Source organism: Rhizobium changzhiense, assembly GCF_013087625.1.
Lineage (GTDB): Bacteria > Pseudomonadota > Alphaproteobacteria > Rhizobiales > Rhizobiaceae > Rhizobium > Rhizobium sophorae.
In genome coordinates this window covers 227,145-274,939 of sequence record NZ_JABFCQ010000007.1, presented here as the reverse complement: position 1 = coordinate 274,939, position 47,795 = coordinate 227,145, and the positions used below count along the sequence as shown (strand labels likewise).

Below are 47,795 nucleotides of genomic sequence, written 5' to 3'. Positions count from 1 at the left end.
GCGTCGTAGCCCAGCTCTACGGCCAAGCCGGCCGGTCGATCAGCCGGCCCGTTTCAGCCAACCCGAAGGGCCGGGCATCTTTCCGCCAGGATCAAAGAGCCCCACGCCTTCTGGCCCAGCAGAACGGCCAGGGCCTTGTTACGAATGACGCTTAGAGCGACGTTCACGAAGGAGGAACCGCCCATCAACATCGTCGACTTGAGGATCTGGGTATAAGTCTGCCCACTGGCTGGGATCATGCGCAAAGTCATCAACTATCCTTAGCCGCTATGCTGTGGCGCGCGTCGCCGACATATGGCCCAACGCCGCTTCGGGGATACGCGGCACAGGCATTCCTGTTAGGGCAGGAAGCGAATTCAAGACCCGGTCGGGTCTATGGCAGCTTGTATCAAGAGATTTCTCTCGCGCAGGTAGTCGGAGCGCCTCCGCGCTGGTCAATCGTCCGCTGCGAGTTCGTTTGCAATACATGTTTTTCGCGGGTCACTGGCTTGCCTGACTGGCGCGTGTTTCAGTTTCACGCGGCAGGTCGGCAGGTGCGGCCTGAGACACGCGATCCGCAATGGGGGTTCGAACAACCCTCACAACATCACCCGGGATCAGTGCCGTCGTTTCGGAGGCCTGGAACTGCCTGATTTGGCCTTCGCTTCGCCGGCTCACCGTAAACGTCAGCGGGAGCGCCTCGTCTGTGATATTCGAGCCTCCCCCTGCCGCGAGGTCATCGAGAAGCAGTTTTTGCGTCATCTCGCGCTTCAATTTGAGCTGGTCGAGCCTTGCCTGTTCCGACTGCAATTCGGAAGCGACTTCGCTTCGCCGCGTGTCATAAAGCCCCTCGAGATTTCGCGTTGTCTCACTGATCGCCTGACGGCCCCGCATGATGGCGGTGACAAGGTCGAGCCGATTGGAGCGGTAGGTGGTGAGCAACCGTTCCAGATCCAATTGACGCGACGAAACGGTGAGGCCTTTCGTGACCAGCGTTTTGACGCTGGTCAGCTGGTCCTCGATCGATTTGATATTGTCTTCCGAGCCTTGCACCTTCTCGCCCAGCATGCCGACTTCACTGTTCAAAAGATCACGCAATTCCGTGAGCGCCTTCGACTGCCTGTCCAGCGCATTTGCACGAGCCTGAAAAATGACCCGTTCCTCGTTGTATATTCCCGCGGCGTATTGCTGATCGACGCCGAGCGTCCGATCGAACGTTATCTCCTTTACCCCGGTCATCTCTGCTTGGAGCCGTGCTAATTTGGCAGTGCTGCGCAGCAGGGAGTGGTCGATTTCCCGCAATTCGCCTGCGAGTTTGATCGTCTGCGATTGCTGCAGACTTGTAGCGCGGAACGGGCCGCCGCCCAGTGCCAGTGATTGCAGGACGGTCAGTCCAGGGCGGAATTTGTATTCCCCGGGCTTGGTTACGTCTCCCACGACGTAGATTGGCGGGTATTCGAGAATTTCGATGGTGACCGCAGGTGCCTGAACCAATCCGATTTTTTCCTGCAGGCGCTTGGCAATCTCGCTTGTGAGGTCGGTGTTATCGAGATTACTGACCGAAAGGGATCCAAGAAACGGCAGAAAGACTGCGCCGTCATCGGAAACCGTGTATTCGCCGCCAAGCGCATCCCAGCGTTCATATTGGCCTTTGGACTGCATCCATTGGACGATCGTCAGGCGGATTTTCGTTTGCGGAGTCAAGGGGACGCTATCGGCGAGAGCCGGCGACGCAGCTCCGGCAAGAAATGCGAGTGCACCGATGACAAAGGTCGCGCGAAGGAACACGTGGGGGGCGCGGTGCGATGAATTCATTTATATATCTCGCCTGCAAAGCATCCTTAAAGGGATGCTGGTCCAACTGCCTTGATTCTGTTCGCACGCCGGACGACAAGTCCGAAGCCGCTTCCCTAGTGTGCAGTCTGGGGACGCCTTGAGGAAGGTGGAGATCGTTTATTTTGCCTCATCACTATTGATGAGGTGGGGCGGGTACTTCAGCCTAAATCCAGCAGAAGCATATCTTCGGCGCGACACCGAGGCATCGCCTGGGAAATCAACAGGTGATGAGATCCAAGCGGCTTATGCCATTGCACGAACGGTCCAGTGCGTGGCTTCCTGCTTGGGGGCCAGCATTGGCACCACCATGCGGCGATGTCGAAAAAAGCCACCGCTTGCGGCTTCGAGCCTTGTACAGGATGCGGCGCATCTTGCCGACCTCGCGCATCTCAGCCATCACCTGGGCCCTGCAACACGCCCGTTTGTCCAAGGGATGCCGCCTGTAGAGCGAAAGTCGTAGGATATACTCTCGGAATTGCCGACGACAGGTGTTGTTGGACATAAGCCTGTCCTCAAGCCTGTGCTTGAGCCTTTCTGCTTATGCCGACTGTATGGTCAAAATGGGGGGAAGTTCACAGGAAGAGCAATCAGCAGACCCAATTGGAGGATGAATGGCCGCGCCGATGCAATCAAACGGGCAGTGATAGCCCCGCTACGTAGCCGAAAGGCGGTCTAAGCCGGGCCAATTGGCCGTTGAGGGAAACCTACTAAGGGTCTATAAAGCTTCTCGATAGGTCGTTGCAGAAAGCCGGTTTCGTACCGTCATCGGAAGGCTCTGAAATTATGGGCTCCCGAAACGCCGCGCGCAGCAGATGACGGTCAATCTTTTTTCCGAAATGGATGTAAGACCGCAAACCTCTCCTCTTGGCTTACTTTGTCCTGATGAACCGCTGAGTTATCCGTCAAGGCTTTGAAGGTATGCGAGTGAGGATCAGAGATGATCGTATCATGAAAACAGATCAGCTTTTGCCAACGACGAGTACATCGATGAGAAGGGCAAGACACGATTCCCCCGCCAAGGGGCGTCGTAGGGAGTTCAGTAAGGCTTCGCCGAGGCGGACGCTGTTGCGGGTAGATGCGTTATGAAAGCAGTACATAGAGTTGCGCGTGGGGCGCGTTGGCGCCTCAACGGGCTTTTGGAACGCGCCCGTCGGACCGCCTACCCAAGGTCCGTTCGACAGGCTTGGTCAAGGGTGCGCGCCGAATACCTTTCTTACACGACTGATCGTCAACTTCATCAATTGCTTGAGGTAGTGCGTCGTACCGCCCCGAGCGGAGCGTTGATCATTGAGGCAGGTTGCGCGCGCGGCGGTTCAGCAATTCTCATGTGTTCCGCCAAGTCGCCTCAGCGCGCTATGCGCGTGTACGACCTGTTCGAGATGCTCCCTCCGCCTTCGGAGCACGATGGCGACGACATGAAAGCTCGGTACGCTGAGATCACTGCCGGCGAAGCCGTCGGCCTTGGAGGCGGGCAATACTATCTCTATGACGATGACCTGATGGCGACGGTGACGAACAACTTCGCTAGGTTTGGTTATCCCGTCGAGTCCAACAACGTCCAACTGATAAAGGGTAAGGTGCAAGACACGCTTACAGTCGCCGAGCCGGTCGCTTTGGCCAATATCGATGTTGATTGGTACGAGCCTGTCAGCGCCTGTCTAGAGCGGGTTATGCCTCATCTCATCGTCGGCGGCGCTGTCGCACTTCGCGCCTATTCGGACTGGTCTGGGTGCCGAAAGGCGGCAGACGATTACTTCTCTCGCGCAGGACGGGAGGGACTGGACTTTGACCTCTCGGCTGGACACATGCTTGTGACCCGAACGCACTGAACCTTCTCCGTCCAAGAAGACATTTTTGGTGTCCAAGAGGGCGTGCGCCGGTTTGTCACCTGGTAGTGCCGCAAGACGGGCAACTAAGTCGCCCATACGCGACCTTCTGCTTGAGGGCGCTTCGTCCGACAGGACCGGGCCGGTTGGCGCCAGCTCTTTCGACAGCTTGCGTGACCGCGCATTGGAAAGCCTCAAGATGACATGCGTCCGTAGTGGGCGTGCCTCAAAAGACAACCCCGCCCAGAGGCGGGGCCAGTTTGGCAAGCCGCGTTGACCACAGATCAAGGTGGGGAAGACAACGTGGGAGCGGAACACCGGTTACCGAAATGGGGGGCAGTTCACAGGAGGAGCGAATCAACAGACCCCCAATTGGAGGATGAATGGCCGCGCCGATGCAATCAAACGAGCAGTGATAGCCCCCCGCTACGTAGCCGAAAAGCGGTCTAAGTCGGGCCAATTGGCCGTTGAGGGGAACCTACTAAGGGTCTATAAATCCTCTCGATAGGTCGTTGCAGAACGCTGGTTTCGTACTGCCATCGGAAGGCTCTGAAATTATAGGCTCCCGAAACGCGGCCACGCCCAGCGAATAAATAATCACTACGCACCAATGTGGGATAACGGTCAGGGGGACCCATGCAAGGCAGTGTCAAGAGTGGCGCGCAAAAGATACCCACTTCGTCGAACGAGGAACACACCTATTATGTTCTCCTGAGAGGGAGCGCCACTGTTGGAAATACGCTGACCGCAAATGTTTTCAATGAATGCGGCCAAAGTCCTGAGAAGGAGGCGGCTTACGGTTGGCAGCAAGAAGTTGACGGGGCATGGACGAATATTGCCGGAGAGACGAGTGCTAGCATCAGAATACCGTCGGGTCTTCTTGGCAGCCAAATCCGAGCTCTAGCAGTTGTATCCACGACCGAGGGCCTTAACAACTTCACCAGTAAGGGCATCAGAGTGGACTCTCAAAACTCAATTGTAATCGAAAATCTAAATGCCGGCACAACTGATTGGAAGATTACAAATTTGGCGACGAACCACGAGATCGAGGCTTATGCGGATGCAACAAGTATAAATGCAGGAGACTCCCTGAACCTAAAGGTTTCTTTGTCTTCCGCTGGACAATATAATCTTGAGGTCTATCGCCTTGGCTACTACGGCGGTGCAGGCGGTCGACTTATAGCCAGCGCGCTAGGTCTAGACGGATTAACTCAATCAAGCCCCACCATGACCAATCCTGGCACGCGTTTGATCGAATGTTTATGGGACGTATCGTATGAACTGAAAACATCTGCAGCTTGGACAAGCGGACTTTATGTTATCAAGTTAACTGATTGCAGAAGCGGCAAACAGTCGCTTGTCCCGTTTGTTCTGCGCAAAGATAATCACCCCAGCGACATAGGCTTTCAGGATGCAGTAACGACTGCTCAAGCGTATAACATATTCGGCGGCTTCAGTGTATATGATGCTAATAGCACCAGTAACACAAGAGCATATCAGGTAAGTTTTGATCGCCCCTATGATGCCACCCATCTCGGATTCAGCAATACTGATGGTTTCAATTGTAATAATATGCTCACCTGGGAGTACAACATGGTCCGTTGGTTGGAGTCGCAGGGTTACGATGTATCCTATTACACCAATTTGGATGTTCACAGCAACCCTTTACAAATTCTTTCGCACCGAATATTTCTTTCGGTTGGTCATGATGAGTATTGGTCGATGGAACAGCGAGATCGAGTTGAGTTGGCACGCGATAATGGTATTCATCTCGCCTTTTACTCTGCTAATACTGCTTATTGGCAGGTTCGGTTCGACTGCTCAAGCCGGGGGCAGTCGAACCGCGTTGTTACCATATACAAGGATTCATCGGGTATTGGCGCCGGCCTATCTCTCGATCCGGTGGCTCAGCTAGATCCTCCTGCGTCAACTTCACTGTTTCGCTCTAAGGAGGTCAATAGACCGGAGAATGCACTGATGGGGGTGGGCTATGTATCCGATCAAGGTAGCATCTATGAGGGGTTTGATTTCATCGTTTCTAATGCTGCTGACCCTATCTACGCGCACACAGGTTTAAGAAACGGCGATAGGCTGAAGGGACTGGTTGGGTACGAATGGGATGCGGTTCTAGACAACGAAGAATCTCCTGACGGACTCGTCATTCTTTCGAAATCCTCTACACGTGCCAACGAAATTCTACCGCCACTGCCAGGTGGCACACGTCCAAATATCTCCCATGCTATCTGTTACAGAGCAGTGAGTGGAGCGCGAGTGTTTTCGACTGGATCAATTCAATGGGTATGGGGCTTGGACAACAGTTGGGCTTTCCAACCGCCTCAGCTCACGAGAAGTTGGCGGAGAAGAATAAAGAACTGGATAAAGGGTTTGGTGTCTCTAGTCGTTACTGTTCCGATAAGGAATATGCCATGCGTAGATAGCCGCGCGCAGCAGATGACGGTCAATCTTTTTTCCGAAATGGATGTAAGACCGCAGACCCCCTCCTCTTGGCTTACTTTGTCCTGATGAACCGCCAAGTTACGACGAGTACGTCGATGAGAAGGGCAAGACACGACGCTAGCGGGCTTCCCCGCCAAGGGGAGTCGTAGGGAGTTCAGTAAGGCTTCGCCGAGGCGGACGCTGTTTTGGGGAGATGGGGGGCGTTATGAAAGCAGTACATAGGGTTGCGCGTGGGGCGCGTTGGCGCTTCAACGCGCTTTTGGAACGCGCCCGTCGGACCGCCTACCCAAGGGCCGTTCGACAGGCTTGGTCAAGGGTGCGCGCCGAACACCTTTCTTACACGACTGATCGTCAACTTCATCAATTGCTTGAGGTAGTGCGTCGTACCGCCCCGAGCGGAGCGTTGATCATTGAGGCAGGTTGCGCGCGCGGCGGTTCAGCAATTCTCATGTGTTCCGCCAAGTCGCCTCAGCGCGCTATGCGCGTGTACGACCTGTTCGAGATGCTCCCTCCGCCTTCGGAGCACGATGGCGACGACATGAAAGCTCGGTACGCTGAGATCACTGCCGGCGAAGCCGTCGGCCTTGGAGGCGAGCAATACTATCTCTATGATGATGACCTGATGGCGACGGTGACGAACAACTTCGCTAGGTTTGGTTATCCCGGCGAGTCCAACAACGTCCAACTGATAAAGGGTAAGGTGCAAGACACGCTTACAGTCGCTGAGCCGGTCGCTTTGGCCCATATCGATGTTGATTGGTACGAGCCTGTCGGCGCCTGTCTAGAGCGGGTTATGCCTCATCTCATCGTCGGCGGCGCTGTCGCACTTCACGCCTATTCGGATTGGTCTGGGTGCCGAAAGGCGGCAGACGATTACTTCTCTCGCGCAGGACGGGAGGGACTGGACTTTGACCTCTCGGCTGGACACATGCTTGTGACCCGAACGCACTGAACCTTCTCCGTCGCCTGGTAGGCCGCTAGAAAAGACAGGCTCCAGCATTCGCCAATCGCTGGGGTGCATAATCGAGGGTAGGCGCACATGACCGGTACAGAACTTTCGCCTAAAGACGCGGCGCAAAAGGCGCAGCAGGCGCGAGCGATTCGCGAGTGTCTCGACCGATACATCCCCGAATGCCAGCCTGTAGCGCTTCTGCAGTTCCCGTTCGACTTCAATGTCGGCAACCACATGATGTGGGTGGCCGCCATGGACTATTTGAAGCAACGTAATGCGCCCATCGCCTATACGGCGCATGGGCACAACTTCGATCTTCAGCAAATGATTCGCGCTGTCGGGGACGGCACGATACTCTTCTCGGGCGGGGTCACGGTCTCGCGCCTATGGCCGCGCCACGCAGAGGTCAAGCGCATCGTCGCCGAGGCGTGCCCCAATAATCGCCTCGTGTCGCTGCCGTCGACCATGCTGTTCGTCGACGACGAGGACCGCCGCGAGGCGCGCACGATCTTCGGAAATCATCGCAATGCTGTACTTTTGGCCAGAGACCCGGTCAGCGCTGAGTCAGCGCGCAACGTATTCCCCGGCAACGTCCATGTGGAGACGGTCCACGATTCTGCGCTGCTCCTCCCGCCGCAGCCAAGGCACGCCGCGCCTGATCACGATGTCATCTGGCTCGCCCGCGACGATATCGAGGGCGTCGGATCCCTTGCGCCAAGTGACGTCGAAGTGTTCGACTGGACGCACCATGATCCCGCGGGTATGCGGATCCTGTTTCCAGGGCGCTTCTTCTCCCGCGTCCGCACACTGGCGCCAACGCTCCGTTCGATCGTCAATAGGCAGATTGCCGGCAGCTACGATCGCTTTGCGCGCTACGTGCTCGCGAGCGGCAACCGCAGGCTGGATACCGGTAAGGTGCTGGTTACTGACCGCATGCACCCACACATTCTCTGCGCCCTGCGTTCGCAGCACAGCGTGCTGCTGCCCGACCGCTTCGGCAAGAACCGCGCTGTGTACGAGTACACAGGTCGGAACTACAGCACCGTCCACTGGGCCGACACATATGAGGAAGCCCTTGAGATTGCGCGTACCGTCGCCCGGAGCACCCCGGTCTAGCAGGCTGTTGAAGAAAGCTACTGACATGCTCTTGCGATGAATCAGATCAACATTTTTCAGCTCTTCAGTGAGGCTGCGACCGATCCAGTGAGTACTTGCCTGGCCCTGGGATTTTGGCTTCGCTGTTTCTTCTGCCTCAGCCGTCAGGGTTGCGATGTACCTGACCTTTCGTTCGTCTTATACCTCCAGCAAGACATAGCTGGACACCATGGCCCGATGAATATTTCTCCCGAGAACTGCACCGCATTAGCACTGTAAGCGCAAGCGAGGAAACAACGTTGGAAGGTGTACGCAAACAGCTGAGTGTCGGGGCAATGTGGTCCGCCGGCGGACGTGTCGTCTCAAATCTTCTGGGCGTGGTTAGCATGCTGGCACTGGCTCGACTGCTGTCACCTGCCGATTTCGGCCTAGTGAGCCTCGCGACTATCGTCCTTGCGATCATCGCGGCCATAACCGAACTTTCGCTCAGTTCGGCCCTCATCCAGCACAAGAGCCCGCAGCGAGAACATTACAATACGGCCTGGACACTGAACATGCTGCGCGCGGCGGCGATCGCCGTCCTGCTGGTTAGCGCAGGTTATCCCGTCGCATGGGCGTATCAGGACGACCGTCTGATCGGCATATTCTTCGCGCTTGGAGGCGGCGCGCTGATCAGCGGCCTCGTGAACCCCCGGCTTGTGGACTTCCGGCGGCGCCTTTCCTTTCACCAAGAGATATTCATCGACCTGATCAACAGGGTGGTTGGCGTGGTCGTCGCCGTCGTCATCGCCTTGATTCTTCGCAGCTACTGGGCGCTCGTGATCGGCACGCTCGCCTCGCAGGTGGCCGGTGTGATCATGTCGTACGTCCTGCTTCCTTATTTGCCGCGCATTTCGTTTGCTCACTGGAGAAATCTGTTCTCGTTCTCCGGGTGGGTGGCGCTCAGCTCCGGCCTCAATGAGGTCAACTGGCGCGCCGACCAGCTTGCGCTTGGCGCCATGCTGGGCGCCGGCCCTCTCGGCCAGTACACCGTAGGCGACAGGCTTGCCTCGCTGCCAGTGCGTGAAACGACGGCGCCGATCGCAGGCTTGCTCTTCCCAGTCTTTGCACGGCTTCAGGACGATCCTGAACGCCTGCGGCATGCATTCCTTCGATCCCAAGGCCTGCTTGTTGCGGCGGCGCTGCCGGTAGGCATTGGGTTCGCGCTGGTTGCCGGGCCCTTCATCAACATGGTCCTTGGCCCGGCGTGGTCCTCGGCCGCGCTGGTGGCTCAGGTGTTGGGCGCGGTCTTCGCCATCATCGCCTTTAAAATGCCGGTGACTCCCTTGGCAATGGGCCTCGGCTGCACGCGGTCGCTGTTTCAGCTTGACCTCGCTTTCATCTTCGTCCGCTTTCCCTTGATTTTCGCCGGCCTGGTCTGGGGTGGGCTGGTTGGTCTTCTGTTCGCGCGATGCATCAGCGCCGCGATCGGCATCCTGATGTATGTCTTCCTGGCGAGGCGTCTCACCGGCGTGTCAGTGAGGGCTCAGCTTCTCGCCTGCTGGCGTTCGATCGTCGCCGCGCTGGTTATGGCTGGCTGTGTCTGGGGCGTCGGCCTCATGATCACCGACAGGTCAGAGTCCCTGCAACTGGCGATCATGATACCAATCGGCGGGATCGGCTATTTCGGGGCAAGCTTCGTACTTTGGCTGGCAAGCGGCAAGCCTGCAGGCCCCGAACGCGAAGCGTTGGATTTGCTCCAGTTCGTTCGCCGCGGAGAATTTCGAACGCCCGCGTAATCCGGCTACCCTGAGTCGGCACGTAGCGGCCCAAGAGACACACCGCCGAAGCCGCGTGTACGCGCCTTGGATGGTAAAGTATTCCAAGGCGAAGCGGCCCACGGAATCTCCGACACCAGCCGCGACCAGCCAGCATGACATTGCTATTCTGATGTCCGGTTACAAAAACCATGCCGGCATCGACCGAGCGCACGGCTTCATCCGGGGATGGACGGTGACGAGTGCGAGCGCCCATGACGGCGCCCAACTCAGGAATGTCGTCGCCAAGGACAATACGGCATCGACGGTGTGGGCCGACAGCGCCTATCGCTCGAAGATCAATAAGGAATGGCTGCAGGACAATGGCCTGAAGTCGGGCATCCATCAAAGGAAGCCGAAGGGCAAACCCTTGCCGGCAGCGATGTTGCGGCCAATGGCCGCCGCTCGAAAGTGCGCTCCGCGTCGAGCATGTCTTTGCAAGCAGGACACTTCAACTTTGCGGCTACACAAATTTGCGGCGTAACAGATATTATGGAACTTTAGAGTGCTCCTGTCTCGAAGCGAGACTTCGTTGATTGAACCAGCTGACGACGCTGGTTGAACGGCGTAGCAAGCCTGAGATGAAGGAATGGCCTGGCGTGGGTGAATTCGCAGCCTACATAGCTGCATGGCCAGCGTTGTCACATTTTGTTGCATTGCAAGATACCGTCGACAGGACTAACTAAAGGCCTCAATGGTTGCGAAGAATGCGCCGTTTTGACTAGCAAGTCTCTGAAATGACTTAGTATACGATTACTCAGAAGCCTTCCTGCATTACTGAAACTTAATCTGCCCTGTGCAGCTCGATGGCCTTCTCTGTGTTATTTGTTAGCAAATGCAGCATTTGAGGGAAAAGCGTCCCGTGAGTACTATTCCGACAGAGAAAACCGTGCTGGTGTTTCAGGGCGGTGGTGCTCTGGGTGCCTACCAGGCCGGCGCTTACGAAGCTTTGCATGAGGCTGGCATCCGCCCCGACTGGCTGGCCGGGATATCTATCGGTTCGATCAACTCAGCCATCATTGCCGGAAGCCCCGTCGATCAGCGTGTCGATAACCTAAGGACCTTCTGGCATCGGGTCTCGTCCGGACTGCCCGGCCATTTTCTCGGCAATGGCAATGCGATGCGCAAATGGTTCAACGAATCCTCCGCTTTTCTGGGGTCTTTGACCGGTGTTCCCGGCTTTTTCACGCCACGCGTCTTTGCGCCATGGAACATCCTGGGCGATCCGATGGCCGCGATCAGCCTTTACGACACCGCGCCGTTGCAGGAGACCCTCGCCGGTCTAGTCGATTTCGACTTGATCAATTCCGGTGCCATCCGTCTCAGCCTCGGCGCTGTCGATGTTGTTAGCGGCAACTTCAATTATTTCGACAACCGCGATTGTGCTTTTTCGCCCAAACACGTGGCCGCCTCCGGGGCGTTGCCGCCGGGTTTTGCGCCCGTTGAGATCGACGGCCGCTATTATTGGGATGGAGGTATCGTTTCCAACACGCCGCTGCAGCGCATTCTCGGTGGTAGCGAGTTGGAGACAGATCTCTGCATCTTCCAGGTCGATTTGTTCAGCGCCAAGGGCGTGCTGCCGAAGGATGTCTTTGACGTCGATGCCCGCGAGAAGGAAATCCGTTTTTCCAGCCGCACGCGGCTCAACACCGACCAGTTCCGCAAGCTTCAGTCGGTGCGCATGGCGGCCAAGAGGCTGACTGAAAAGCTGCCGCCTGAGCTGAAGGACGATCCCGATGCGAGGCTCCTTGAAAAGATCGGCAATGATTGCGCCGTGACCATGGTGCACCTGATCTATCGGCATGCCGCCTATGAAACCGGATCTAAGGACTATGAGTTTTCGCGGCTCTCCGTGGAGGAACACTGGAAGGCCGGCCATGACGATGTGGTCGAGACGCTGAACCATCCAGATTGGCTCGACCGAACGCGTCCGACCAATGGGATACGGATTTTCGACCTTGCCGAGCAACGCCTGCGTGGGAAAAAACCATGAAAATTGAAGATGTCGTTCGCAATGCCTTTGCCATGCCGCTGACCAGTCCATCCTACCCGCCAGGGCCTTACCGGTTCGTCAATCGCGAATATATGATCATCACCTATCGCACCGATGCGGAGGCCCTGCGCCGGGTCGTGCCCGAACCGCTGCAGTTCGATGAGCCGCTGGTGAAATATGAATTCATCCGCATGCCGGACTCGACCGGCTTTGGCGACTATACCGAATCCGGCCAGGTCATCCCGGTGACCTATCAAGGGGTACACGGCGGTTACGTGCATTCCATGTATCTCAACGACGACGCGCCGATCGCCGGCGGACGCGAAATCTGGGGCTTTCCGAAGAAACTGGCCGAGCCATCGCTGACATCCGTCAAGGATGCGCTGGTCGGCACGCTCGACTATGGCGGTCAGCGCGTCGCCACCGCAACGATGGGCTTCAAGCATCGGTCACTCGACGAGGCGAAAATCCTCGAAAGCCTGAAGCAGCCGAATTTCATGCTGAAGATTATTCCACATGTCGATTGCACACCGCGCATCTGCGAACTGGTGCGCTACTATCTGGAGGATCTGACGGTGAAGGGCGCGTGGGAAGGACCGGGCGCCCTGGCGCTGTTTCCGCACGCGCTGGCGCCGGTCGCCGACCTGCCGGTGCTTGAGGTCAAATCCGCCGTCCATATTCTCTCGGACCTGACGCTGGGCCTCGGCGAAGTGGTCCATGATTATCTTGCAAAATAGGGAGTCGAACCATGAAGCTCAGGGACAAGGTCTGCATCGTCACCGGCTCGGCCAGCGGTATCGGGCTAGCGATCGCCAAAAAATACGTTTCGGAAGGTGCCAAGGTCGTCATCGCCGACCTGAAGCTCGAGGCGGCGGAAGCGGCGGCCAAGGACCTGACGGCTGCGGGCCCGGGCGAGGCGATCGGTCTTGCGATGGACGTCACCAGCGAGGAAGCCGTGAATGCCGGCGTCGCCGCCGTCGTAACCAAGTGGGGCCGGGTGGACGTGCTCGTCTCCAATGCCGGCATCCAGATCGTCAACAAGATCGAGGACTACGCCTTTTCCGACTGGAAGAAGATGCTCGCCATCCATCTCGATGGCGCGTTCCTCACCACCAAGGCTTGCGTTCCACATATGAAGGCGCAGAAGGGCGGCGCGATCATCTATATGGGCTCGGTGCATTCGCATGAGGCTTCGCCGCTGAAATCGGCCTACGTCACCGCCAAGCACGGCTTGCTCGGCCTTGCTCGCGTGGTCGCCAAGGAAGGCGGACCGGATGGCGTGCGCGCCAACGTCATCTGCCCCGGCTTCGTCCGGACGCCGCTCGTCGACAAGCAAATTCCGGAACAGGCAAAGGAACTCGGAATTTCCGAAGACGAGGTCATCAAGAAAGTAATGCTCGGCGGCACTGTGGATGCACAGTTTACCACGGTTGACGATGTCGCCGAAGTGGCGCTGCTGTTTGCCGGTTTCGAGACCAATGCTCTCACCGGCCAGTCACTGGTTGTCAGCCATGGCTGGTACATGCAGTAACGGTCTCGCTGAGGCATCGCATCTGGGTCCGTCAAGGCTCAACGCTGTTGAATGTGCCGCCGATGCCGCGTTGCCTGCATATGGGAAGACCTTCGGCTTCGGTCCATGTCGCGCCGGGAGCCGGGGCGCCGCCGCCAGGGCCACTCCGGCAAATCGCAGGTCGTCGGTATGCGGCGGCGCTACGGCCGCTCCGAATGTGGCGCTCGACCGACTGCGGCAAAGCGGGCCGGCTCGGTCAGAAAAGAGCGGCGCACATCCGGGCGTCGCCGCGGCTTACTCCGCCGCCGGTCCGTACAGGCCAAGCCGCTCGAGAATCGCCCGCTGCCGGCCGGCATTTTCGGCCAGCAGCCCGGTGTAGCGATCGACGAGCCGGTCCCGGTGGCTCGGATCGGAGACAACGGAGAGCGCGCCGACGATCGCCGCGACCTTTTCCGAGGTCCGCCGCAATTCGTCCAGCAGTTCGGAATTGCCGCTGATCTCGCTGACCACCCGCTTCGTCACCCTGCCGATTCCGGCCGGTGTGCGGCCGCCTGCCGAGACATACCCTTCCGGCAGGTCACCCTTCAGATTGGTGACCGACTTGAAACGGATGACATCGAAGATCTGATCGACCGCCTGCTTGGCGCCGGTCACCCGAGAAGGATGGTCGGTATCGGCGGCGGCGTGCGGCAGCAGTTCCAGCTTGCCCTTATGGCGCTCTTCGAGCGGCAGATAGGGAACCATCGGTCCGCTGAGCTTACCGGTCGATGCATCCTTGAAGAGATCGGCGTCGATTGCCGCATGGGCAATCTTTCCGGACGACAGCGCCTGGGCGAGCGCCGCCGCATCGACGACCTCGCCCCGGTCGTAGTTGACCAGCACCGCACCATCGTTCATCGCGTCGAGCACCTGCGTGTCGACGACACCTGCGTTGGAGTAGACGCCCGTCGCAGCATCCAGCCGGCCGAGACCGATATGGACGGAGAGCACGTCAGCGCCGGTCGCCGCTTCAACCGGACTTGCGGCGTAATCGAAGCCTTCCGACTCGATCCAGCGTTGGTGATGCTGGCGCGCGTAGATCACCACCTTCATGCCGAAAGCCTTGGCGAGCTTGGCGACTTCGCGGCCGATATTGCCGTAGCCTAGAATGGCGATTCTCCGGCCCTCCAGCTTGGCGGTCGGGAAATCCTTGAGCTGGCGCCCGGTATCAAAGTCGCCGTTGGCGACCATCTGGTGCAGCCTGTCGACGGGCAGGTCGGGAACAACCTTGAGGATCGCCTTCATCGCCATCTGGGCGGTCGCCCGGCTGTTGATGCCGGGCGTGTTCATCAAAGGCGCCTCGCCGCCCTCGCCGTTGCCGCCGCCCCAGGAGGCCGAGCCCATATTGCCGGTACCCGCGCCGATGCGCACGCCGCCGAACGGGAAGACGGAAGCCTTTGGGATGAAGGTCGCCGCCGCGATCAGCGCGTCATACTGGCCCTTGTCCGTCTGCGGCAGGATTTCGGCCTCGGTGCTGAGATTTGGCTGGTAGAAGAAATGGATGCGGCCCTTTTCCAGCGCCGCCCTGTCGCCGATCGGGCCGGCATGGAAGACGCCACCCTTTTCCTCGACATAGGTCCTGATCTCGCTGTTGTCGGGCTGCCCATCCGCGCCGAGCCGCAGGCCGACCAGATCGGCGATCAGCACCGTATAGGCGTGTTCGGGATCGTCCTTGCGGACCATCGCGCCGGCCTTCACAGGCGCCGCGAACGTGACGCTCTGCTTGGCCAGTTCCTCCTCGATCACGACGATCTTGGCGCGCAGATAGGCATATTGCAGGTTCTCCAGCAGTGCGACGATATCTGCCGGCTCGCGGATGCCGCCGACCCAGGCGCGGTAGTCGCCGGGCGTTCCCGGAAATGCGTTGACGTAACGCGCCGCATCGAGGCCGGGCTCAAACGCGCCGTTCGGATGGGTAAAGCCCTCATAGCCGAGCAGTTGCTTCGAACGCGCGATAATGCGGGCATGGATCGCAGGATCGGTAATGCCGGCGTCCTCCACCTTTAACAGCGTCACCGCCGCACCGCGCCGCTCGGCATCGGTGACGGTGAGCGAAAACAGCGGGTGCGACTCGACCCAGCCGTCGATTACCGCCCGATTGGCCGCAGACCGCTTGTTGAGCTCGACCACCGAGCCGACCCGCGCCTCGGACTGCAGCAGGCCGAAGGTGGTTTCGGCGAAGGCAAGCGCGCTGTAGGTATTGATGACGCCGCCGAGCATGCGGTCTTCCGCGGCATCGTAAAACGGCCCGGCATCCACGGATCGCTTGGCGGAAAGCGGCTGCCGCGCGTCGATCGGCGGCGCGATCTTGAGCTGGCGCGGGATTGCCCAGGACGGATCCTGCTGGTTCTTCTCCACGAGCGCCAGGGCATGCGGCGTGAAGGAGGCGACGAAATACCCCGACACCCCGCCGATTGCCTTCTGGAACGGCATGAACAAGCAGCATTTCGCCATCACGGCATCGACCAGCTCGGGCTCCCAAGGCATGGCGCCCAGCATCGACGTCGCGTCGAACACTGCATGGCGGTTTGCCGGATCGCCATCGATCCAGTTCAGCAGCTCGTGGATCTCACGGCTGGTATAGGCATTGGCCCCGGTCGTCTCGTGGCCGACGCCGACGAAGATCGACACGCCGAGAGCGGAAAGCTCGGCGGCCGCCGGGATCACACCCTCGGAGGCTGCAAAATGAATGCGGCTTTCGCAGCCCTTTTCGGCGAAGCGCTGCATCTCGATCAGCTGCGTGGCCCAGGACTGACGGAAGAAGCCTGCCGCTCGGGCCGGATCGCTTTCCGGGCGCGGCGTATCGACGTAGACGCGCTGCGAGGCGTCGTTGGCGTTCATCAGGTGCTGGGCGCAGACGGTATAGCCGCTGTGACCGCCGCCGAGTCCCACAGCCATCCGGTTCGCCTTCGGGAAGTGGAAGTAGCGGTGGATCGCCCGCATCATGTCGGTCAGAATTTTATCCGCCGGGTAGCCACGGTGCATGCTGCGGGAAATTTCTGCGGTAGTGAAGCCGCCGATATCGTTGCCCTTGTCGTCGAACTTGCGATAGGTCTTCTCGATCCATGTATCGAAAGCGATGCGCCGCAGGCGGCTATCCACCTCGTCGGTGGTCGCATCGGTGATCGGACCGACGCCGAAAAACGGATTGGACGGCAGCTTCGGTCTTCCCGACTTCGTCAGTCGGAGCGCTTCAAGTCGCTGTTCCTGCATCTGCTCGATATTTGTCATGATCTGCCTGTCGGTTTGAAAGGAAGGTGGGCAAGGCGGCCAAGGTCGTGGTTATGGTATCGCGTTTCGACCATTGCCTGAATGATCTTTCCTGTGCAAAACGCGTGACCGAAAACCCCTTCGAGCGCTGCGGCAAGAGTCGCCTCCACCAGGGTGGATATGGGTGATGCACTCCCCTATGCGGTTGCCGCGATCACAAAGACGCCCCTTTCGGCAACCCGCCATCGGCTGCCGGTTTAGGGTAGTGCCGCGGATATTGGCATTGCCGGCAATCTCTGATCTAGTCTGCAACTCTCCCCGCCGGGCAGTTCAGCCGCAGGCTCATGACATTCGAAACGAGCGAGAGCTGTATTTTCATGACCACTCACCGCTTCATTCCGACGAGCTTTCACAATGTCATCGGCTCTCTTCCGCCGGCCCTGCACATAGCCGACGGCGATACCGTGGTGACCGAAACGCTCGATGCCGCCGGGCATGGCAAGGACGGCATCAAGCGGGCATCCGGCCCCAATCCCATGAACGGCCCGATCTTCGTGGAAGGTGCAGAGCCCGGAGATGCGCTGAAGGTCGAGATCATCAGCATGATCCCGACCAGGGACACGGGTTTTACAGGCAGCGTCGTCGCCGCCAATGTGGTCGATCCCGAGGCGGTTCGCGACCTGCCGCCGCGTGATATCGCCGTCTGGGCGATCGACCGCGAAGCCCTGACCGTCCGGCTTTCCGAGCCGGTTGCAGGTCTTGAAAATTTCGTTCTGCCTCTCGCTCCGATGATCGGCTGTTTCGGCGTGGCGCCCCGCCTCCGCCAGGCGATATCGACGGCAACCAGCGGCGAATATGGCGGCAACATGGATTATCGGCTATTCGGCCCCGGCACCACGGTCCGCTTGCCCGTATCGGCTGCCGGTGCCCTGTTCTTTCTCGGCGACTGCCATGCCGTGCAAGGGGATGGCGAGATCGTCGGAACCGGCGTCGAGACGACGTTCGAGGTCACGGTGCGGCTGACGGTGGAAAAGAAGGCCGGACTGATCTGGCCGCGCGGAGAAACGGCCGAAGACATCTTCACCATCGGCAACGCCCGGCCCCTCGATCAGGCGCTCCAGCACGCGACCAGCGAAATGTTGAACTGGCTGGCCTCGGATTATGGCCTGGACAGGACGGCGGCCAGTCATCTGCTCGGCCAGGTGGTGCGTTACGATGTCGGCAATGTCTTCGATCCGGCCTATACGATGGCTTGCCGTGTCGCCAAGAAATGGCTGGTTCGCCGATAGGCGACCGCTTCCTCAATCGTGCCGGGAGAGGAAACCGGAAACGGTCGCCAGGCAAAGCTGCTTTTCCTCCACATGCGGCATGTGGCTGGAATTTTCGAAGAGCACCCATTCGCAGCCGGGAACGTGTTCGAGATAGGGCCTTACCACCAGGGGTGTCGCCTCGTCATATTTTCCCGAGATCAGCAGCGTCGGGGCTTCGATGCGGTCCAACCTGTTCTCGATCGTCCAGTCCTTCATCGTGCCGATGACGTGAAATTCGGTCGGGCCGTTCATGTTGCGGTAGACGGTGTTGTCTTCGTCCATGATCGCAAAGGTCCGCGCCACTTCAGGCGGCCACGGCACCACCCGGCAGACATGGCGGTCATAGAAGACGCGCGAGGCGGCGATATATTCCGCATCGGTGAGGCTTCCCGCCAGTTCATGCTTCGAGAGCGTGTCCTGCACCTCCTTCGGCAGTTCCTGCCTCAGCCGGTTCGCCTCCGAAACCCAGGTATGCATGTTGGCCGGCGAGTTGGCGATGACAAGCGCCTTCAGGCCTTGCGGCCGGCGCACCGCGTGTTCGGCGCCGAGCATGCCGCCCCAGGACTGGCCGAGGAAGGCATAACGATGCTGAATGCCGAGATGGGAAAGCAGCGCGTCCAGTTCTTCGAGAAACAGGCCGACCGTCCAGAAGTCCGGGCCCTTTTCCGGAAGGCGGGTGGAGTTGCCATTGCCGAGCTGGTCGTAATGGATGACCGGACGACCGTCGAGGGCGGCTATATCCTTGAAGGAATCGACATAATCATGGGTGCAGCCCGGTCCGCCATGGGCGACGACGAGAGGCAGCTTGCTGCTCTCCAGCGAGCCGGTGACGCGATACCAAGTGCGATAATCGCGAAAGGGCAGATAGGCTTCTTTGGTCGTGACTTCCCCCACGGGCGTCTCCATCTCTTAGCAATGAGAAAACACATAACGCGGCGGCAACGGGGAAGGCAGCTATCACAAGTTATAGGGTGGCCAATTATGGGTCGGCCGGTCTTCGAGCAGGCGGTAATGGGTGGCGCGAACCACGGCCTGGGTGCGGTTGCGGGCGCCGAGTTTCTTTGTTGCGGCGTTCAGATGCATCACGACGGTCGGTACGGAACGTTCGATGATGCGGGAAATTTCCTTGGCGGAATAACCTTCCGCCGAATGGCGCAGGCATTCCCGTTCCCGCTCGGTCAGGCGGATCGTGCCGACGCTCTTCGCCCGCGTGTCGAAAAGCGAATAGGCGGTCTCATGGAAGACATGGGCAAGCAGGTTGAAGTCGGCGATATAGCGTAGCGCGTGCCGTTCGAACTCTTTGTTCCGGCCGAAGCGGATGCCGGTGACGGTCGCATAGTCGCCGCGTGGCATATGGACCGGCACGGTGACGCCGGTCGACATATCGCGTTCGCGCAAATAGCGCGTCACCGGTGCGGTGTCGTCGGTCATGAAACGGTTGATCAGCGTGTCGGCGTCAGGGTCGTAGTTCCAGAAGAAGGGTGCGGAGGTGCGCAGCGCCACCTGCTGCACCGGATCAATGCGGAAATAACCGCGATTGAACCAATAGTCGTGCATGTCGTCTGAGATATTCCGCAGCTTCAGCAGGGATGGTATCATGATCGCGCCGTCGAGATCGTAGGGCACCGGCGTATAATCGTAGATCAGCGCCTCGAAACCGATCTGCTTCATCGCCTCAAAGGCCTGGTCGATCCGGCCGTCCAGCGTGTCGTGCGCTGTAAACTGCCGTCGGATCGTTCCGATGTCGTCAAGAATGGGGTCGTCAAGCATGGGCTGCTCCCGGGGTTCGGCATTGCGGCCCACCCTATCACTTCTTATAGCTGGCACTGAATGCGGTTTAAGGTAAAAATTTAGCCGTGCCCAAATATTGAGCAAGCGAAATCTTCTGCCGGAGCGATCAATGTGGCGTGAAATACGGCCGGACGAGCGATTCGAGATCGATGTCGATGGCTATCGCGTCGTTGCCTATAGTTTCGGGACCGGCAGCGAGACGGTATTCTGCCTGAATGGCGGGCCGGGCCTGCCCTGCGATTACCTGCGCGAGGCGCATTCCTGCCTCACCGACAAGGGCTATCGCGTCGTCGCCTTCGACCAACTCGGCACCGGCGCTTCCGACCGGCCGGACGATCTCTCGCTCTGGACGATCGGCCGTTATGTCGAGGAGGCGGAGACGGTGCGCAAGGCATTGGGGCTTGGCAGGGTCCACATGCTCGGCCATTCCTGGGGCGGGTGGCTGGCGATCGAATATGCGCTGACCTATCCGGAAAACCTCAAGACGCTGATCCTCGAAGATACCGTCGCCGACATGCCGCATCTGATCCTGGAGCTGGAACGGCTGCGCGCAGCGCTCGGCCCCGAAACCGTGGCGATGATGCAGAAGCATGAGGCGCAGGGCACCTACAATCATCCGGAATATCTCGCTGCCGTCACCATCCTCAACTATCGTCATGTCTGCCGTCTGCCGGAATGGCCGGCGCCGGTGCGCCGCTCGCTCGACGACTGGAACATGGCGCCCTACGCGACGATGCAGGGGCCGAACGAGTTTCTCTACATCGGCAACCTCAAGGATTGGAACCGCATCCCCGATCTGCCGCGGCTGACGCTGCCCGTGCTGATCACGACGGGAGAGCATGATGAGCTGACACCGGCATGCGCGCTCAGGATGAAGCTTGCGCTGCCGAATGCCGAACTGAAGGTATTTGCCAATGCCAGCCACATGCCGTTCTATGAGAACCCGCAGGACTATTATCCAGCACTTCTCGATTTTGTCGCCCGGCACAAGGCAGGCTGATGCAACAGGAAGCGGACCGAACCAGACGAAGACAAAGGGGCGATCGCCGTCATGCATCGCTATAAATTCGTTCTGACGCGACCGCTGCAGTTCCTGCCCGTCATCTTCGGCATCAGCGTCATCACTTTCATTCTGGTCCGGCTGATCCCCGGCGATCCGGCACGCAACATTCTTGGCACGCGCGCCACACCGGCGGCTCTTGCCAGCATCCGCGCCCAGTACGGCCTCGACCAGCCGATGTGGCTGCAATATGTCTATTTCCTCAAGAACCTCGCCAATGGCGAGATGGGCAAGTCGATCCTCTACAAGATCGACGTGCTGAAGCTGATCGTCACCCGTATTGAGCCGACGCTTGCGCTCGTCGTCTCCAGCGTCGTGCTTTCGGTCTTGATCGCGGTACCGATGTCGGCGATCGCCGCACGCAATGCCGGCCGGGCGCCGGATCATGCGGTGCGCATCGTCTCGACCTTCGGCATCGGTTTTCCGCCCTTCTGGCTGGGGCTGATGCTGATCATCCTGTTCAGCGTCGAACTCGGCGTGCTGCCGGTTTCGGGCTATGGTGCGACGATCGGCGAAAAGCTGTCGCATCTCGTGCTGCCGAGCCTGACGGTCGCGCTGTCGCTCTCGACCGTGCTGACGCGCAGCCTGCGGGCGGCGATGATCGAGCAGCTGAAATCGGATGTCGCGACGGCGGCGCGGGCCCGCGGCATGCCTGAAGGCATCGTCTTCTGGCGGCATGTGCTGCCGAATTCGCTGGTGCCGACGATCAATCTGCTTGCCGTCAACATCGGCTGGCTGATCGGCGGCACGGTGGTGGTCGAGAGCGTATTTGCTCTGCCCGGCATGGGACAGCTGCTGGTCAGGGCGATCTTCTCACGCGACTACATGGTGGTTCAGGGCGTCGCCATGGTCTTTGCCTGCGCCACCGTGCTTATCAACTTCATCGCCGACACCGTCACTGTCGCCGCCGATCCGAGGGTGAAGCTATGAGCATCGAGGCGATCGTCCCCGCCTCCCCCGGCTGGCGCCGGTTCTTCGGCCGGCGGCCGATGCTTGTGCTCAGTGCCGGCCTGCTGCTGTTCTTCGTCCTGCTGGCGATCGGCGCGCCCATCGTCGCGCCTTACGACCCGATCATGCAGAATGCCGAGGTGCGCCTGCAGGCGCCTTCGCTGTTGCATCCCTTCGGCACCGACAATTTCGGCCGCGATATCCTCTCCCGCGTTATCTGGGGCGCGCGCCTCGACCTGCAGATGGCACTGATCGGCGTCATCTTCCCTTTCCTGATCGGCACGACGGTCGGCACGATCGCCGGCTTCTTCGGCGGGATCGTCGATGCGCTGTTCATGCGCCTCGTGGATATCATCCTCGCCTTCCCGTTCCTGGTGCTGATGCTGTCGATCATCGCGATTCTCGGTCCCGGCCTCGGCAGCTTCTATATCGCCATGGCGCTGGTCGGCTGGGTCTCCTATGCGCGGCTGATCCGGGCGCAGATGCTGGTGCTGAAAAGCAGCGACTATGCCGTTGCCGCCGTCAGCCTTGGCTTCAGCCGCCCGCGCATCATGTTCCGCCACCTGTTGCCGAACGCGATCGCCGGCTCGATCGTCTTTGCGATGTCCGATGCGACGCTGGTATTGCTCAGCGGCGCCGCCGTCAGCTATCTCGGCCTCGGCGTCCAGCCGCCGATCGCCGAATGGGGCGTCATGGTCGCGGAAGGACAGAGCTTCATTACCACGGCTTGGTGGATCACGTTGTTTCCCGGCCTCTCCATCGTCTGCCTCGCCTTCGGTTTCAGCATGCTGGGCGATGCGCTCGGCGAACTGCTGGGGGTGCATGAATGAGCCGCTCCGTGCTGTCCGTCCGTGATCTTACCGTCAAGGCACATGTCGATTCCGGCCCGCGTACGCTCATCGATTCGGTGTCGCTCGATCTCGGCAAGGGCGAGATTCTCGGCCTCGTCGGCGAGAGCGGCTCGGGCAAGAGCCTGTTCTGCCGCTCGCTGGTGCGCCTGCTGCCCTCCTCGCTGCTGAAGATCGAAAGCGGTAGCGTGCTGCTGGAAGGGCGCGACCTCATGCGGATCGACGATGGCGAGATGCTGAAAGTGCGCGGCGGCGAGATCGGCATGATCTTCCAGAACCCGACCAGCCATCTCGACCCGGTAATGCGGATCGGCGACCAGATCGCCGAGGGCATCCGCTATCACCAGGAACTCGGCGCTCGCGAGGCTCGCGGCGCGGCAACGGAAATCCTGGCGCAGGTCGGGTTTCCCGATCCCGTGCGCCAATACGACAGCTACCCGCACGAATTTTCCGGCGGCATGCGGCAGCGGGCGATGATCGGCGTGGCGCTGTCCTGCAATCCGAAAATCCTGATCGCCGATGAGCCGACCACGGCGCTCGACGTGACCATCCAGGCGCAGATCCTGCGGCTGTTGATGGACATTCGTGATCGGCGCGGCCTGTCGATCATTCTGATCACCCACGATCTCGGCATCGTCGCCCAGACTTGCGACCGCATCGCCGTGCTGCGCGGCGGCAAGCTCATCGAAGAGGGGCCGAAGCGGACGATCCTGGCGCGGCCTCAGCATCCCTATACGATCAATCTGATCAACAGCCACCCTTCCATCCCGGGCGACACGGCCGCGCCGCTGCTCGAGCTTGCAGCGGCCAGCCAACCGGCAAGGCCATTGCTCGAAATCGACGATCTCCATGTGCGCTTCAGAGCCGGCGGCGCCCTGCTCAGGGGCGGCGCCAAGACGGTCAGCGCCGTTGCCGGCGTCAGTCTGCAGATCATGCCGGGCGAGACGGTCGGCATCGTCGGCGAATCCGGCAGCGGCAAGAGCACGCTTGCCCGCGCCGTGCTCGGCCTCACGCCGCTTTCCTCGGGCCACGTCACCTTCGACGGCGTCGATCTGGCGCTGCAGAAAAGCGCTGGCCTGGCAAAGCTCAGGCGCGAGACGGCGATGGTCTTCCAGGACCCATACAATGCGCTCAATCCGCGGCTGACGATCGGGCAGATGTTGGCCGAAGTGTTGAAGGTGCAGGGCAAGGTCGCGAGGAGCGATATCCCGGCGCGGATCGGCGAACTGCTCGATCTCGTCGGCCTCGAACGCGAATTCGCCGGCCGCAAACCGCGCAGCATGAGCGGCGGCCAGTGCCAGCGCGCCGGCATCGCCCGTGCGCTTGCCGTTGATCCGAAGCTGATCATCGCCGACGAATGCGTGGCGGCCCTCGACGTCACCATCCAGGCGCAGATCATCGAGCTCTTCCGCGAGCTCACGGCGAAGATGAACCTCACGCTGATGTTCATCGCCCACGACCTCGCGATCGTCCGCAATCTCTGCGAACGCGTCGTCGTGATGTATCGCGGCGAAATCGTCGAGGAAGGTTGTTCCGAAGAAGTCTTCGCGCGGCCGAAGCATCCCTATACGGCGGCGCTGATCGCCGCCATTCCCGACATCGATCCTGACAAGCGGCTGCTGCAAGACGCCGACGGCAAGGACGATCCGCATTCTATGCCGATCCAACCCATCAAACGCATGCCATAACAACGAAGGGAACGAACTCATGACAAACAGGTGGAAATCAATCGGGCTTGCAGCCTTGCTCGCCGGTCTGACGCTCAGCGCAAGCTATGCCGAGGCCGCCGGTGTGCTCACCATCGGTCGCCGCGAGGATTCGACGACATTCGATCCGATCAAGACCGCGCAGAACATCGACAACTGGGTGTTCTCCAATGTCTACGACGTGCTGATCCGCGTCGACAAGACAGGCACGAAACTGGAGCCGGGCCTCGCCGAAAGCTGGACCACTTCGGATGACGGGCTGACCTACACCCTGAAGATTCGTGACACGAAGTTCTCCGACGGCTCGCCGCTGATGGCGGAAGACGCCGCCTACAGCTTGCTGCGCATCCGCGACGACCCCGCCTCGCTCTGGAGCGATTCCTACAAGGTGATCGACACGGCGGTCGCGACCGACGCGCGCACGCTGACGATCAAGCTCAAGAACCAATCGGCGCCGTTCCTCTCGACGCTGGCGCTTCCCAATGCCTCCGTCATCTCCAAGAAGGGCATGGAATCGCTGGGTCCCGACGCCTATGGCGAAAAGCCGATCGCATCCGGCGCCTTCGTGGTCGAGGAATGGCGGCGCGGCGACCGCGTCATTCTGAAGAAGAACCCGAATTTCTGGCAGGCCGACCGCGTCAAGCTCGACGGCGTCGAGTGGATCTCGGTGCCTGACGACAACACCCGCATGCTGAACGTTCAGGCGGGCGAACTGGATACGGCGATCTTCGTTCCCTTCTCCCGCGTCGAAGAGCTGAAGAAGGACCCGAACCTCAACGTCGATATCGACGCTTCGACCCGCGAGGATCATCTTCTGATCAACCATGCGCATGGCGCGCTCGAGAAGAAGGAAGTCCGCCAGGCGCTGGACCTTGCGATCGACAAAAAAGCGATCGTCGATACTGTCACCTTCGGCCAGGGCACGGTCGCCAATTCCTACGTTCCGAAGGGCGCGCTCTATTATTATGCCGACAATCTGCAGCGGCCTTATGATCCTGCAAAGGCAAAGGAGTTGCTGGCGGCCGCCGGCGCCTCCGATCTGACGCTGAACTACCTGGTGCGCGCCGGCGACGAAGTCGACGAACAGACGGCCGTACTGGTCCAGCAGCAGCTGCAGAAGGCCGGCATCACCGCCAATCTGCAGAAGGTCGACCCGAGCCAGGAATGGGACATGCTCGTTGCCGGCGACTACGACGTCTCGGTCAACTATTGGACCAACGACATTCTCGACCCGGACCAGAAGACCACCTTCGTCCTCGGCCACGATTCCAACAACAACTATTTGACCAACTACAAGAACGAGGCGGTGAAGGAACTGGTCGCCAAGGCGCGTCTCGAGCTCGACCCGAAGAAGCGCGAACAGATGTATGTCGATCTGCAGAAGATGGCCAAAGACGACGTCAACTGGATCGACCTCTATTACAGCCCCTATATCAACGTCTCGCGCAAGAATATCGAGAACTTCTACCAGAACCCGCTCGGCCGGTTCTTCCTGGAAGATACGGTCAAGAATTGAGTTCGGGCAGCATGCAGATGCTCCGCCGCCGTAAAGCGGCGGAGCCTATCGCTGCAGTAAGTGGCTGATGCCGCTTGCTTACTCGGCGGCCGCAAGTTTGTCCTGCGTCCTGGTGTCGAAGTCGCTGGCGTCGTGGCGCTCGTGTAACTGGCTCGAGGGCTCGCCGGAGAGGCGGTTGACCATCCGGCCGCGTTGCACGGCCGGCCGGCTGTGAATGGTGTCGGCCCAGCGCAGCACGTTCTTATAGTCCTCGACCTGCAGAAACTCGGCTGCGCCGTAGGTCCACCCCTTCACCAAACCGCCATACCAGGGCCAGACGGCAATATCGGCGATCGTATATTCGCTGCCGCCTAGATACTCGCTTTCGGCCAGGCGACGATCGAGCACGTCGAGCTGACGCTTCACTTCCATGGCGAAGCGGTCGATCGCATATTCGATCTTCGTCGGCGCATAGGCATAGAAATGGCCGAAGCCGCCGCCGAGATAGGGTGCGCTTCCCATCTGCCAGAACAGCCAGGACAGGCATTCGGCGCGGTCGGCTGGCTCGGTCGGCAGGAAGGCGCCGAACTTCTCGGCGAGATAGGTAAGGATGGCGCCGGATTCGAAGACACGGATCGGCTTTGGCCCGCTGCGGTCCATCAGCGCCGGTATCTTGGAATTGGGATTGACTGCGACGAAGCCGCTTCCGAACTGATCGCCATCGCCGATCTTGATCAGCCAGGCGTCATACTCGGCACCTTCATGACCAAGCGCCAGTAGTTCCTCGAGCATGATCGTGACCTTCTGGCCGTTCGGCGTTCCGAGCGAATAGAGCTGCAGCGGATGGCGGCCGACTGGAAGCTCCTTGTCATGCGTCGGTCCCGCGATCGGCCGATTGATGCTGGCGAATTGGCCGCCATTCGCCTTGTTCCAGGTCCAGACCTTCGGGGGTGTATAGTCGGGAGAACCGCTCATCTTTCAAACTCCTGGCATTGGTCAGACAGAGTGCGGCGCAGGTTGGGTTGCCGCATTTTTCCTGACATAGCAGAGGCGATGAGGTTTTGTCACAGGTGTCGGCGCGGTTTCACGCAATCGTCAGAGTTTTGGCAAAGCTGAAGAAAACGGCTGCTTCAGGCATCCGCCTCGGGAAGACGCCTGCCTGTTGCTGCTGAAAATAGGTGTTCGGTGGCGGCCCGCAAGGCGAAGCGGATCGTGTCGCCGGGCCTTACGGCAATGCGCTCGCGAAACAGCATGTTGACGTTTTCTTCGCCGATCCGGGCGACGACCTGTACCTCTGCCCCTGTCGGCTCGACGACGACGATCTTCGCCGGCGTTCCTTCGTCGGCGATGACGAACTGTTCCGGCCTGATGCCGTAGATGAGCTCTTCACCGGGATCGGCTGTGCCGGGACGCAGCGACAGTGGCATGGCGACGCCGCTGTTCGTGCGGAAGATCGAAGGGGCGTCGGCCTGGATGCGGCCCTTGAGCAGGTTCATCGGCGGCATGCCGATGAAACCGGCGACGAAGGTGGTTGCGGGGCGATCATAGATCTCCAACGGAGTTCCGATCTGCTCGACGATGCCGTCACGCATGACGGCGATGCGGTCGGCCATGGTCATCGCTTCGGTCTGGTCGTGGGTGACGTAGACGGTGGTGATCTTCAGCCGCTGGTGAAGCTCCTTGATCTCGGCGCGCATCGCCACGCGCAGCTTGGCGTCGAGATTGGAAAGCGGTTCGTCGAAGAGGAACACTTTCGGATCGCGTACGATCGCGCGGCCCATGGCGACGCGCTGACGCTGGCCGCCTGAGAGATGGCGCGGGTGGCGGTCGAGATAGGGTTCCAGCTTCAGGATCTTTGCGGCGGATTGCACCCGGCGGCCGATCTCGTCCTTGGCCGTACCGCGCAGCTTCAGGGAAAAGCCCATATTCTCGGCCACCGTCAGATGCGGATAGAGCGCATAGCTCTGGAACACCATGGCAATGTCGCGCTCCTTCGACGGCAGGTCGTTGACCATGCGGCCGCCGATCGAAAGCCGTCCGTCCGAGATCGTCTCCAGGCCGGCGATCATGCGCAGCAGCGTGGACTTGCCGCAGCCGGACGGTCCGACGAGCACGATGAATTCGCCATCTTCGATATCGACGTCGACGCCGTGGATGACCGGCAGGCTGCCGTAGGACTTGCGGATGTTGTGAAGCGCAATCGACGCCATGATGATAGTCCCTCCCCCACGAGACAGGATGATTTCAGGCCGCGCCCTCGCCTTCATGATTGACCGCCGTCCTGGTGCCGGAGGAAAACATGATCAGGGCGAAGAGCGGTTCGGTACCGAGCGCGCGCGCCCAGTGACGGACATTGCGGGGTATCCGGATGGCGTCGCCGGCTTCGAGACGATAGAGCGCATCGCCGAGCTTGTGCTCGCAATGGCCGGAAACGACGTAGAGAATTTCCTCGCAATCCGGATGCGAGTGCAACTGGTTGCGCTCGCCGGGATTGATCCGGCAGGTGCCGAAGGTCATCTCGGCGCCGGGCGTGCCGTCGCCGGTGATCTTCCAATTGAGTTCGCCCCATGTGGTCGGCATGAATTCGCCGCCGGCTTTCCTGAAAATGACATCGCTATCGCTCAAGGCTGTTCCTCCCCTGTCAGAGATTGGTGGTGACGCCGGCATCCGCGCGTCTGTAGAATTCGAAGAGCTTCATGATCTCGCTGGCGATTTCGAGCGTGCCCCTGGAGATCGGCGTGCCGGAGAGGATCGCATCGGTCAGATGCAGGATTTCGGGCACATAACCGAGATAAAACAGGTTGTTGTTGTAGAGCTGGCCGAGCGAATGCTCCGGTTCGTAGAACAGCGCCGCATTCTCGTCCGGCTGGATGAAGCTTGCGGCGCGGCCGTAGGACGGCAAGTCGGCCTTGCGGAAGTAAGTCAGCCGGCTGCCGTTTTCGACGATGGCGTTGGCGCCTTCGCCGATGATCTCGACCCGCTCGAAGATGCTGCCGCCGGACTGGCCGGCGGCAAGATGCAGCGTGCCGATCGCGCCGGAGCGGAAGCGCAGGCTGGTGACGGTCGCGCCCGTCAACGCTTCCCATTCGTAACCCGCACGTTCGATCTCGCCGCCGAGGAAGTTGAGGATGGCGCCTGGATGGTAGATATGGTCGAGAAAGCTCTGCATCTTGACGAGATCGGCGCGGTCTTCTGGGCTCGGCAGGCTCTGGGGATAGCGGACATTGATCGAAGTCAGCCGGCCGAAACCGGGCGAGCCGATCAAATCCTTCAGCTTCTCGATGGTCGGGAAGAAGGTCTTCTTGAGACCGGTCATCACCATGCGGCCGGCCGCCGCACTTGCCGCCTGCAGCCTTTCGATATCGGCAAGGCTTGCCGCCGTCGGCTTCTCCATCCAGACGTGAGCGCCCGCGGCAAGCGCGTCGAGCGCCAGATCGGTTGCCTGCACCCGGCCGTCAGGATGATAGGCGGTGACGAGAAAGACCAGGTCCGGCTTTTCCCGTGCGAGCATTTCGCGATGATCGGTATAGGCTTTCCCGGCGCCGAAGAGCTTGGCGAATTTCTCGGCGCGGCCGAGATCGAGATCGCAGATGCCGGCAAGTTCGACCGGCGCGTAACGCAGCGCCGGATAGACATTGCGATAGGCATGGCCGCCGGCGCCGATGAAGCAGGCCTTGATACGGTGGTCGTATTCGAAGTTGTAGCGGATTTCCCGCTGGACATGATGCGACATGGTCAGCCCTTGATTGCTCCCTGCGTCAGCCCCTCGGTAAAGCGGCGCTGCATCAGGATGTAGAGAAGAATGATCGGCAGGAATGAAATGACGGTCCCGGAAAAGACCAGGCGGTAGTCGGAAGTATAGGTGCTGGCGAAACGGACCAGCCCGAGCGGCAGCGTCTGTACCTCGGGACTGATCAGCACGATCAGCGGCAGGAAAAAGTCGTTCCAGGTGGAGAGCGCGCTGATGATGACGAGCGCCTGCACCGCCGGCGTGGAGATCGGCAGAAAGACCTTGGTGAGGATCTGCAGATGGGAGGCGCCGTCGATCTTGGCGGCCTCGATCAGATCATCAGGCACGCCGATGAAGAAGCTCCGCATCAGGAAGATGCCGAAGGGAATGCCGTTGCTCACCTGCACCAGGACGATGCCGGTCAGCGTGTTGACGAGATTGAGCCCGAAAAGCACCTGGTAGAGCGGGATGACGATCGCCTGGACCGGCACGGTCAAGCCGAGGATGAAGGCGTAGAACAGCCATTCCCGGCCGGGAAAACGGATCTTGGCGAGCGCATAGCCGGCAGGCGCGCAGGTGATCAGCGACAGGATGACGACGCCGATGAGATTGATGAGGCTGTTGCCGACGAGTTCACCGAACCCGCCGATCTGCCATGCATCCAGATAGTTCCGCCACATCAGGTCGGCGGGCCAGGTGAAGGGGTCGGCCTGGCCGATCTCGGCCTCGGTCTTGAAACTCGAGACCACCAGCCAGATGAAGGGGGCAAGGATCAGGATCAATGCCGGGGTCAGCGCCAGCGCCACCGGCCATTCGCGATTACGGACGCTCATTGCGAAAGCCTCGCGCGCCAGCGGTTGAAGACGATGGTGATGGTGATCGCAAGCAGGCTGAGCAAGATGCAGAGCACCGCCGCAAGCCCGTGGTCCTGGGACTGGAAAGCAAGCCGGTAGATGTAGGTGGTGATCAGCTCGCTCTGATAGAACGGCCCGCCATTGGTCATGACGAAGACGGTGGCGAAACCCTTTAACCCGTTGATCATCGCCAGCGAGACGACGAAGGTCGTGACCTCGCGAAGCCCCGGCAGCGTCACGTAGATCAGCTTCTGGAAGGCGTTGGCACCGTCCACTTCGGCCGCGTCGTAGAGCGAGTGGTCGATGTTCTGCAGACCGGCGATGAACAGCAGCATGTAAAGGCCGAAGCCCTGCCACGAGCTTGCGACATTGACGGAAAAGAGCACCAAAGCGGGATCGGAAAGCCACCCTTGCGTGAAGGCGCCGAGCCCGATCCGCGTCAGGGCCGTATTCAGCAGGCCGAAGAAGGGATCGTAGATATTGGCCCAGATGACGCCGACCACCGCCAGCGACACCAGATGCGGCAGGAAGAAGGCGGTTCGGAAGAAGACCTGGGTGATCCGCAGCCTGCTGACGGCAAGCGCCAGCAGGAGGCCAAGCCCGCCTGCCATCACCACATGATAGGCCAGCCAGAGGAAGGTATGGACGAGGCTCTTCCAGACGATCGGATCCTGTGCCGCCTTGGCATAGTTGTCGAAGCCGACGAAGCTGGCGGAGGTATTGAAGCCGGCGGAGCTGTTGAAGCTCAGCCAGAAGGTGGCGGCGATCGGCAGCAAGGTGAAGGCGGCATAAAGGGCGAGCGCCGGCGCCATCAGCCACAATGCGGTGCGGGCATCGCCATCGGATGAACCATCAGATGAGGCGGCCCCAGCCGTCCGGCGTTCGGACATACGGGCGGACAGGCCGCCCGTATGTCCCGCCATGGCAGGCGCATCCCTGAGAGGAGCCACGACCTTGCTTCCGGGCGTTTCTGGAATGACCACTATTTCGCCTCTGCCATCTTCGCCTGGATCTGCTTCATGCCTTCCTCGCCGCCGATCTGGCCGGAGATCAGGCCCTGGATGACCTGAAAATAGGTGTCGAGCACCGGCCCGGGCAGATAGACGCTCGGATTGTAGCCGACGCCGCCGGCGGCAGCGGCGAAGATGTCCTTCAGCACTGGTGTCGGCGGCTCGACGCCCGGAATTTCGCGCGGATAGATCATCGTGCTTGCCGGGTCCTGCGCGCGCTTCTTCATCACCGCATCCGACAGCATGAAGTCGATCCACTTCATTGCGAGTTCCGGCTGCCTGGAATTGACCGGCACCAGCCAGCTCCAGCCGACACCGCCGGTCGGTATCGCTGCACCCTTGATGTCGGAAGGCATGGGTGCGTAACCGGCGTTGGCGAGGTCATAGCCAGCCTTGCGGGCATTGGCGGTGAACCACGGGCCGGCGACGAACATCGCCGCGCGTTTGTTGAACCAGAGGCGCGAAGCGCCGTCGAGATCGAGGCCGGCCATTTCCTTCTTGATGTAGCCCGCCTCGACCAGCTTCTGCAGCCGGATGGCGCCGGCGGCGACCGAAGGTTCGTCCCAGGCGATCTCGCGGCGCAGCGCCTTGCCGATTGCCTCCTTGCCGCTCGCCGATTGTAGCAGATTGCCGAAGAGGTGGCCGGCGCTGCCGGTGGTGCGAGGACCGATGGCGATCGGCTGCAGGCCGGTCTCATGGATCGATTTCATCAGCGCTTCGAATTCGGTCCAGGTCGCCGGGATCTTCCAGCCGGCCTTTTCGAAAATATCCTTGTGATACCAGATGCCCAATGCATCGAGGCCATCGGGAACCTCGTAGATCTCACCGCCGAACTGGCCCTTCAGCTCGGTGTAGAGCCAGCGATAGATCTCGTCCTTCCAGCCGCGTTTTTCATATTGCTCGGTGAGCGGAATGACCTGCTTGGCATTCCTGACGACGCTGATGCGGCCGATGCCGGAATTGGTGAGGATCACATCCGGGCCGGCATCCGACTGGATCGCCGCCTGCACCGCGCCGTTGCTGATCGTCCCGGTCGGCGGCATGAATTCGACGGTGACGCCGGGATTGGCCTTTTCGAAATCGGCCTTGATGCCGTTCCACAGCTGCGCTACCAGCGGTTCGGTGATCTGCTCCGGGCCCCACATCTTCAGGGTTTCGGCATGCGCCAGCGAACTTGCGGCGATCATCGCCACTAGCGCCGTGCTGCGGGCAAGAAATTTCAGCATTGCTCCCTCCTCTTGGGGCCGCTCCACGGCCACGTTTTTCGATTGCTGAAAAGGAGACCTCCCTCTCCTTCATTCCACCTGGCGTTCCATTCGGTTAACGCGCCGGATTCTCCTTCTGAAACCGCGCCATGACGGCCTGCTGGACATCGCTGATATGCGCATGCATCAGCGCCTTTGCGCGCGGGATGTCGCGCGCCCGGAACGCCTGCAGGATCTGATCGCGCTCCTCGGCCGCCCTTTCGGCCAGATCGCGGCTCTCATTGGCGATCGAGCGGCAGATCTGGATCTGCAGCGCGAGCCGCGCTAGCGTTTCGATCAGCGGCGCGCTTCCCGAAAGTTCGGCGATGGTCTCGTGAAACTCCTTGTCGCGGATGCCGTAGGTCGCCATGTCGCCGCGGCGGAGTGCCGCCACCGCCTCATCCAGCATGCGTTCGAAGCCGGCGATATGCCGGTCGCTCATCTGCGGAACGGCAAGTTCGACCGCGAAGCATTCGAGTGTCTTGCGAAGCTCGTAGAGGTCGTCGATCTCCTTTGGCGTGAAACTGCGCACGAAGAAGCCGCGATAAGGCTTGATCTCGATCAGCCCTTCCTTGGCGAGCGTGCCGATTGCCTCGCGAAACGGTGTGCGGCTGACCTGCAGGCGTTCCGTCAGTTCCTTTTCGTCGATCGAGACGCCGCTCGGCAGCTCGCCGGAGACGATCAGGCGAACGATTTCCTCGTAGATCCGCTCGCGAAGGGTGAGGTGGCGCGGTGCGTTCATGGTCTCCATTTCCGTCTGGCGTTCGTGATTTAAGTATGCAATATACGAAATAATATACAATATGGAAAATACAAAACTGAGAATTTTATCGAAAGAAAGTCGGAGACCGATCAAAAATGGAGGAAAACCAATGGGAAAGGTCTATATCGTCGGCACCTGCGACACCAAGGGCGCCGAACTGAGCTACGCCAGAGAGGTGGTCTTTTCGGCCGGAGCCGATGCCGTGCTAGTCGATGTCGGCACGCTTGGGGAAGGTGCTGCCGCCGATATCCAGGCACGCGAAGTCGCCGAATTTCATCCTCAGGGTGCCGCGGCCGTGCTCGGGCAGACCGATCGGGGAGCCGCAGTTTCGGCGATGGCCAAGGCCTTGGTGGCGTTCCTAAAATCGCGCAACGACATCGGCGCCGTCCTTGGCCTTGGCGGAACCGGCAATACCGCGCTTGTGACGGAGGCTATGCGGACGCTTCCCATCGGCCTGCCGAAACTGATGGTCTCGACGGTCGCCTCAGGCAATGTGGCGCCCTATGTCGGACCGAATGATCTCACCATGATGTATTCCGTCGTCGACGTCGCCGGCTTGAACGCGATCTCGCGCAGAGTGATCGGCAATGCCGCAAACGCGGTAGCCGGCATGGCCCGCAACCCGATCCCCGCCTCTAGCGATGATCGCCCGGGCATTGGCATGACCATGTTCGGCGTCACCACCTCTTGCGTGACCCAGATCCGCGAGATGCTTGGCAAGACGCATGAGATCTACGTCTTCCATGCGACCGGCGTCGGTGGCCAGTCGATGGAGAAGCTTGCCGATTCCGGTCTGCTGCAGGGCGTGATCGACGTGACGACGACGGAGGTGCCCGACCTTCTCATCGGCGGTGTCTTTCCGGCGACCGAGGATCGCTTCGGCGCCATTATCCGCACCGGCCTGCCCTATGTCGGCTCGGTCGGCGCCGTGGATATGGTGAATTTCGGCGCGCGGGAAACCGTGCCGGCGCCCTTCCGCGACCGCAGGCTTCACGTCCACAATGCGCAGGTGACCCTGATGCGCACCACCCCTGAGGAAAACCGCAGGATCGGTGCTTTCATTGTCGAACGGCTCAACCGGATGCAGGGTCCGGTTCGCTTCCTGCTGCCGCTTCAGGGCGTTTCGGCGATCGATGCTGCCGGTCAGCCATTCTATGATCCCGAAGCCGACGAGGCGCTGTTTTCCGCCATTCGTGCCGGCTGGCGCGACGCGCCGAACAGGCGCCTCGTCGAGATAGACGCCCATATCAACAGCCCGGAATTCGCCACGGCACTCGTTGCCGGCTTCCATGAGATCCATGCCTGAGGAGAGAGTTTTGACCCCCATCGACAGAAACGAAATTCTGAACAAGCTGCGTCGCAAGATCGCCGAGGGCCGGCCGATCATCGGCGGCGGCGCCGGCACCGGCCTGTCCGCTAAGAGCGAGGAGGCCGGCGGCATCGATCTGATCGTGATCTACAATTCCGGCCGTTACCGCATGGCCGGACGCGGCTCGCTTGCCGGCCTGCTAGCCTATGGCAATGCCAACGAGATCGTCAAGGAGATGGGCCGCGAAGTCCTGCCGGTCGTGCGCCACACGCCGGTGCTTGCCGGCGTCAACGGCACCGATCCCTTCATGCTGCCCGATCACTTCCTCGACGAGCTGAAGGCAATGGGTTTTGCCGGCATCCAGAACTTTCCGACCGTCGGGCTGATCGACGGCACGTTTCGTGCCAATCTCGAAGAGACCGGCATGGGCTTCGATCTGGAAATCGATATCATCGCCCGCGCCAAGGCCAAGGACATGCTGACCACACCCTATGTCTTCAGCAGCGAGGACGCCGTTGCCATGACCAAAGCCGGCGCTGATATCGTCGTCTGCCATCTCGGCCTGACCACAGGCGGCGCGATCGGCGCCGAAACGGCGCTGACGCTCGACGGATGCGTGGAGAAGATCAACGAATGGTCGGATGCCGCAAGGTCAGTCCGCGACGACATCATCGTGCTCTGCCATGGCGGTCCGATCGCCATGCCTGCAGATGCGGCCTATGTGCTTGCCCGCTGCAGGGGTTGCAACGGCTTTTACGGCGCGAGTTCGATGGAGCGCTTGCCGACCGAGGTCGCGATCCGGGCCCAAGTCGAGCAATTCGCGACGATATAGGCATGGCCTGGATCGGGCACGAAGCCTGCTGCCGGCTCCACCGATGTGGGGTGCCGGCGGCGGAGGTCAGTTGTCGGTTCCAGGGCGTCCGATGATCCCGTCCAACTGCCCGACGAGCATGCGGCTCCCCTCCACGTCGCTCGCCATCCCGGCAAAGACGTCCGCCATGCCGCGGAAGATGGTCGCGGCCGGATCATCTTCTCCCAGGAAATCGGCGATCTCCTGCATTTCGGCAACCCATCGATAGGCTTTCGGATACATGTCGGGAATGGATCTCGACAGCTTGCGATCGATGTCGGGAAGGCTTTCGGAGAGCTCCGCCTTCAGGCTTTCGGCAGCACCGGAACGCGATGCGGCAAGCAGCATGGCGGTGCCAAGGCCGATAAATCCCTTGTTGATGCCGGCATAACACATCTTCAGTGCCGAGGCGGCGCCGAGCGGTCCGTCGAGCCTGCGGATCCGCAGGCCGCAATCCTCGAGCAGCCTGCTCGGCTTGGCACTATCGCCGCTGATATAGATGGTCGGACCTGATTTGCCGGCGACCGGCGGCCCGCCGATGATCGCACCGTCAAGCACCTCGACGCCGCTGCCTTCGAAGCGTGCCGCCAAAGCCTGCATCGTTTTCGGCGCAATCGCGTTGAGGTCGACGAAGGGCGGCGGCGCTTGCATTCCGGACGATATGTCCGCGACGAGTTCGGCGACCTTGATCGCCTCCGCCGGCGGAACGATCGACAAGATCAGATCGGCCTGCGTCAGCTCCTGGCGGCCGACCGGCACCATGCCGGCTGCCTTTGCCCGCGCAATCGTCTGCTCGCTCCTGCCCTCGAGATAGGTCAGCACCGTAGCGCCGTGGTCGATCAGCCGTTTGGCGACGGCACTTCCCATCGCACCCGATCCGATAATCGCAAAATTCGGCATGTGAACCTCAATCGATCACGTCATCGGGTTAGAACTGTTGCCGATGGCCATATCGTCAACTGCGACGATTCAGCCGGAAGCCCCTTCCGAAGAGCTGGCCGCTTCGTGCGCGCTGCCGTTACGGCACGTTTTCTTGATATTCGTCAATGCCGGGACGGTCGACACCGGTATGATCGGTGCTATCATTCGCATTCGAGGATATGGATTTCAATGTATCGGACGATCATCTGCGGCATCGGCATGGGTCCCCGCCAAACGGCCAGCCGCCTTCTGCGCCGGGCTGCCGCGCTGGTGGATGAAGGCGGAAGCATCGTCGTCATGCACGTCATCGAGAATATCCCCCACCGTCACCTGACTGAGCTTCCCGAGGAATTCGAAACGACCGCCATCGTCGACGCCGAAAAGAAACTAGCATCGCTCTGCAAGGAGATGGAAATTCCGGCGATGATCGAGGTTCGCATCGGCATTGCCGCCTCCCTGCTCGTCTCCGTCGCAAAGGAGAAATCGGCCGATCTTATCCTGGTTTCATCCCATGTGACCGATATCACCGACTACCTCTTTTCCTCGATCGTCGACAAGGTCGTGCGCCATGCCGGGTGCTCGGTTCTTATCGATCGACGCCCCGATCACGCGCAGGAAGATTCGGCGTCCGCAGGGGAAGACGCGGCGTTGTTCTAAGCTCTGGAGAGCTTGCGTGACAGCGGCGCTTTATCGGATTGACGTCGATCAGAGTGGTCGACCTCCCCTCCTCGGCGGCGGCCCGACAACCTATATCATTGCCAAGCCAACCAGCAGTATTCGCTGCCCGACCGGAGACATGTATGAGCCAGGATCCCTACGAGCTTCTGGGCGTGAAACGCGATGCGACGCAAAAGGATATTCAAAGCGCGTTCCGCAAGCTCGCCAAGAAACTTCACCCCGACCTTAACCCCGGCGACAAAAAAGCTGAGGAACGGTTCAAGCAAATTTCAACGGCCTACGAGATATTGAGTGACGAGCAAAAACGCGGACGCTTCGACCGCGGCGAGATCGATATAACGGGCGCCGAGCGGGCGCAGCGCAATTATTACCGCGACTACGCGTCGAAGAGCGGGCCTGGCGATCCCTACCACAACAGCGCCGGCTTTGCCGATTTCAGCGATGCCGACGATATCTTCGCCAGCTTCTTTTCACGTCGTTCCGGCGGCGGCCAGACCCGTGGTCGTGGCCGTGACCGGCAATTTTCCATGGAGGTCGACTTTCTCGAGGCCGTCAACGGCACCAGGACGGAGGTCAAGATGCCGAATGGTCCGGCGCTCGACGTACAGATCCCGCCGGGGACGCGCGACGGCCAGACCTTGCGACTGCGCGGCAAGGGCGAGCCGGGCATCGGCGGTGGACCGGTGGGCGATGCCCTGATCGAAATCCGCGTGCGCCCGCACCGCTTCTTTACGCGAGACGGCGACGATATCCGCCTGGAACTGCCGATCTCCCTCAGTGAGGCCGTGCTTGGTGGCAAGGTTCGCGTGCCGACGCCGTCGGGACCGGTCAATCTGACCCTGCCGCCTCATTCGAACACGGGCAAGGTCCTGCGTCTCAAGAGCAAAGGTGTTCCAAAACGCGGCGGCGGACACGGCGACGTCTACATCTCGCTGAAGATCGTGCTGCCCGACGCCCCGGATGAGCGGCTGACCGACTTGATGAAGGAATGGGCGACGGCAAACTCCTACGATCCGAGAAAGAACATGGAGGCTTGATCATGGATGATCTCGAATTCCGTCTTTACTTGAAAATCGACATCGTCCAGCTCGACCTCTGGGTCGAACAGGGTTGGCTGATCCCGGAGATATCAGGCGGCCAGAGGCAATTTCGCGACGCCGACGTCGCACGCGCCCGGCTGATCCTGGACCTCATGGGAAACATGGGTGTCAACGAAGCCGGCGTCGATATCGTCATGGAGCTGGTCGACGAGTTGCACGGCCTGCGGGGAACCATGGGCAAGCTGATGACCGCCATCGGCAAGCAGGAGCAGAATGTTCAGCGCCGGCTGTTCGAGAGCCTCGAGGAGATCGACCGGCCTTAAACGATCGGCCGAATTCTCAGGTGGTGAACCAGTAGCGGACGATGTGGAAGAACAGCGGTGCGGCGAAGGTGATGGAGTCCAGGCGGTCGAGCACGCCGCCATGGCCCTCGATCACATAGCCCCAGTCCTTGGCATTGAGATCCCGCTTGATGGCCGAGAGCACGAAACCGCCGAAGAAGCCCGCGACGACGATGACCGTGCTGATGGCAGCGGCCTGCAGCGGCGAGAACGGCGTCAGGCGATAAAGCAGCGTTCCCACGAGGATGGCCGAGGCGCCGCCTCCGACCAGTCCTTCGATCGTCTTCGACGGGCTGATATTCGGCGAGAAACGGTGCTTTCCGAGGAGCTTGCCCCAGACATATTGGAAGACGTCGCTGAGCTGCACGACCACGACCAGATAGACGAGAAGGAGCGCCGACGGCGTGCCGGTCTCCAGCATGAGCAGTGCGGGAGCGTGGCTGATCGAATAGACCGTCAGCATCAATCCCCATTGCACTCTGGCGGTCCGCGCGAGGAATTCGTTGACGTCGCCTGTCAAGGTCGCCACCGCCGGCAGGATCAGGAAGGCATAGACCGGGATGAAGATCGCAAACAGGCCGTACCACTCCGTTCCGAGCAGCACGTAATGCAGCGGCAGCACAACGAAGAAGGACAGGAAAAGCGCCAGATGATCGCCGCGCCGCGATGGTGTCAGCGTCCAGAATTCGCGAAGCGCCATAAAGGACAGGAATGCGAACAGGATGACGGTGGCCGTATCGCCGAGCAGGATCGCGCCGCCGAACACTGCGACCATGATCCACCAGGAGCGGATACGGGCGTTGAGGTTCTGAACGGTGGCGACGGAGCCGGGTTCTGTCGCGCGTCGCTGCAGGATGAAACCGATGGCGGAGGCGACGGCAAGCAGACCGAGGATCGCGGCCAGCACAAGGGAGAACAGGCTGGTCATGCCGCATGCCCCCCATCTGCGAGATCAATGACCGCGGCACGGGCGCGAGCCAGGAAGGCGTCCTTTTCCTCGCCGGGTTCGACGCGGAGCGGCTTGCCGAAGCGCGCCGTGCAGGTGATCGGGACGATCAGCATGCTTCCCTTCGGCAGGATGCGCTGAAGGTTGTCGAGATGGATCGGCACGAGATCGACATCTGGAAAACGGCAGGCGAGGCGATAGATGCCGCTGCGGAACGGGGCGATCTCATCGGTGGCACTTCTCGTCCCCTCGGGAAAAATCAGGATCGAACGGCCTTCCTCGAGCAGGCGCTCGAGAGGCTCCAGCGGGTTGCTGTCCGGCGGAGGCTTGCGGTCTATCAGGACGGCGCGCAGGCCTTTCTCGGCGATGAAGCGGCGAAAGGCGTTGGTTCCCCAGTAATCTCGTGCGGCGACCGGATGGGTCAGCCGGCGCACCGGCCACGGCAGGGCTGCCATGACGGCGACGGTATCGACATGGCTGTTGTGATTGGCGAAATAGATGCGGCGGCGGGGATCGGGCGCGCAGCCCCGCCATTCACTTCGGGCGCCGACCAGGATACGGACGAACAGCACGAGAAGGCGACGGATGAGCGCGATCATAGTCTCTCCAGGGAACGGGCAAGCGTTATCGTGCGTGTGATGCAGGTGACAAGGCTGCCGGCCGCGATGACCGCGCATGCCAGGATCAGCGACCAGTGGCTGCCTGATATCAGCGTCTCGACGCTCTGGGCGAGGAGGCCCGCCGTCAGCACCGCCATGCGGCGCTGCTTGGCCATGATGCCGCTGAAGTCCTGGGGAAGGCCGACCGATCCTCCGAAGACCCTGATATAGGCGGTCAGTGCGGCGAGTAGAGCAGCGAGCCAGCCGAGCCAGCCAAAGCCGCAGGCATAGCCAGCCGCGACGAGAAACAGGCTGTCGGCGACCCGGTCGGGAAATTCATTGTAGAGCGGTCCGCTCTTGGTTTTCTTGCCGCCTTCGATCGCGACCATTCCGTCCAGCAGATTGCAGACGAGCCGCAGTTGCACCGAGATCGCGGCGCAAACCATGGCAATCGGATGTGTTGTGAAAACGATGAGGGCTGCGCCTATACCCGCGAATACGACCGATAAAAGCGAAATGCCGTTCGGTGTCGCGCCGCTCCGCGCCAGCCACGCGCTCAGGCCGATGGCCCAGGACGACGACCGGCTCGCGATCGGTCGCCGCGAGGCGCCCTCTTCTTCCCCCATTTCATGTCCCCCAACCCCGATGATCCTTGCATATCGTGCCGACGTCGTCACGCCAAGATGTAACACCTTGTAAATCCAGCCCATCGCCTCCGCGCTTCGGCGAGCCGGCGGCGAGCATGGGTCGAACAGCCTGATTTTTAAGCCTGTTTGCTGCTTGACACATTTTTGGGCGCTACTATGATTTTTGAACCAAATGGTAAAAAAGGGGAACAATCAATGACCAAAGATATCCTGATTTCACGCCGGGCAGTGATCGCGTCCGGCATTGCGCTCGGGGTCAGCGGCTTTGCCCCGCTGGCAAGGGCAGCTGCGCCGCTGAGGGTTGCCGGCATTCATGCGTCGCCGGTCGAAAATGCCTGGAACTCCTGTCTGCACAAGGCCCTGCAGGACGCGGCGAAGGAAGGCGTCATCGAATATGTCTTCTCCGAAGGAGTCTCCGGCACCGATTATCCGCGTGCCATGCGCGAATATGCCGAACAGGGCAACAAGCTGATCATCGGCGAGGCCTATGCGGTGGAGAAAGAGGCCCGGCAGGTCGCGACCGACTATCCCGACACCGCTTTCGTCCTGGGTTCGAGCGGCGAGCAAGCCGGCGACAATTTCGGCGTCTTCGGCACCTGGAACCATGACGGCGCCTATCTCGCCGGCATGCTGGCAGGCAAGATGACCAAGTCGAATGTCGTCGGGTCGGTCGGTGCCATTCCGATCCCCGAGGTCAACATGCTGATCAACGCGTTCGCGGCGGGCGTCAAGGCGGTCAACCCGGACGCAAAGCACCTCGTCTCGTTCATCGGCACTTTCTTCGATCCGCCGAAGGCCCGTGAAGCCGGTCTTGCCCAGATAGACGCCGGCGCCGACATCCTGTTCGGCGAGCGCATAGGCACGGCTGATGCCGCCAAGGAACGCGGCATCAAGTCGGTCGGCTCGCTGATCGACTATACGCCGCGTTATCCGGATACGGTCTTCGCCAACGCCATGTGGTATTTCCGCCCGATCCTGGACGCTGCGATTGCCGATGTCGCCGCCGGAAAGCCGGTCGGCAGGAACTACACGTCCTACGGCCTGATGAAGGAAGGTGGCAGCGATATCGTCTTCGTCAAGGGCGTGGCGCCTGCTGAAGCCGAGGCTGCGATGGAAGCCAAGCGGGCGGAGATCAAGGCCGGCACCTTCGAAGTTCCGAAGACGATGGACGAGCCGAAGTAATTCGGCTGATGCGTGGCGATGCGACGGATCTGGCGGCAGCGATCAGGCATGGCAGCCTGAGCGCTGCGGAGGCGATGGAGGCGTCCCTTGCCGCAGCCGTACTGCAGGAGCCACTCGGCGCGATCGCCTATCTTGATGCCGCCATGGGCCGAGCCTCGGCGGAGGCCCGCGACAGCGACCGGCGGAACGAGCCCGATCGCTTTTCCATCAGGCCTTTCGCCGGTGTGCCGACCTTGGCGAAGGATCTTGGCGGCCCCTTTGCCGGGCTGCCGGTCACCGCCGGCTCCCGCCTGTTCGAGAGAAAGGGCGGCGAAGCGGATTCTGATCTCGCCTCCCGTTTCCGCGATGCCGGCTTTTGCCTGTTCGGCATGACGACGAGCCCGGAATTCGGCCTTTCGCTCGCAAGCGAACCGGCGATCGGGCCCGTCTGTCGCAACCCACTCGATCCGGCACGCACCGCGGGCGGCTCTTCCGGCGGAGCGGCGGCAGCGGTTGCTGCCGGGATCGTCGCGATCGCGCATGCTACCGATGCCGGCGGCTCGATCCGTGTGCCCGCTGCCTGCTGCGGCCTCGTTGGAATGAAGCCGACGCGCGGCGCCATTCCCGGCGGGCCATCCTTCGGCAACCACTTGGCCGGTATCGCGAGCGAACTCGCGGTCTGCCGCTCCGTTCGGGATACTGCGCTAATTTTCGACAGGCTGAGCGGTAAATCGCGAGGACCTTTTCCCGACCCCTCCCCCGTCGATATCGACAACGGCTGTTTGCGGATCGGCCTGCTTGCCGATACCGGCTCAGTCTATCCGACTGAGGGCGTTCGGCTCGCAACAGTGGAGGCTGCGGCCCGTGCGCTGGAGAGCGACGGACACGAAATCGTTCCACTGGCCTGGGCCGAATTCGAATGGAGCGTCGCCGCCAGCGGCCGCGCCTTCGCCGATATCGTCTCCGTCAACCTTGCAGCATTCATGAAGGCGGCGGCTCTTGATGAAAGCAGGGCTGAGCCTTTGACGCAGGCTTTCGCGGCGCGCGGACGAGCGCTTTCGGCGACATCGCTCTGGAACACGTTGAACGATGCCGTCCTGGTGAGCCATAAGCTCTGGGCGCTGTTCGACAGGGTCGATTGCATCCTCATGCCGATGCTTTCGTCTGCGCCTCTTGCGATCGGCTCCTTTCCGTCCGATCATGCCGACACGGATCTGCATCTCGAGCGGATGACGGCATTTGCGCCGCTTGCCTGCCTCGCCAATATTTCGGGTTTTCCTGCATTGACACTGCCTCTCGGACAGGATGAGCACGCCATGCCGCTGCCGGTGCAGATCATGGCGCCGATGGGTCACGAGCCGCGCCTCCTGTCGCTTGCCGCCCGCCTGGAGGCCGAGGAGCGATGGCAGCACCGTTTTCCCGTTGCAGGACTGCCGTCATGACCGGGCCGGTGCTGGATATCATCGGCGTCAGCAAGCGTTTCGGCGACAATCTCGCCAATGACGATATTTCCATGACCCTGGCCAAGGGCGAGGTCGTCGCCCTGCTCGGCGAGAACGGTGCCGGCAAGACCACGCTGATGAGTATCCTTTTCGGCCATTACATGCCGGATGCCGGCCGAATCCTGATCGAGGGCGCGGAGGTGCCGCAGGGCAAGCCGCGTGCAGCGATCCGCGCCGGCGTCGGCATGGTGCATCAGCACTTCTCGCTTGCGCCCAATCTGACCGTTCTCGAAAATGTCATGACCGGCACGGAAAGACTGTGGTCCTGGCGCTCGGGGACGTCAGCGGCACGGAAGAAGCTGCTCACAATTTCCGAGCGCTTCGGCCTCAAGGTCGATCCGGATGCCCGCCTTGGAGACCTGTCGGTCGGCGAGCAGCAGAGAGTCGAGATCCTCAAGGCGCTCTATAACGACGCCCGCATCCTGATCCTCGACGAGCCGACGGCGGTGCTGACCAACATCGAGGCCGAGCGGCTGTTCACGACGCTGAAGGAAATGGCCCGCCAGGGCCTGTCGCTGATCTTCATCTCGCACAAGCTCGACGAGGTGATGGCCGCGGCCGACCGCATCGTGGTCTTACGCGGTGGCAAGATGGTTGCCGAACGCAAAGCGTCGGAAACCAGCAAGGCCGAACTCGCCGAGCTGATGGTCGGGCGCCGTGTGACGCGGCCCGTGCGCGAGCCGTCGACACCCGGCGCCGTTGCCCTCGAAGCGGCCGATGTGACGGTGCGCACCGGCGGCATCGATCGGCTGAAATCGATCAGCTTCCGGCTGCACCAGGGCGAGATCCTCGGCATCATCGGCGTTTCGGGCAATGGCCAGGCGACATTGGCGCATCTTCTCTCCGGAATGCTGGCGCGGAACGCCGGCGACCTGCTGCTGTTTGGCGAAGCCATCGGCAATCTCAGTGTTTCCGATGTCGTCGAAGCCGGGATCGGCCGCATTCCCGAGGATCGCAATGAGGAGGGCGTGATCGGCGAAATGGCGATCTGGGAAAACACCGTACTGGAGCGCATCGCCTCACCGGCCTTTTCGCGCCGTGGCCTCGTCAACCGCAAGGCGGGCATGGCCTTCGCGAGCGAAATTATCGACGGGTTCGATGTTCGAGGCGGCGGCCCGGCCATTCGCGCCCGGCTGCTCTCGGGCGGCAATATGCAAAAGCTCATTCTCGGCCGCAACCTGCATCGGCGGCCACGCATCCTGATTGCCGCGCAGCCCGCGCGCGGTCTCGACGAAGGGGCGGTGGCCGCCGTTCACGCCCGCCTGCTCGAAGCTCGCCGGCAGGGTACTGCCGTGCTGTTGATCTCGGAAGACCTCGACGAGGTGATCGCGCTTGCCGATCGCATACAGGCGATCGTCGGCGGCCGCCTGTCCCCGCCCGTCGCGGCCGAAAGCGCCGATGCCCGCAGGCTGGGGCTGATGATGGCCGGCGAATGGCAGGAAACCCCAGAGGTCGGCCATGCGATTTGAGCGCCGCGAGCACCGTCCGCTTTACCTGCTGATCGTCACGCCTGTGATCGCGGTCATCGCGGCACTGGCGCTGGCCGGCATTCTGATATCAATCGCCGGCGCGCCTGTTATCGATGCCTACTGGCGCATCCTGATCGGTGCCTTCGGCTCGCGGCTGTCGGCGACGGAGACGCTGACGCGGGCAACGCCGCTGATGCTGACGGGGCTTGCTGCTGCCGTCGCTTTCCGGGCGCGGCTCTGGAATATCGGTGCGGAGGGCCAGTTCTATCTCGGTGCCATCGCCGTTGCTGCTGCGAGCTCGAAGCTGCTCGGCAATCTTCCCGCCCCCATCCTCATTCCGCTGCTGCTGCTGGTCGGCGCCATCGCCGGCATGGTGCTGATCCTGATCCCGCTCTGGCTCAGGCTGCGCTTCTCCGTCGATGAGGTCGTCACCAGCCTGCTCTTGAACTTCATCGCCGTGCTGTTCGTCTCGATGCTGATCGATGGCATCCTCAAGGATCCGCTGGCCTTCGGCTGGCCGCAGTCGCAATCCGTCAGCGATCACGCCATGCTGCCGAAGCTGATCGCCCGCTCGCGCCTGCATATCGGCTTTGCGATCGCGATCGCGCTGGCGGTCGTCGTCCATTTCGTCCAGTCGCGCACCGTGTTCGGCATGCAGTCGCGCGCCGCAGGCCTCAACCCCGGCGGGGCCATCTTCGCCGGCGTCCCGCTCGGCAGAACGCTGGTGAAGGTCGCCTGTCTTTCCGGCGGGCTTGCAGGGTTGGCGGGAGCGATCGAGGTCATGGGCGTCAAGGGTTATGTGACGACCGACCTGTCGCCGGGCTTCGGCTATGCCGGTATTGTTGTCGCCATGCTTGCCAACCTCAATCCACTCGGCGTCGTCTTCGCCGCTATTTTCACCGCCACCATGTTCGTGGGCGCGGATGGCATGAGCCGCGGCCTCGGCATCCCGACCTATATCGCCGATGTCACGGTGGCGCTGTCGCTGCTGACGATGCTGATTGCCTTGTTCTTTACCCAATACAGGATCCGGCGATGATGCAGCTGTTCGACATCATCGCTTCCGCCGGGCTCTGGGCGGCAATCCTGCGGATCGCCACGCCGCTGATTTTCGGCACGCTCGGCGCACTGCTTTGCGAACGGGCTGGTGTGCTCAATCTCGGCATCGAAGGCATCATGACCTTCGGCGCGATGATCGGCTGGCTTTTCGTCTATCACGGCGCCGATCTCTGGACCGGCCTGCTGATTGCGGCGGTGGCCGGCGGCGTCTTCGGCCTGCTGCATGCGGGGCTGACGGTGACGCTCGGTCTCTCCCAGCATGTGTCCGGTCTCGGCGTCACGCTCTTTGCCTCCAGCTTCAGCTATTATGTCTTCCGGCTGATCGTGCCGCTTGCCAATACGCCGCCCACCATCGTGCCGTTCCAGCCGATCGCCATTCCGGGTCTCTCGACGCTGCCTTTCATCGGGCCAGCCTTCTTCACCCAGACGGCGCCGACCTATCTTGCGATCATCATCGCCCTGTTGATGGCCTACATCATCTTCCGCACACCCGTCGGCCTTGCAATCCGCATGACCGGCGAAAATCCGCATGCGGCGGAAGCCCAGGGCGTCAATCCGATGAAGGTGCGCTATGGCGCGGTCATCATGGGAAGCGCGCTGATGGGAATAGGCGGCGCCTTCCTGACACTGTCGGCCTTCAACAGCTTTTTCCCGACCATGGTGCAGGGGCGTGGCTGGATCTGCATCGCGCTTGTCGTCTTCGCCTCCTGGCGGCCGGGCCGCGCGCTTTTCGGCGCCCTGCTCTTCGCCTTCTTCGATGCCTTTCAGCTTCGGCTGCAAACCGCACTGAGCGGGCTCGTGCCCTATCAGCTCTTTTTGATGACGCCCTATATCCTTTCCATTGCCGCCCTTTCCGTCATGGCCCGCCGCGCCCGCGTTCCACAGGCGCTGATGCAGCCCTATCGCCGCGGCGAACGCTGAACCACTTCTGTCCCAATGAGGCTCCGATGTTCGATCTGATCGTCAGAAATGCAAATCTCCCAGATGGCCGAAAGGGGATGGATATCGGCATCCAGGGCGGCAAGATCATCGCTCTCCAGCCTAATCTCCAGGCGCAGGCAGGGGAAGAAATCGACGCGACCGGCCGGCTGGTCAGTCCGCCTTTCGTCGATCCGCATTTCCACATGGATGCCACCCTGTCGCTCGGCCTGCCGCGCATGAACGTATCCGGCACGCTGCTCGAGGGCATCGCGCTCTGGGGAGAGTTGCGGCCGATCGTGACGAAGGAGGAACTGGTCGATCGTGCGCTGCGCTATTGCGATCTGGCGGTCACGCAGGGCCTGCTCTTCATCCGCAGCCATGTCGATACCAGTGATCCGAGGCTGGTGACCGTCGAGGCGATGATCGAGGTGCGCGAGAAGGTCGCGCCCTATATCGATCTGCAGCTGGTCGCCTTTCCCCAGGATGGTTATTACCGCTCGCCGGGCGCAATCGACGCGCTCAACCGCGCTCTCGACATGGGCGTCGATATCGTCGGCGGCATTCCGCATTTCGAACGGACGATGGGCGAAGGTACGGCGTCGGTCGAGGCGCTCTGCCGCATCGCCGCCGATCGCGGCCTGCCGGTCGATATCCATTGCGATGAAACCGACGATCCGCTCTCGCGCCATATCGAGACGCTGGCTGCGGAAACCATCCGCTTCGGCCTGCAGGGGCGCGTCGCCGGCTCGCATCTGACCTCGATGCACTCGATGGACAACTACTACGTCTCCAAGCTCATCCCATTGATGGCGGAGGCCGAGATCAACGTCATCCCCAATCCGCTGATCAACATCATGCTGCAGGGCCGGCACGACACCTATCCGAAACGCCGCGGCATGA

General features: G+C 61.0%; 42 protein-coding genes and 1 pseudogene (1 of these 43 only partly in view). 26 read left to right on the top strand and 17 right to left on the bottom strand.

The genetic code is table 11. The features are described 5' to 3' along the window. Positions 1-96 precede the first annotated feature (96 nt). Together G9X68_RS28765 and G9X68_RS28760 are read right to left on the bottom strand one after the other, a co-directional pair. Positions 97-251, bottom strand: a pseudogene (locus tag G9X68_RS28765) (O-antigen translocase); the annotation flags it as partial. A gap of 229 nt (positions 252-480) precedes the next feature. Then, positions 481-1,794, bottom strand: coding sequence for a polysaccharide biosynthesis/export family protein (locus tag G9X68_RS28760; protein ID WP_171605285.1), 1,314 nt, complete (start codon positions 1,792-1,794; stop codon positions 481-483). A gap of 1,103 nt (positions 1,795-2,897) precedes the next feature. Between G9X68_RS28760 and G9X68_RS28755 the strand changes: the two genes are divergently transcribed. From G9X68_RS28755 to G9X68_RS28715, 9 genes are all read left to right on the top strand, one after another. Continuing rightward, a complete protein-coding gene (locus G9X68_RS28755) occupies positions 2,898-3,644 on the top strand; it encodes a TylF/MycF family methyltransferase (RefSeq protein ID WP_244956259.1) in 747 nt (248 codons plus the stop codon). Positions 3,645-4,277: 633 nt separating this feature from the next. Continuing rightward, the gene (locus G9X68_RS28750; protein ID WP_171605283.1) at positions 4,278-6,164 is read left to right on the top strand and encodes a N,N-dimethylformamidase beta subunit family domain-containing protein; all 1,887 of its coding nucleotides are present in this window, start codon (positions 4,278-4,280) and stop codon (positions 6,162-6,164) included. A 127-nt stretch (positions 6,165-6,291) separates the two neighbouring features. Further along, a complete protein-coding gene (locus G9X68_RS28745) occupies positions 6,292-7,050 on the top strand; it encodes a TylF/MycF/NovP-related O-methyltransferase (protein ID WP_319004768.1) in 759 nt (252 codons plus the stop codon). An 87-nt stretch (positions 7,051-7,137) separates the two neighbouring features. Then, positions 7,138-8,166 carry a polysaccharide pyruvyl transferase family protein gene (locus G9X68_RS28740; RefSeq protein WP_171605281.1) on the top strand — a complete coding sequence of 343 codons (1,029 nt, stop codon included), beginning with the start codon at positions 7,138-7,140 and terminating at the stop codon, positions 8,164-8,166. Between the two features lie 278 nt (positions 8,167-8,444). Continuing rightward, positions 8,445-9,923: a lipopolysaccharide biosynthesis protein gene (locus G9X68_RS28735; RefSeq protein WP_171605280.1), complete on the top strand. Its 1,479-nt coding sequence runs from the start codon at positions 8,445-8,447 to the stop codon at positions 9,921-9,923. Between the two features lie 151 nt (positions 9,924-10,074). Continuing rightward, positions 10,075-10,425, top strand: a complete 351-nt coding sequence (locus G9X68_RS28730; RefSeq protein ID WP_206679890.1) for a transposase — start codon at positions 10,075-10,077, stop codon at positions 10,423-10,425. A 378-nt stretch (positions 10,426-10,803) separates the two neighbouring features. Beyond that, positions 10,804-11,934 carry a DUF3734 domain-containing protein gene (locus G9X68_RS28725; protein WP_171605279.1) on the top strand — a complete coding sequence of 377 codons (1,131 nt, stop codon included), beginning with the start codon at positions 10,804-10,806 and terminating at the stop codon, positions 11,932-11,934. Then, a complete protein-coding gene (locus G9X68_RS28720; RefSeq protein ID WP_171605278.1) occupies positions 11,931-12,671 on the top strand; it encodes an acetoacetate decarboxylase in 741 nt (246 codons plus the stop codon). The genes G9X68_RS28725 and G9X68_RS28720 overlap by 4 nt, the downstream gene beginning before the upstream one ends. Positions 12,672-12,682: 11 nt before the next feature. Next, entirely contained in the window at positions 12,683-13,465 is a 783-nt protein-coding gene (locus tag G9X68_RS28715; protein ID WP_029875400.1) for a 3-hydroxybutyrate dehydrogenase, read from the top strand. Between the two features lie 273 nt (positions 13,466-13,738). Here G9X68_RS28715 and G9X68_RS28710 read toward each other — a convergent pair whose 3' ends face one another. Further along, positions 13,739-16,714: an NAD(P)-dependent oxidoreductase gene (locus tag G9X68_RS28710; RefSeq protein ID WP_171605277.1), complete on the bottom strand. Its 2,976-nt coding sequence runs from the start codon at positions 16,712-16,714 to the stop codon at positions 13,739-13,741. A 356-nt stretch (positions 16,715-17,070) separates the two neighbouring features. Between G9X68_RS28710 and G9X68_RS28705 the strand changes: the two genes are divergently transcribed. Continuing rightward, positions 17,071-17,982 (top strand): acetamidase/formamidase family protein, encoded by a 912-nt coding sequence (locus G9X68_RS28705; RefSeq protein WP_171605276.1) that lies wholly within the window; start codon positions 17,071-17,073, stop codon positions 17,980-17,982. A 12-nt stretch (positions 17,983-17,994) separates the two neighbouring features. On the opposite strand, the gene G9X68_RS28700 is transcribed toward G9X68_RS28705, so the two are convergent. Both G9X68_RS28700 and G9X68_RS28695 read right to left on the bottom strand, forming a co-directional pair. Continuing rightward, positions 17,995-18,897, bottom strand: coding sequence for a proline iminopeptidase-family hydrolase (locus G9X68_RS28700; RefSeq protein WP_171605275.1), 903 nt, complete (start codon positions 18,895-18,897; stop codon positions 17,995-17,997). Between the two features lie 63 nt (positions 18,898-18,960). Continuing rightward, entirely contained in the window at positions 18,961-19,773 is an 813-nt protein-coding gene (locus tag G9X68_RS28695) for a helix-turn-helix transcriptional regulator (RefSeq protein ID WP_171605274.1), read from the bottom strand. A 130-nt stretch (positions 19,774-19,903) separates the two neighbouring features. Between G9X68_RS28695 and G9X68_RS28690 the strand changes: the two genes are divergently transcribed. From G9X68_RS28690 to G9X68_RS28670, 5 genes are read left to right on the top strand one after another with little or no spacing between them, the layout of a single operon-like run. After that, positions 19,904-20,794, top strand: coding sequence for a proline iminopeptidase-family hydrolase (locus tag G9X68_RS28690; RefSeq protein ID WP_171605273.1), 891 nt, complete (start codon positions 19,904-19,906; stop codon positions 20,792-20,794). 51 nt (positions 20,795-20,845) lie between these two features. Then, a complete protein-coding gene (locus tag G9X68_RS28685) occupies positions 20,846-21,784 on the top strand; it encodes an ABC transporter permease (protein ID WP_171605272.1) in 939 nt (312 codons plus the stop codon). Further along, entirely contained in the window at positions 21,781-22,632 is an 852-nt protein-coding gene (locus G9X68_RS28680; protein ID WP_171605271.1) for an ABC transporter permease, read from the top strand. The genes G9X68_RS28685 and G9X68_RS28680 overlap by 4 nt, the downstream gene beginning before the upstream one ends. Further along, complete coding sequence (locus G9X68_RS28675) at positions 22,629-24,338, top strand: dipeptide ABC transporter ATP-binding protein (RefSeq protein ID WP_171605270.1); 1,710 nt, start codon at positions 22,629-22,631, stop codon at positions 24,336-24,338. Before G9X68_RS28680 ends, G9X68_RS28675 begins: the two co-directional genes overlap by 4 nt. 19 nt (positions 24,339-24,357) lie before the next feature. Further along, the gene (locus tag G9X68_RS28670) at positions 24,358-25,872 is read left to right on the top strand and encodes an ABC transporter substrate-binding protein (RefSeq protein ID WP_171605269.1); all 1,515 of its coding nucleotides are present in this window, start codon (positions 24,358-24,360) and stop codon (positions 25,870-25,872) included. Between the two features lie 78 nt (positions 25,873-25,950). On the opposite strand, the gene yghU is transcribed toward G9X68_RS28670, so the two are convergent. From yghU to G9X68_RS28630, 8 genes are all read right to left on the bottom strand, one after another. Next, the gene (gene yghU / locus G9X68_RS28665; RefSeq protein ID WP_171605268.1) at positions 25,951-26,826 is read right to left on the bottom strand and encodes a glutathione-dependent disulfide-bond oxidoreductase; all 876 of its coding nucleotides are present in this window, start codon (positions 26,824-26,826) and stop codon (positions 25,951-25,953) included. A gap of 155 nt (positions 26,827-26,981) precedes the next feature. After that, a complete protein-coding gene (locus tag G9X68_RS28660; protein ID WP_171605267.1) occupies positions 26,982-28,061 on the bottom strand; it encodes an ABC transporter ATP-binding protein in 1,080 nt (359 codons plus the stop codon). A gap of 34 nt (positions 28,062-28,095) precedes the next feature. Continuing rightward, positions 28,096-28,476 (bottom strand): cupin domain-containing protein, encoded by a 381-nt coding sequence (locus G9X68_RS28655; RefSeq protein ID WP_129417095.1) that lies wholly within the window; start codon positions 28,474-28,476, stop codon positions 28,096-28,098. Positions 28,477-28,492: 16 nt separating this feature from the next. Beyond that, a complete protein-coding gene (locus tag G9X68_RS28650; protein ID WP_171605266.1) occupies positions 28,493-29,584 on the bottom strand; it encodes a Gfo/Idh/MocA family protein in 1,092 nt (363 codons plus the stop codon). A 2-nt stretch (positions 29,585-29,586) separates the two neighbouring features. Then, positions 29,587-30,414: a carbohydrate ABC transporter permease gene (locus tag G9X68_RS28645; RefSeq protein ID WP_171605265.1), complete on the bottom strand. Its 828-nt coding sequence runs from the start codon at positions 30,412-30,414 to the stop codon at positions 29,587-29,589. Then, positions 30,411-31,358: a carbohydrate ABC transporter permease gene (locus tag G9X68_RS28640; RefSeq protein WP_171605264.1), complete on the bottom strand. Its 948-nt coding sequence runs from the start codon at positions 31,356-31,358 to the stop codon at positions 30,411-30,413. The genes G9X68_RS28645 and G9X68_RS28640 overlap by 4 nt, the downstream gene beginning before the upstream one ends. A 59-nt stretch (positions 31,359-31,417) precedes the next feature. Further along, positions 31,418-32,671, bottom strand: a complete 1,254-nt coding sequence (locus G9X68_RS28635) for an ABC transporter substrate-binding protein (protein ID WP_171605263.1) — start codon at positions 32,669-32,671, stop codon at positions 31,418-31,420. Between the two features lie 94 nt (positions 32,672-32,765). Next, a complete protein-coding gene (locus G9X68_RS28630) occupies positions 32,766-33,431 on the bottom strand; it encodes a GntR family transcriptional regulator (RefSeq protein ID WP_168316165.1) in 666 nt (221 codons plus the stop codon). A gap of 130 nt (positions 33,432-33,561) precedes the next feature. Between G9X68_RS28630 and G9X68_RS28625 the strand changes: the two genes are divergently transcribed. Together G9X68_RS28625 and G9X68_RS28620 are read left to right on the top strand one after the other, a co-directional pair. Beyond that, positions 33,562-34,758 (top strand): Tm-1-like ATP-binding domain-containing protein, encoded by a 1,197-nt coding sequence (locus G9X68_RS28625; RefSeq protein WP_171605262.1) that lies wholly within the window; start codon positions 33,562-33,564, stop codon positions 34,756-34,758. Then, positions 34,751-35,593: a phosphoenolpyruvate hydrolase family protein gene (locus tag G9X68_RS28620; RefSeq protein WP_171605261.1), complete on the top strand. Its 843-nt coding sequence runs from the start codon at positions 34,751-34,753 to the stop codon at positions 35,591-35,593. The genes G9X68_RS28625 and G9X68_RS28620 overlap by 8 nt, the downstream gene beginning before the upstream one ends. Positions 35,594-35,659: 66 nt before the next feature. Here the strand turns inward: G9X68_RS28620 and G9X68_RS28615 are convergent, their stop codons facing one another. After that, positions 35,660-36,511, bottom strand: a complete 852-nt coding sequence (locus tag G9X68_RS28615) for an NAD(P)-dependent oxidoreductase (RefSeq protein ID WP_171605260.1) — start codon at positions 36,509-36,511, stop codon at positions 35,660-35,662. 210 nt (positions 36,512-36,721) lie between these two features. On the opposite strand from G9X68_RS28615, the gene G9X68_RS28610 reads away from it, so the two are divergent. The 3 genes from G9X68_RS28610 to G9X68_RS28600 all read left to right on the top strand — a co-directional run bounded on the left by G9X68_RS28610 (position 36,722) and on the right by G9X68_RS28600 (position 38,573). Next, positions 36,722-37,189, top strand: a complete 468-nt coding sequence (locus G9X68_RS28610) for a universal stress protein (protein ID WP_171605259.1) — start codon at positions 36,722-36,724, stop codon at positions 37,187-37,189. A 143-nt stretch (positions 37,190-37,332) separates the two neighbouring features. Further along, positions 37,333-38,247 carry a DnaJ C-terminal domain-containing protein gene (locus tag G9X68_RS28605; protein WP_171605290.1) on the top strand — a complete coding sequence of 305 codons (915 nt, stop codon included), beginning with the start codon at positions 37,333-37,335 and terminating at the stop codon, positions 38,245-38,247. A gap of 2 nt (positions 38,248-38,249) precedes the next feature. Beyond that, positions 38,250-38,573 (top strand): chaperone modulator CbpM, encoded by a 324-nt coding sequence (locus G9X68_RS28600; RefSeq protein WP_171605258.1) that lies wholly within the window; start codon positions 38,250-38,252, stop codon positions 38,571-38,573. Positions 38,574-38,589: 16 nt separating this feature from the next. Here the strand turns inward: G9X68_RS28600 and G9X68_RS28595 are convergent, their stop codons facing one another. Genes G9X68_RS28595 through G9X68_RS28585 form a run of 3 tightly spaced genes read right to left on the bottom strand, consistent with a single transcriptional unit; the run spans position 38,590 to position 40,762 of the window. Then, positions 38,590-39,519, bottom strand: a complete 930-nt coding sequence (locus tag G9X68_RS28595; protein ID WP_171605257.1) for a phosphatidate cytidylyltransferase — start codon at positions 39,517-39,519, stop codon at positions 38,590-38,592. Further along, positions 39,516-40,136, bottom strand: coding sequence for a lysophospholipid acyltransferase family protein (locus G9X68_RS28590; protein WP_168307735.1), 621 nt, complete (start codon positions 40,134-40,136; stop codon positions 39,516-39,518). The genes G9X68_RS28595 and G9X68_RS28590 overlap by 4 nt, the downstream gene beginning before the upstream one ends. Continuing rightward, entirely contained in the window at positions 40,133-40,762 is a 630-nt protein-coding gene (locus G9X68_RS28585; protein WP_171605256.1) for a CDP-alcohol phosphatidyltransferase family protein, read from the bottom strand. Before G9X68_RS28585 ends, G9X68_RS28590 begins: the two co-directional genes overlap by 4 nt. Positions 40,763-40,978: 216 nt before the next feature. On the opposite strand from G9X68_RS28585, the gene G9X68_RS28580 reads away from it, so the two are divergent. The 6 genes in view from G9X68_RS28580 to G9X68_RS28555 are tightly spaced (at most 26 nt apart) and all read left to right on the top strand, a layout consistent with a single transcriptional unit that may run on beyond the window. Continuing rightward, positions 40,979-41,965, top strand: a complete 987-nt coding sequence (locus G9X68_RS28580; protein WP_171605255.1) for a BMP family protein — start codon at positions 40,979-40,981, stop codon at positions 41,963-41,965. A gap of 8 nt (positions 41,966-41,973) precedes the next feature. Beyond that, positions 41,974-43,386: an amidase gene (locus G9X68_RS28575; protein ID WP_171605254.1), complete on the top strand. Its 1,413-nt coding sequence runs from the start codon at positions 41,974-41,976 to the stop codon at positions 43,384-43,386. Beyond that, positions 43,383-44,915, top strand: coding sequence for an ABC transporter ATP-binding protein (locus G9X68_RS28570; RefSeq protein ID WP_171605253.1), 1,533 nt, complete (start codon positions 43,383-43,385; stop codon positions 44,913-44,915). The genes G9X68_RS28575 and G9X68_RS28570 overlap by 4 nt, the downstream gene beginning before the upstream one ends. Continuing rightward, entirely contained in the window at positions 44,905-45,954 is a 1,050-nt protein-coding gene (locus G9X68_RS28565; RefSeq protein ID WP_171605252.1) for an ABC transporter permease, read from the top strand. The genes G9X68_RS28570 and G9X68_RS28565 overlap by 11 nt, the downstream gene beginning before the upstream one ends. Beyond that, positions 45,951-46,895 carry an ABC transporter permease gene (locus tag G9X68_RS28560; RefSeq protein WP_171605251.1) on the top strand — a complete coding sequence of 315 codons (945 nt, stop codon included), beginning with the start codon at positions 45,951-45,953 and terminating at the stop codon, positions 46,893-46,895. Before G9X68_RS28565 ends, G9X68_RS28560 begins: the two co-directional genes overlap by 4 nt. A 26-nt stretch (positions 46,896-46,921) precedes the next feature. Beyond that, on the top strand, positions 46,922-47,795 hold the 5' portion of the coding sequence (locus tag G9X68_RS28555; protein ID WP_171605250.1) for an amidohydrolase family protein. The gene runs 416 nt beyond the window's last position; 874 of the gene's 1,290 nt are visible here — the first part of the coding sequence; its start codon is at positions 46,922-46,924; the stop codon falls past the right edge of the window.

Excerpts from the sequence above, each read along its gene's own strand:
- G9X68_RS28760 (WP_171605285.1), bottom strand. The coding sequence starts at position 1,794 with ATGAATTCATCGCACCGCGCCCCCCACGTGTTCCTTCGCGCGACCTTT.
- G9X68_RS28755 (WP_244956259.1), top strand. The coding sequence starts at position 2,898 with ATGAAAGCAGTACATAGAGTTGCGCGTGGGGCGCGTTGGCGCCTCAAC.
- G9X68_RS28750 (WP_171605283.1), top strand. The coding sequence starts at position 4,278 with ATGCAAGGCAGTGTCAAGAGTGGCGCGCAAAAGATACCCACTTCGTCG.
- G9X68_RS28745 (WP_319004768.1), top strand. The coding sequence starts at position 6,292 with ATGGGGGGCGTTATGAAAGCAGTACATAGGGTTGCGCGTGGGGCGCGT.
- G9X68_RS28740 (WP_171605281.1), top strand. The coding sequence starts at position 7,138 with ATGACCGGTACAGAACTTTCGCCTAAAGACGCGGCGCAAAAGGCGCAG.
- G9X68_RS28730 (WP_206679890.1), top strand. The coding sequence starts at position 10,075 with ATGTCCGGTTACAAAAACCATGCCGGCATCGACCGAGCGCACGGCTTC.
- G9X68_RS28720 (WP_171605278.1), top strand. The coding sequence starts at position 11,931 with ATGAAAATTGAAGATGTCGTTCGCAATGCCTTTGCCATGCCGCTGACC.
- G9X68_RS28715 (WP_029875400.1), top strand. The coding sequence starts at position 12,683 with ATGAAGCTCAGGGACAAGGTCTGCATCGTCACCGGCTCGGCCAGCGGT.
- G9X68_RS28710 (WP_171605277.1), bottom strand. The coding sequence starts at position 16,714 with ATGACAAATATCGAGCAGATGCAGGAACAGCGACTTGAAGCGCTCCGA.
- G9X68_RS28705 (WP_171605276.1), top strand. The coding sequence starts at position 17,071 with ATGACCACTCACCGCTTCATTCCGACGAGCTTTCACAATGTCATCGGC.
- G9X68_RS28695 (WP_171605274.1), bottom strand. The coding sequence starts at position 19,773 with ATGCTTGACGACCCCATTCTTGACGACATCGGAACGATCCGACGGCAG.
- G9X68_RS28690 (WP_171605273.1), top strand. The coding sequence starts at position 19,904 with ATGTGGCGTGAAATACGGCCGGACGAGCGATTCGAGATCGATGTCGAT.
- G9X68_RS28685 (WP_171605272.1), top strand. The coding sequence starts at position 20,846 with ATGCATCGCTATAAATTCGTTCTGACGCGACCGCTGCAGTTCCTGCCC.
- G9X68_RS28680 (WP_171605271.1), top strand. The coding sequence starts at position 21,781 with ATGAGCATCGAGGCGATCGTCCCCGCCTCCCCCGGCTGGCGCCGGTTC.
- G9X68_RS28675 (WP_171605270.1), top strand. The coding sequence starts at position 22,629 with ATGAGCCGCTCCGTGCTGTCCGTCCGTGATCTTACCGTCAAGGCACAT.
- G9X68_RS28670 (WP_171605269.1), top strand. The coding sequence starts at position 24,358 with ATGACAAACAGGTGGAAATCAATCGGGCTTGCAGCCTTGCTCGCCGGT.
- yghU (WP_171605268.1), bottom strand. The coding sequence starts at position 26,826 with ATGAGCGGTTCTCCCGACTATACACCCCCGAAGGTCTGGACCTGGAAC.
- G9X68_RS28660 (WP_171605267.1), bottom strand. The coding sequence starts at position 28,061 with ATGGCGTCGATTGCGCTTCACAACATCCGCAAGTCCTACGGCAGCCTG.
- G9X68_RS28650 (WP_171605266.1), bottom strand. The coding sequence starts at position 29,584 with ATGTCGCATCATGTCCAGCGGGAAATCCGCTACAACTTCGAATACGAC.
- G9X68_RS28645 (WP_171605265.1), bottom strand. The coding sequence starts at position 30,414 with ATGAGCGTCCGTAATCGCGAATGGCCGGTGGCGCTGGCGCTGACCCCG.
- G9X68_RS28640 (WP_171605264.1), bottom strand. The coding sequence starts at position 31,358 with ATGGCGGGACATACGGGCGGCCTGTCCGCCCGTATGTCCGAACGCCGG.
- G9X68_RS28635 (WP_171605263.1), bottom strand. The coding sequence starts at position 32,671 with ATGCTGAAATTTCTTGCCCGCAGCACGGCGCTAGTGGCGATGATCGCC.
- G9X68_RS28630 (WP_168316165.1), bottom strand. The coding sequence starts at position 33,431 with ATGAACGCACCGCGCCACCTCACCCTTCGCGAGCGGATCTACGAGGAA.
- G9X68_RS28625 (WP_171605262.1), top strand. The coding sequence starts at position 33,562 with ATGGGAAAGGTCTATATCGTCGGCACCTGCGACACCAAGGGCGCCGAA.
- G9X68_RS28620 (WP_171605261.1), top strand. The coding sequence starts at position 34,751 with ATGCCTGAGGAGAGAGTTTTGACCCCCATCGACAGAAACGAAATTCTG.
- G9X68_RS28615 (WP_171605260.1), bottom strand. The coding sequence starts at position 36,511 with ATGCCGAATTTTGCGATTATCGGATCGGGTGCGATGGGAAGTGCCGTC.
- G9X68_RS28610 (WP_171605259.1), top strand. The coding sequence starts at position 36,722 with ATGTATCGGACGATCATCTGCGGCATCGGCATGGGTCCCCGCCAAACG.
- G9X68_RS28605 (WP_171605290.1), top strand. The coding sequence starts at position 37,333 with ATGAGCCAGGATCCCTACGAGCTTCTGGGCGTGAAACGCGATGCGACG.
- G9X68_RS28600 (WP_171605258.1), top strand. The coding sequence starts at position 38,250 with ATGGATGATCTCGAATTCCGTCTTTACTTGAAAATCGACATCGTCCAG.
- G9X68_RS28595 (WP_171605257.1), bottom strand. The coding sequence starts at position 39,519 with ATGACCAGCCTGTTCTCCCTTGTGCTGGCCGCGATCCTCGGTCTGCTT.
- G9X68_RS28590 (WP_168307735.1), bottom strand. The coding sequence starts at position 40,136 with ATGATCGCGCTCATCCGTCGCCTTCTCGTGCTGTTCGTCCGTATCCTG.
- G9X68_RS28585 (WP_171605256.1), bottom strand. The coding sequence starts at position 40,762 with ATGGGGGAAGAAGAGGGCGCCTCGCGGCGACCGATCGCGAGCCGGTCG.
- G9X68_RS28580 (WP_171605255.1), top strand. The coding sequence starts at position 40,979 with ATGACCAAAGATATCCTGATTTCACGCCGGGCAGTGATCGCGTCCGGC.
- G9X68_RS28575 (WP_171605254.1), top strand. The coding sequence starts at position 41,974 with ATGCGTGGCGATGCGACGGATCTGGCGGCAGCGATCAGGCATGGCAGC.
- G9X68_RS28570 (WP_171605253.1), top strand. The coding sequence starts at position 43,383 with ATGACCGGGCCGGTGCTGGATATCATCGGCGTCAGCAAGCGTTTCGGC.
- G9X68_RS28565 (WP_171605252.1), top strand. The coding sequence starts at position 44,905 with ATGCGATTTGAGCGCCGCGAGCACCGTCCGCTTTACCTGCTGATCGTC.
- G9X68_RS28560 (WP_171605251.1), top strand. The coding sequence starts at position 45,951 with ATGATGCAGCTGTTCGACATCATCGCTTCCGCCGGGCTCTGGGCGGCA.